This is a genomic window from Lachnoanaerobaculum sp. MSX33 (genome assembly GCF_000512995.1).
Classification (GTDB): Bacteria; Bacillota; Clostridia; order Lachnospirales; family Lachnospiraceae; genus Lachnoanaerobaculum.
Window position 1 is genome coordinate 57,672 of record NZ_AZXX01000099.1, and the last position, 57,671, is coordinate 115,342.

Sequence of the window (57,671 nt, forward strand, 5' to 3'; positions counted from 1 at the left end):
ATATATTTTATAGTATTTGCTACCTCTCTCGGAGCCGGAGTGCTTGGATTGCCAAGGCTGAAGTCAAGTACATTTTCCGCTCCGATTTCCTTTGCAAGCATACTTCCATACTCAAATATATCTCTAATAACCGACCTCTTTGTACCAAGGTCAAGCATCTTTTTTGAAACCATAATCTCTCCTATTCACTGATAATCGTGACTGAAGCCTGTGCCGGCAAGCAGATTGCCGACTCACCGATATTTTTTATATAACCGAATCTTTCACAGATGTGGTCCGGGCATTCACTTTGAATGAATGCTATTGCACCATCCTTTATATCAAGATGTATCTCTATTCCGTTACTTTCCAGATTGATTTCCCTGTCCTTTGACAGATCGATATCCATACTTTGATTATTTCCGTACTTTAAAACGGCTTTGCCACCCGGCTTCTTATTTAAGTAAATATAAAGTCCGGCAACAATTCCAAGAATAACTACAACAATTATCAGATATATATCATTCTTTCTTAATTTCATAAATTTCCTATTTCTTTATAGACTCCAAAAGCTTTTTTGATTCTTTTATTTCATTCATTATAGCTGTAAGTCCCGGAGCTCCCTTGGTATTTCTCTTTTCCACGCAAGTTTTTAAAGAAATAGCATCATAGATATCATAATCAAAATATTCAGATATATTTCTAAACTCCTCAAGTGAGAAATTATCAAGTGCCTTTCCATGCTCAATTCCGTAAAGTACAAGCCTGCCGACAATCTCATGTGCATCTCTGAAGGCAACATTTTTCTTTACAAGATAATCTGCCGCATCGGTTGCATTTGTAAAGCCTCCTCTTGCACTTTTTGCCATTCTTTCATTATTGAACTTCATACTTGAAAACATTCCGCTCATAAGTTTTATCAAACTTTTTACAGTATCTATAGCATCAAAAGACATCTCCTTGTCTTCTTGCATATCTTTGTTATATGCAAGTGATAAGCCCTTCATTGTTGTAAGAAGAGATATCAGACTTCCGTATACTCTACCGCTTTTTCCCCTTATAAGCTCTGCAATATCAGGATTTTTCTTCTGCGGCATTATAGATGAACCTGTAGAATATGTGTCATCCATCTCCACAAATCTGTATTCATCTGTATTCCATATGATAATTTCCTCTGACAGCCTGCTAAGATGCATTGATATTATAGCAAGGTCTGATAACAACTCCAAAAGATAATCTCTGTCACTTACGGAATCCATACTGTTTCTTGTAGCAGTCTCAAACTCCAAAAGGCTTGCCACATAATCTCTGTCAAGATCATATGTTGTTCCTGCAAAAGCTCCTGAGCCCAAAGGTGAAAGATTCATTCTCTTTCTTGTAGAGCGAAGCCTGTCAAAGTCTCTTATAAACATCTCAAAATATGCACCGAAATGATGCGCCAGAGTTGTAGGCTGTGCCTTTTGTAAATGTGTAAATCCCGGCATATATGTTGTAGTATTCTCTTCCATTATACGAAGAACTTCACTGAGCAGTTCATATAGAAGGTCCTTAAGCTCATCAATCTCATCTCTTACATAGAGTTTCATATCAAGTGCCACCTGATCGTTTCTGCTTCTTCCGGTATGAAGCTTCTTACCTGTATCACCTATTCTCTCAATCAAATGTGCTTCAACATATGAATGAATGTCCTCTGAACCGTCATCAAATTTTAATACACCGCTTTCTATATCCTTTTCTATAGAATTCAGTCCTTCAATGATTTTATCTCTCTCATCATCTGTAAGTATATTTTGTTTTGCAAGCATCTTTACATGAGCTATACTTCCTCTGATATCCTGCTTATAGAATCTATGGTCAAATGAAAGTGATTCATTAAAACTCTCCACCAGTTTATTTGTTTCTTTTGTAAATCTTCCACCCCAAAGTTTCATATATACACCGTCTTTCTATTTCAAATCTTCATTATTAGTATTTTCATCAGTTTCAGGATTATAGTTTTTTGTAAGCAGTTCAACTACACCTTTTCCGCCGCCTGTGGTTATATCAACGTATACACGTTTATTTTCACCGTTTTTTTCTTCAGATTCGTCATCGTCTTCTTCATCATCATCGTCTTCATCGTTATCTTCATCATCATCCGAATCTTCTATATCAAGTTCTTCAAACTCATCGTCTTCAATAACTTCTTTCTTTTTGAATTTGAATCCGCCGTATTCAATAACTTTTTTCACAAGGCATATCAGTAATAATAAAGTCAATGAAGCCGCACTTATTATTGCACCTTCAATAATACCTGAACTTAAATATTTAAATTCTATTTCATGCTGTCCTTTTTCAAGTTTTAAGCCGATAAAGGCATCCATAATCTTTATCTTTTCAGCTTTCTTTCCGTCCACATAAACACTCCATCCTTCATCATATGGAATAGAAGTAAACAATGTGGTATTTTCAACCGCATGAACATTTCCTGACAGGTATGAATCTGAAATCTTACTGAGATATAAAGGATTCTTATTTAGGATATAATACAATTTCTTCAGAGAATCATAGTTGACTCTATAAACTCTTGCATCAATTGATTCATCCTTATCATCCGTACTTACAAATCTTCCGTTTTTCTCTCCCTCAAGAGTTCCAAGCTCCAATATATAATGTCTCTTCAGATTCTTAAATGACTTTTTAACATCTCCGTCTCCATAACTGAATTCCACTTCGTCAATTGCCGGATTTGTAACATAGGCATAGTATTCACCGTCTATATCGGTCTGAAAGTTTACGGAAGTAGACTCCTTTATAGTCTCTATTTGCTCAAATATATCAGGTAAACCGTAAACGGCGGCCAAATCATTTTGAACATCTATAGGATCTCCGAGATTCAAGTTCCAATCATCTGTAAATCTTTCATCAACCATATATCCAAGAGGCAGAGTATAAGGATTTTCATATAAATAACTGTTTCCTGATATATCCACATAAGAAATATTTGTATTTCTTGACTCACCGGTATATATTGCATATTTTACCGCAAAAAGCATATCTAAAAGAGGTGTTTCTCCGGTTATAGAATATGCATTTGTAGATGCTTCATTTCCAAGTTTTTCAAATAATTCGGTAAGTAAAGCGTTTGCCGTAGATGAAAAAATAGATACCGATTTAAAATTCAACCATGCACCGTCATCCTTTGTCTTTCTGTCAACCTTATCTATACGATAAAAATCATCCATCGGCAATTTCTTAAGTAAAGCTCTTACATCGGCATTGTCATTTATATAATTACTTCTGTTTATTGTTGTCACACTTGTAACCGACATATTGACACTTGATTCAATTACCACTATTGCAAGTGAAATCAAAAATAAATATGTTTTTGATATTCTCTTTGCCATATGCAAATACATTAACATTGCATAAATGCTTATAAAAATCATTGCCGCATAAAATACTGCAAAATGGAAATCCTCATTATTTACTATCTTTTGTGCAAGCAAAATATATATCATACTGATTCCGAATGCAAATCCAAGATCCTTGGTTGTATTCGCACTGAAATTATCATATGCCTTTGCACATATAAAGAGTACAAGGAATATATAGATAAAACTCTGTCTCGCAGGTAGTGAGTTCGGATAATGAAGTCCGTGCCATATATAATTCAATACATTTATTGAAAAGCCTGCAAGAAAAAATACAAGTAATGAAATATAAACCGCTTTTTCTTTCTTGGAAATCTTTCTGTTCAATATGTACAGAACAACAAATAAAAATATTCCGACACCACAGAATATATTCGGCCAATGATCAAGTCCGATTTCAACTTTTACATTGCCCATATGTCTGGCAATCATATCGAAAATAGAAAAATATGAATTAAATGTACTTGGAAAGTCAAAGTCTCCCGAGGCTGTAAGCTTAAGTGCATATATTTCAGGCAATAAAACAAGTGCACTCAGTCCTCCTGCAAGCACTGAATAAACAGCAAATCTTATTGAAGCAATTACAAATTTTCTCCAATTGTTCTCATTATCCATTACATTAAGAGAAATGAAGTATATTACCATAAACAGACAAATCATGATGGAAATATAATAATTTGACAGTATACATAGCCCAAGTATAAGTGTATACAGTAAACCTTTTCCTGTTTTTACAAGTCTTTCAATACCCAAGCATACTATCGGAAAAAGTATAATACAATCCAGCCACATAATGTTCCAGCTATATGCCGCCATATATCCTGAAAGTGCATAGAATATTCCGAAGAATAATATTCCTGCTTTGTTTCCTGAAGTGTGTTTAGATAAATAATATGTGAAACCAAGTCCTGAAAGCCCTATCTTTGCCACTATCATATATGTCATAAACTCTATAACATATTTTTGCGGACATAGAATAATCAGCCAGTTTAGAGGGCTGGCAAGATAGTAGGCATAAAGTGCCGAGAAATTTATTCCCATACCGAGGTCCCAACTGTAAAGAAGTGAACCGCCATTACTCAGCTTATATTTAAACTCTGAAAAAAACGGAGCATACTGATGATACATGTCAGTTCTCAAAAAGCTCTCATCACCAAACGGGAATATTCCTCTTTGAATGAATATTAATATCATTATAAAAACCGGTATTAAAAAAGATAAAGCAAATATTGCCCTTTTATCCATTATAATTTCATCTCTCTGATTCAAATTTAAATCGTTCATTTTTCTCCTCCGTCTTCCCACTAATTATAGTAGAGGATTTTTTTTTTATCAATCTAATTCATAAGATTTATATACAATAGTTAAAAAAAATGCTATACTTCTACCTAAAAGTCGTTAGGAGATATATGAAAAAGAAAATTTTATTACCTATTTTGGCTTTCGCAGTATTACTTACAGCGATTGCCGTCATATTTTCAAATACAAAAAGCAAAAATAAAGAACCTGAAACCACTCTTGAAACTACAACCACTCAAGAAGAAACTACAACCGAGCCGCCTACAAAAGCTTATAAGACTGATGAAAATTATACAAGGAAAATTGATTTTGATTCGCTTAAGGCTACAAATCCCGATGTAATAGCATGGGTGTATATTCCCGGAACTGTAATTGATTATCCGATATTATGGAAAGAATATGATATAGAATATTATTTACACCATGATATAAACCATCAGGAATCATATTATTCCGTATATATGGACGGCTACAGTAATTCGGATTTTTCAACACTTAACAATATTATCTACGGTCATCATATGAAAGACGGTAAAATGTTTACCGATATCACTAAGTTCAAAAATGAAGATTTTTTCAAGGAACATAGAATGATATATATTTATACTCCGAATAAAACTTATAGATTAAAGACTGTTGCCGCTCTTTATACAGATTCCGCACCTGAAAGAAGACAGACATATTTTGATGATATGGATTATTTCCACAAATATGTGGACAGGATGACAGAAAAATGTACCTTCAGAGAGATTCCGGAAGCAGGTGTAAATAAAATTTGGTCTTTTATAACCTGTTCATATGAGGGTGATGATACAAGAACCGTTTTATATGCATATGAATTGGATGATAATGATGAACCTGCACAATATGATTTATCAACTATTGATTTTGGAGAAGATCACAGGTAAAATATATACTGTTTTTTTGTATTATAACCTCAGGTTATAACAATTATATTATATAATAAATTGACATTTATCATAATGGTGCTATAGTAAATTGAAAACCAATATGATTTTATTAATTACTACTTTTAATATTGGGAGGTAAAATGAGACGAGTATTTTCACTTATTGTAGATAATTCTGCAGGTGTTTTAAGTCGTGTATCAGGTCTGTTCTCAAGGAGAGGATATAATATAGACTCTCTCACTGTCGGAGAGACAGCCGATCCGCGCTTTTCAAGAATGACAGTTGTTTCTATTGGAGACGAGGACACACTTGACCAGATAGTAAAACAGCTGAGAAAACTTGAAGATGTAAGAGACATCAAGGTTTTAGAGGAAGGCAAAAGTGTTTTCCGTGAAATTATAATGATAAAGGTAAAAGCCGATGCTTCACAGAGACAGGATATCGCGGCTCTTTGTGATATTTTCAGAGCTACTATTGTAGATGTGGCTAAGGATTGTTTGACAGTTATGCTTACAGGTGATAATTCAAAACTTGAAGCACTTTCAAACCTTCTTTCAGATTATGAAGTTTTGGAACTTGCCAGAACAGGACTCACTGCTCTTTCAAGAGGAAGTGATGATGTAGTTGTTTTCAACTAGTTTTTATTTGATGGTTCCCCAGCCTAAATGGGTTAAAATAGAAGTTACTTAGGAGGTATTTATATGTCTAAAATTTATTATCAAGAGGATTGTAATCTTTCAATGCTTGAGGGTAAAACTATCGCAATCATCGGTTATGGTAGCCAGGGACATGCACATGCATTGAACTTAAAGGAAAGCGGATGTAATGTAATCGTAGGTCTTTATGAAGGAAGTAAGTCATGGGCAAAGGCAGAGGCGCAGGGACTTAAGGTTTACACAGCTGCAGAGGCTACAAAGAAAGCCGATATCATAATGATTCTTATAAATGATGAGCTTCAGGCTGATTTATATAAGAATGATATCGAGCCTAACCTTGAAGCAGGAAATATGCTTATGTTCGCTCACGGTTTCAATGTTCACTTCGGTTGTATCACAGCACCTAAGGATGTGGATGTTGCAATGATCGCTCCTAAGGCTCCGGGACATACTGTTCGTTCAGAGTATCTTGAGGGTAAGGGAACACCTTGTCTTGTAGCTGTAGAGCAGGATGCTACAGGTAAGGCTCTTGAGCTTGCACTTGCTTACGGTGCAGGTATCGGTGGTGCCAGAGCAGGTCTTCTTGAGACAACATTCCGTACAGAGACTGAGACTGACCTTTTCGGTGAGCAGGCTGTTCTTTGCGGCGGTGTTTGTGCACTTATGCAGGCAGGTTTCGAGACTCTTTGTGAGGCAGGCTATGACCCTAGAAATGCATACTTTGAGTGTATCCATGAGATGAAGCTTATCGTAGATCTTATCTATCAGTCAGGATTTGAGGGAATGAGATATTCTATCTCAAATACAGCCGAGTACGGTGACTATATAACAGGACCTAAGATCATTACAGAGGATACTAAGAAGGCTATGAAGCAGATTCTTACAGATATCCAGGACGGTACATTTGCTAAGGACTTCTTACTTGATATGTCTAATGCAGGTCGTCAGGTTCATTTCAAGGCTATGAGAAAGCTTGCAGCTGAGCATCCTTCAGAGAAGGTAGGTGCAGAGATCAGAAAGCTTTACAGCTGGAACAATGATGATGAGAAACTTATCAACAACTAATTTTTTATAAAGTTTTAGCCACTGCTTATGCAGTGGCTATTTTTATTCTATTCTCCTTTTAAAGGTATAAAAGTTCTGCCGTCTTCAGTTTTTCCGGCCTTTATGGTGCTCTCATATTCAGCCTTTGCCTCTTTAATAAAAATTTCCTGTGAGTTTTTCTTTTCACTTCCCAATCTTCTTATCTTCTCATATCTTCCGTCAGGTAAGAGGATAGAGGCCTTTACATTATCCTCAAGTTCCACATCCAAGTAATGCTTTATACTCTTTATGATATCCTCATCGGCTACCGGGAATACTATCTCTACTCTCTTTTCCAGATTTCTGTTCATCCAGTCGGCACTGCCAAGGAAAATCTCCTCTTCACCGTCTATTCGGAAATCAAATATTCTGGCATGTTCAAGAAATGTTCCGACAATCGATCTGACTGTAATATTTTCAGACACTCCTTTTATTCCTACCTTAAGGCAGCATATACCCCTGACAATCAGGTCTATCTTTACACCTGCACAACTTGCCGAATACAATGCACATATAATATCCTTATCTGAAAGCGAGTTCATCTTTGCTATGATTCTTACCTCGGCTCCTCTCTTTGCCGCCTCTTCACATTGGCTTATCTTCTTTAAGAATATATCCTTCATCCAAAGCGGTGCAACCACATATCTTTTCCAGAAAGGCGGTTCTGAATATCCGCTGAGCATGTTAAAGACTGCCGTAGCATCCTCACCATAACTTTCTCTTGCCGTAAACATACCAAGGTCTGTATAAAGTTTTGCAGTAGAATCATTATAGTTTCCGGTACCCAGATGCACATATCTTCTGATACCCTCATCTTCCCTTCTTACAACCAGAGTTATCTTTGAGTGCGTCTTTAATCCAACAAGTCCGTAGATCACATGACAGCCTGCTTTTTCAAGCATTCTTGCCCAATTTATATTATTCTCCTCATCAAATCTTGCCTTAAGCTCCACCAAAACCGTAACCTGTTTTCCGTTATCCGCTGCATTTGCAAGCGCCTTGATAATTGGTGAATTTCCGCTGACTCTGTATAAAGTCTGCTTTATAGCAAGAACATTTTTATCTGCCGCCGCCTTTGATACAAAATCTATTACCGGATCAAAGCTCTCATATGGATGTGAAAGCAAAATATCTTTCTTTTTTATCTCTTCAAATATATCCTCACAGTCTATGAGCCTTTGATTCATTACAGGAACGTGCTTTTTATCCTTTAATCTCTCAAAACCTTCAAGTGAGTATATCTTCATAAGAACTGTCAGATCCAGAGGTCCGTTTATCTTAAATATATCCTCTTCATCAACATTCAACTCATTTTTCAGGAAATTTAAAAGGCTTGCATCCATTCTTTCTTCGGCTTCAAGTCTGATGGCCTCTCCCCACTGTCTCTTCTTAAGTTTTTTCTTTATTTCCTCTAACAGATCCGATGCATCATCCTCGTCAAGCTTAAATTCCGCATTTCTCATCACTCTGAATGTTGCTGCAGATATTACTTCATAGTTTAAGAACAGTTTATCTATATTTTTCTCTATGATATCTTCAAGATAAATTATCTTTCTCTCCTCGGACTCGCAAGGTATCTCCACTATTCTCGGAAGTACTGAAGGCACCTGCACCATCGCAAAATCCATATCTTTATCTACATTTCCAAGATATACATCCTTTTTCTTCTTTTTTGATGTTTCTTCTTTTCTCTTTCTTATCAGAGCCGCAATATTTAAAGTCTTATTTCTGACAAGCGGAAAAGGTCTTGAAGCATCTACAGCCATAGGTGTAAGCACAGGGTATACAAACTCGTCAAAATATTCATTGATAAAACTTTTCTCATTCGTATCAAGCTCGTCATCATGACTTATTATATGCAAATTTTCCTTCTTTAAAAGCGGAACCAAAGATTTGTTATATACCTCATACTGCTTTTTAACAAAGTCATGAGTCTCCTTAGTAAGGATACCAAGCTGCTTATCCGCACTCATTCCGGAGATATCTTTTTTCTTATAGTCGGCATCCACCATATCTTTTAAAGAAGCAATCCTTACCATAAAAAACTCATCAAGATTTGAAGATGTAATACTTAAAAATTTTAATCTTTCAAAAAGCTTTACATCATCATCCTCAGCTTCATTTAAAACTCTGATATTGAACTTCAGCCAGGACAGCTCCCTGTTTGTAAAATATTCTACATTATCAAACTTTTCCATAATAGCCACTCCTTCCTATCAAAAAGTTCTTATCTGCTTCAAAATAAATTCTATTCCGAAGATTTCTCTAAAGAAATCTCTGTGAGAGTTAAAACTGAGTATTTCAAGGCTCAAATCACCCATGTAATTCACTTCAAGTTTCAGCTTATTTTCATCTAATTTCAATGTGAAATTCTTTATTTTCTGCTTGTGAGATCTGTCAAGTGCATTTGCCATTTGCAGTATTGCACTTAATTTTGCAAGCCTGATATCTCTTTTATTATAAATATTTTCTTCATTATCAATATTTGATATCTCCGCCATAAGCATTCTCTCATCATGAGATATACCTATGATCTCTCCTGATGAAATTATATTGTAGGTGGCTGTATCACTGTTTTTCATATTGATAAACTTACCGATATTATGAAGTATGGCGGCTATTTGTACCAAGAGTCTGTCTCTTTCCGTTAAACCGCTGACCTCCTTTATTGCATCAAATATAAGAAGAGCGTTCTTTTCCACCGCAGTTGTGTGTTTACTGTTCCCTCTGTATCTTTTTGCAAGGTTTTTTGACGCAGCAATTATATCTTCTTCAAAATTATGACCTACACTTATAATTCCGGTTTTCTTTGCATACTCCGCCGCAATTCCGTCTATCAAAAGTGTACCGGGCATCCATATTTCCTTGGCATTAAAGAGATCAAAAATTCTTTGAAAAATAAGCACACTCGGCAAAATCATCTTTGCATGATTTTTACTTACACCAAGTATATTCTCTATTTCCTCAACACTCTTTCCACGTATTTTATCAAATAATTTAATAAATCTCTCATAATCTATTATCATATCTGAGGATTCATGATCCATATATCTGAATACATACATAAGAGGTTCTCCGATACCGATTATCGTCTTTACCTTTTTATTCTTAAGATAAATCTTTTTAAATGTATTAAGGTCGTTATCTATAAGCTCTGTAAGTACATTATGCTTTTTTTCATTGATATTATCAATCTCCTCTACCATCTCTCGAAGTCTTAAAACTCCAAGTGATAAATTTTGTGTGCTCTGTATTGCACCGTTATCGTAAAGAGTAAGCTGCATACTTCCAAATCCGACATCGGCAATAGCGGTACCGCTCTTTATATATTTCTCAAACAGCTCACCTTTTGAATCGATAGACATATAATTGATAAATCTTTGCTCGGAGTTTGATATTATACTTATATCAATCCCTGCCCTTACCTTTATCTGGTCAAGCACCTGCATATTGTTTGAGGCTTCTCTCATGGCGCTGGTTGCATATGCCTTATACGCATCCACCTTATAGCTATGCATTATTTTCTTAAAATCCGATAAAATATCACATAGCTCATCTATCATTTCATAACTGATTTTTCCGAATTTATAGGTGTCGCTGCCAAGCGCAATAGTATGCTTGACATAATCAATTCTCCTTATTCCTGATTTACTTGCTATCTCATAAATTCCAAGTTCAAGCTCAAATGAGCCTACATCAATCGCCGCAAAATATTTTATCCCACTCTTTTCCATACGCTCTCCAAGTCTATTGACTCTGTAAATAAGTTATAAATTGTGTTGCACTTCTTCCTGACATACCTCCGTGAGACAATTCCCACATATTGGCTTTTGAAAGTATTTCACTCTCATCCATATCTATATTATTCTTCTTTGCCAAAGAAAGTACAATAGAGTTAAACTCTCTCTTATCCGGTGAACCGTAATAGATTTTTTCACCAAATCTTGTAGATAATGAAAGCTTTTCCTCCACAGTATCTCTTGTATGAAGTTCTTCATCTGTTTCAGTCTTATCTCTGAAACTTTCTCTGATAAGATGTCTTCTGTTGCTTGTAGCATATATCAATACATTCTCAGGTCTTCTTCCAAATCCTCCTTCCAGAATCGCCTTTAAATATTTATATTCAAGTTCAGACTCCTCAAAGCTTAAATCATCCATATATATGATAAACTTATAATTCCTGTCTTTAAGCTGCTCAAGTATATCGGATAAATATCTGAATTGATGCTTATAGATTTCAATAATCCTAAGTCCTTTATCATAGTACTCGTTTACAATAGCTTTTACACTTGAAGATTTTCCGGTTCCGGCATCTCCGTACAATAAACAGTTATTTGCAGGTTTACCGTTTATAAAACTCTCGGTATTGTATGTGAGTTTTTTCTTTTGAATATCATAACCGATTATATCATTCAAATAAACATGCTCGACTCTGGTTATCGGTATTATATTTGCAGTCTTTAAATCCGTACCTTCTTCTATACGAAAAGCTTTATTCAAACCGAACTTCCCTACACCATACTCCTTATAAAATTCAGTTATTATATCTTTAAACTCATTGTCCGAGTCCGCCTCTATAAGTTGCTTTGAAAGTCTTAGAATCCTGTCTCTTACTCTTGTGTTTACAAGCTTTGAATCTCTTCCGTTACCTTCATAATGATATATCTCTTTTAATAAATCGCCGTTAATATTAGGTATAAATTGAATCAACTCTTTTAATATTTTAAAATCATGTATTGCAAATGTATTTATACTTCCTGAAGTTTCACCTACAATCTCTGTAGCTTTTGAGTATACATTCTCATTGTATGCAAGTGCCAATGCAAGTATATTAGCCCAAAGATTTCCGTGAAGACCGTACTCACCGGCAACTTCAATCATCTTTGATATGGTTTTACTTACATTGTTGCTGTTCTTATCCAAAGCACAAAACATTCTTATTGTGTCTTCAAACTTCAAGTCTCTATATAATATCAAATCATCTATCTTTGAATCTTTACATGCTTTTATACTGTACATATTTCCTCCTTAAGCTACATTAATTATTTGAACAATAGTTTCCCAAAATCTTTAAAAAAGGGACTTTCTCACTAAGTATTTCCAGTACATTTAAAACATTTTCCGAGTTTAGATTTGCCTCAACATCTATAAAAAATCTGTACTCAAATGTTTTTTCAGGTATCGGTCTTGATTCTATCTTCACAAGGTTCAATCCGTTTAATACAAATATTCCGAGAATATTATACAGCATACCCTTTTCATGTGGAAGTTCCAATATAAGGCTGAGTTTATTTGAATTTTTCGAAAAAATCTTTTCCTTACTTAGTACTACGAATCTTGTGGTATTATTGGAGTTTCTGTTAATTCCCCTGTCTAAAATATCCAGATTGTAAAGCTTAGCTGAAAGCTCGGAAGCAATTGCCGCCTGCTCGATCTTGCCTTCATTTTTTACTTTTTTTGCAGATACGGCAGTGTTTAAAAGGCTTATCTGGCTCCACTCAGGATGTTCTTTCAAATAAGATGCACATTGCATTAAAGCCTGAGGATGTGAATATACTATTTTAATATCGGAAAAGCTTGCCCCCTTTATTCCCAAAAGACAGTGGCTGATATGTAAATCATATTCCTCTACAATTACTACATCTTTTTTTAAAAGCAAATCGAAAATATCTGTAACAATACCGGCAGATGAATTCTCAATTGGTACAACACAGTATGACGCCTCACCGTTTAAAACTGAATTTATAGCATCTTCAAAAGTATTTACATTCTCTGTGTCCGCTTCGGGGAATAATGTCTGTGTTACTATATGTGAATATGCACCTTCCACACCCTGATAGACTATTTTTTTTATACAGGAATCCATATATTCCTTGCATTTAAATCCGCTCGGCATATCATCAAATTTTATTTCCTCAAGTCTTTGCATAGTACTCCCAAAGTTTTATCTTTTTTCTTTCACCATGTTTTCAAGCATATTTACAATTTTATTTCTCGCATATGCGCCAAGCTTTTTCTTCTCGTCATCAGACAATTCCGATATTATTATCGGCTCGCCATACTCAATTATTACATTACTCTTTTTCATAAAAGGTAAATGCTGTTCCCATATCTCATATGTACCGTAAATAGCTACAGGTATAACAGGTACCTTTCCTTTTTCGGCTATCTTCAATGAGCCTTCTTTAAAATCCTTTACATTTGTGACATCATCATTTAAGTTTCTTGTTCCCTCAGGACAAATCCATATCGAAACACCTGATTTAACCTTTTCTACACCCTGTAATATTGTCTTAAGTCCCTGCTTTATATCTTTCCTGTTTAAGAAAAGGCAATTGAGCAAATCCATCCACTGTTTAAGAAGCGGAACCTTTATCATTTCATACTTTGCCACAAAACCGAGAGGTTTATAAGTATATGCATATCCTGCAAGTATATCAAAATAGCTTCTGTGATTACTTACAAATAAAACGCCTCCGTCTTTTGGAATATTTTCACTTCCTCTTACTTCCACTTTTGCCCCCGCCAAAAACAGTAAGAGTCTGAAAGTTATACGCACCATTGTTTGTGCAATAGCGGAAGAAGTAACAGGTTTAAACCTTTTTACTATAAGTAAAACAAGCATTGTCGGTATAAAAAGTAACAGGTATAAAAGCAGACACAGTGCTACCAAAATAAATCTAATCATTTGAAAAAACCTCTCATTATAATAATGGACTAAGGAGTCTACTCACCTGTTCTTTAACTCTTTGAATAAGTGAACGATTCTTATACATTGACAATGTATACTCCTTTGAATCATAAATATCTCTCATAAAATTGTCTTCAAGTTCTGTTGCAATATCCTCATCGTAAATCATTGCATTGACTTCAAAATTAAGCTCAAAGCTTCTTATATCCATATTAGCCGTACCCACACAGGCTACCTTGCCGTCAGCCATTACAGACTTTGCATGTAAGAATCCCTTCTCATAGGTATATACCTTTCCACCCGCTTCAAGAAGAGTTCCTGCCCAGCTAAGCGTGGCGGAATATACAAATGGATGATCCGGCATACATGGAATCATAAGCCTTACATCAACTCCCGATCTTGCCGCGATATTTAGCGCACTTATAAAAGCCTCATCAGGTATAAAATAAGGCGTGTGGATATACACATGATTCTTTGCATGATTTATAATCTCTATGTAATTATCTCGTATAAGTTTGGTCTCGGAATCCGGTCCGCTTGAAATTATCTGCATTCTGAGAATATTGTCACCTTCCTCAGGTACAAAATCCATCTCATCCAGTTCGGTAAAATATTTGTCATTTAAGAAAATATCTTCTTTTGTCGCGTACTTCCAATCCAGTCCAAATCTAAGTTCAAGTCCGTTTACAGCCTCTCCTACTATTCTAAGATGTGTATCTCTCCAGTGTCCGAATTTCTTTGAGCCGTCAACATATTCTTTTCCGATGTTAAAGCCTCCTACATAACCGATTTTACCGTCTATTACGGCTATTTTTCTGTGGTTCCTGTAGTTTATACGAAAGTTGATTCTTCCCAAAGTTGCAGGAAAAAAAACACCCAACTTTATGCCATGAGATTTTAAATTTTCTAAAATCTTCTTTGACATAAACCTTCCGCCCATTCCGTCAAACAGAATCCTTATCTCAATACCCTCATCAGCTTTTTTTATAAGCTCCTTGGCTATATTTAGGAAAAGATAGTCCTGCTTTATAATATAATATTCCAAATGTATATATTTTTTGGCATTCTTAATATCTTCAATCAGTGCATCAAATTTATTATTTCCGTCCGTGAATATATCCAAAGAATTTTTCATTGTCAAAAGTGAGCCTCCGGACATAAGGTTGTACTGCATCAATCTGTGATATTCTTTGGCATACAAATCATTCTTCATCATTTCACTTTTGGTGAAGAATTTTTCCTGCCTGATGGTGGCTCTCCTTATGCTGTCCTCAACACTTTTTAATTTAAACATTCTGGATTTTCTGTAATCCTGACCTATAAATAAATACAGTATTATTCCTATAATCGGCAGAAAATTAAGTACTAAAATCCATGTCCAAACTGTTCTCGGATCTCTTCTTTGAAAAAATACGATTATCAATGACAGTATCAAATTCAAATAGAACAAATGAACAAATCCTAAGTGACCTGTTTTTAAAATATCAAACATATAACTCCCGGTTTATTAATTTAACTACAATAACGAACTGATTTATGTAATATACGTTACTATAGCAACAGATTTTTCTATAATCCTGTCTATTATACCACTAATATTGTTTTTTTACATTAAATAAAAAAGAGCCGGTTGCCCGACTCTTTAATATTTATTTTTGTACAACCGCAGTCAGCTCATTATAAGGATCCAAGTCGATATATATTATATCTTTTGCTTTCAACTCGCTGTCTGAAAGAATAAGCTTTGCAACCATGGTCTCGACATTTTTTTGCAGATATCTCTTTAGCGGTCTTGCACCATATGCAGGGTCATATCCGTTATCAATGATATAGTTCTTTGCCGCATCGCTAAGTTCAACTTTAAGTTCCTTACTTTCAAGTCTTTCATTGAGCTCATCCATTAACAGATTTATAATATTTCCGATATTATCCTTTGTAAGCGGCTTAAACATAATGATTTCATCAAGTCTGTTTAAGAACTCAGGTCTGAAGCTGTTTCTAAGCTCATCCATTACTTTCTTTCTTGCATCTTCACTGATATCACCATATGTATTGATACCGTCAAGTAAGTATGCGGAGCCTAAGTTTGATGTCATTATTATGATGGTATTCTTAAAGTCTACAGTCTTTCCAAGTGAATCGGTTACTCTACCGTCATCAAGCACCTGTAAAAGTACGTTAAATACATCAGGATGTGCCTTTTCTATCTCATCAAATAGCACTACTGAATATGGCTTTCTTCTTACAGCTTCTGTAAGCTGTCCGCCCTCATCATATCCTACATATCCCGGAGGAGCTCCTATAAGTCTGCTCACGGAGAATTTCTCCATGTACTCACTCATATCGATTCTTATCATATTGTTTTCATCATCAAACAGAGACTTTGCCAGAGATTTTGCAAGCTCAGTCTTACCTACACCGGTAGGTCCGAGGAAAAGGAATGAACCTATAGGTTTTGAAGGATCTTTAATACCGGCTCTTGAACGAATTATAGCATCGGTAACCTTCTCAACAGCTTCATCCTGTCCTATTACTCTCTCATGGAGAGTGTCTCCAAGGTGAAGAGTCTTTTCTCTTTCACTCTCACTCAGCTTTGATACAGGAATATTTGTCCATCTTGAGATAATTCTTGCAATTTCTTCATCTGTTACAGACTCACGAAGAAGTCTGAGGTCTTCTTTTTTAACCTTTTCCTCTTCAATCTGAAGCTGTTTTTGCAGCTCAGGCAACTTTCCGTATTGGAGTTCTGCAGCTCTGTTAAGGTCATAGCTTTGCTTTGCGGCATTTATCTGTCTGTTGACCTCATCAATCTCACCTCTGAGTTTTGCAAGACCTTCAACACTCTTTTTCTCATTTTCCCATTTTGACTTTGCCTCATTTAACTCATCATTAACCTCTGCAAGTTCTTTTTGCAAAGATTCAAGTCTTTCCTTTGAAAGATTATCGTTTTCTTTCTTAAGTGCGGTTTCTTCAATCTGAAGCTGCATCTGTCGTCTTGAGAGTTCATCTATCTCTGTAGGCACCGAATTAAGCTCAGTCTTTATAAGAGCACAGGCCTCATCTACAAGGTCGATCGCCTTATCAGAAAGGAATCTGTCACTTATATATCTGTCTGAAAGTACAGCTGCACTCACAAGGGCACCGTCAGTTATTTTAACTCCGTGATATGCCTCATATCTGTCCTTCAAACCACGAAGTATTGATATTGTATCCTCTATCGTAGGTTCTTCTACAAGTACAGGTTGGAATCTTCTCTCAAGTGCAGGGTCCTTTTCAATATACTTTCTATACTCATCAAGTGTGGTGGCACCGATACAATGCAATTCACCTCTTGCGAGCATAGGCTTTAACATATTTCCGGCATCCATACTGCCCTCTGTTTTACCTGCACCTACTATTGTATGAAGCTCATCTATGAAAAGAATAATCTCACCTTCGGACTTTCTTACCTCATCCAAAACCGCCTTTAATCTTTCTTCAAACTCACCTCTATACTTCGCACCTGCTATAAGCGCGCCCATATCTAGGGCAAAGAGTTTCTTATCTTTAAGATTATTCGGAACATCTCCTGCCACAATTCTTCCTGCAAGTCCCTCTACTACTGCGGTTTTACCTACACCCGGCTCACCTATAAGTACAGGATTGTTCTTTGTCTTACGGCTTAATATCCTTATAACATTTCTTATCTCACTGTCTCTTCCGATAACAGGATCAAGTTTTTGCTGCCTTGCACGCTCAACAAGGTCATATCCATATTTATTTAAAGTATCATAAGTAGCTTCCGGATTGTCTGAAACCACTCTTTGGTTACCTCTTACCTCGGAGAGTACCTGTAAAAACTTATTTTTGTTTATTCCATACATTCTGAAAATCTGTGCCACATTAGAAGACGGATTTTCCAAAAGATTTAGGAAAATATGCTCTACCGAAACATACTCATCTCCCATGCTCTTTGCTACATCCTCTGCAGTAATAAGCACTTTATTTAAATCATTACTGATATAGGCATTTCCTCCGCTTACCTTCGGAAGTTTTTCTATGGCGGATTCCACTTCGTTTCTAAATTCATTTTCATTAATACCCATCTTTTTTATAAGATTAACTATCAATGAACCCTCTATATCTAATAGTGATGCCAACAAATGTATTTGTTCTATTTGCTGATTGCCATAAGTAGCCGCCACCTTTTCCATGTTTTGGACAGCTTCAATTGACTTTTGTGTAAATTTGCTTATATTCATTAAATCACCACCTTTGTTATCTTTGTTATACACGTACTATAACAGACTTGTTTTTATATGTCAAGCGAATTTTAAATATTATTTAAAAATTATTTTATGTCTCCTGTTAATTAATTTCTTTTTCCATTTTAGGTCTTGTAAAAGTGTAAAATTTGGACTATAATACGAAAAATGATTTTTATAAAGGAGAAGTATGAGACATCTTTTAAACCCATTGGACTTTTCTGTTGAAGAAACTAATGCACTCTTAGAGCTTGCTATTGATATTGAAAACAACAGGGGAAAGTATTCTAAAATTTGTGAAGGAAAAAAATTAGCAACATTATTTTATGAGCCAAGCACACGAACCAGACTCTCATTTGAAGCAGCGATGCTTAATTTGGGAGGTAGCGTACTTGGCTTTCATTCTGCCGACTCATCATCCGCAGCAAAGGGAGAAAGCGTTGCAGATACTATCAGAGTAATTTCTTCATATGCAGATATAGCGGCAATGCGTCATCCGAAAGAGGGTGCACCGCTTGTTGCAAGCAAATTCTCTTCTATTCCGGTAATTAATGCCGGTGACGGTGGACATCAGCATCCTACACAGACTCTTACAGACCTTTTGACAATAAAGAGAATGAAAGGAAATATCTCAGACCTTACAGTCGGACTTTGCGGCGATCTGAAGTTCGGTAGAACAGTTCATTCACTTATTAACGCTCTTATCAGATATCCGAATATCAAATTTGTTCTTATCTCCCCTGAAGAGCTTAAAGTTCCCGACTACATCAGAGATGACGTACTTAAGGCAAACAATATCGAGTTTAGTGAAGTTACAAGTCTTGACGAGGCTATGCCTGAGCTTGATATACTTTATATGACAAGAGTTCAAAGAGAACGTTTCTTTAACGAAGAAGATTATATTCGTTTAAAGGACACATATATTTTGGATAAGCAGAAATTAAAGCATGCTAAAAAGGATATGTATATACTCCATCCGCTTCCAAGAGTAAATGAAATAAGCGTTGAGGTTGATAATGACCCCAGAGCCGCATATTTCAAACAGGCTGAGTTCGGTGTATATGTAAGAATGGCTTTGATTCTCACTCTTTTGGAGGTAAAATAATGTTAAATATCAGTGGATTAAATGAAGGTGTGGTACTTGATCATATAGAAGCCGGAAAAAGCTTGGATATATATTTTCACTTAGGACTTGATAAGCTTGATATACCTGTTGCAATTATAAAGAATGCCAAATCTAAAAAAATGGGTAAGAAAGATATTATCAAAATCGAAGGTGATGTACTTGATTTGATAGATTTTGATGTAATCGGATATATCGATCACAATATCACAATCAATGTTATAAAGAATAATGCAATAGTTGAGAAAAAGACTGTTTCATTACCTGAGAAGATAACAAATATTATCAAGTGTAAGAACCCCAGATGTATCACTTCTATAGAACAGGAGCTCCCACATATCTTCTATCTTTCAGATAAGGAGAATGAGGTATATCGTTGCATCTATTGTGAAGAGAAAAGAAATAAGAAAAAATAATATTTTAAACTACAAAACTGCCGGATTAAATTTTAATCCGGCAGCCTTTTTATACCAATATGGCTTTCTTTATTTCCACCTTTTCAGGTAATCCTTTTATTTCTCTTAGAATCTTCATGAACTCTTTTCCGGTAATAGTTTCCTTTTCTATAAGGAACTCTGCCAGTTTGTCCATTACATCTTTATTTTCTCTAAGGATTCTAAGGGCTTCATCATAGCTCTTTTTAAGTATTTTCATTACTTCTTTGTCAACTTCGGTAGCCGTATTGTCGCCACAGTCAAGTACTGCCTGTCCTGACAGGTATTGATTTTCAACTCTTGCAAGTCCCATCAATCCGAACTTATCACTCATACCGTACTGTGTAACCATTGCTCTGGCAATAGAGGTAGCCTTTTCAATATCATTTGATGCACCTGTTGTTACGGAATCAAATACTATTTCCTCGGCCGCTCTACCTCCAAGAGTACTTACAAGCATATCCTCAAGTTCTTTTTTTGACTTAAGATATGTCTCTTCTTCGGGTACATACATTACGTAACCCAAAGCACCCATGGTTCTCGGTACAATAGTGATTTTTTGTACAGGCTCGGAGTTTTTCTGCAGTGCGGAGATAAGTGCATGTCCCACCTCATGGTAGGATACAATTCTTCTCTCTTCCTGATTCATAACTCTGTCCTTCTTCTCCTTGCCTACAAGCACCACTTCCACAGCTTCAAAAAGGTCTTTTTGCTTTACAGCTTTTCTGCCTTTTTTTACCGCCAAAATAGCAGCTTCATTTATCATATTGGCAAGGTCCGAACCTACAGCACCTGATGTAGCAAGTCCTATTGCTTCAAGATCTACACTGTCATCCATAAGCACGTCTTTTGAATGTACCTTAAGGATGTCAACTCTTCCTTTAAGATCAGGTCTTTCAACAATCACTCTTCTATCAAATCTACCCGGACGAAGTAATGCAGGGTCAAGTATCTCAGGTCTGTTTGTAGCACCCAGTACTATAAGACCTTTTGATGAATCAAAGCCGTCCATTTCGGAAAGAAGCTGATTGAGAGTTTGTTCTCTCTCATCATTTCCTCCACCCATTCTGGAATCTCTGCTCTTACCTATAGCATCTATCTCGTCTATAAATATGATAGCAGGAGCCGCCTCCTGTGCCTGTTTGAATAAATCTCTTACTCTTGAAGCACCTACACCTACAAACATCTCTACAAAGTCTGAACCTGACAGAGAAAAGAACGGTACATCCGCTTCTCCGGCCACCGCCTTTGCCAAAAGTGTTTTTCCTGTTCCCGGAGGTCCTACCAAAAGAGCTCCCTTCGGAAGTCTGGCACCAATCTTTGTATATTTCTCAGGATTATGCAAAAAGTCAACGATTTCAGTCAAAGACTCTTTTGCTTCATCTTCACCTGCTACATCCTTAAATGTAATACCGGTTTCCTTTTGAACATATACTTTCGCATTGCTCTTGCCGACTCCCATGAATCCGCCTCCACCCATTTTCTTCAAGAGGAAATTCATCATAAGTATGAAGAAAATAAACGGTAGAATAAAGCTTAGGAATGACAGTATCGTAGATGTAGTCTCAAACCTTTCCATAGTTGCCGGTACATTGGCAGCATATAATCTGTCAACCAATGAATCGTCTTCTATTCTGACCGTCTTATACACAGTCATGGTTGAGTAATCTGAAAGATTAGGCTTTACCTTTATTTCAATGGCAGTTGCCATTACCTTTACCGACTCCACCTTTCCGTCATTTACCATTTGCATAAACTCAGTATAAGGTACTTCCTTCGTTGTGGCCTTTTTCAGCCTGTTTGAAAGTATGCTTACTGCAAAGAATGCAATGGCAGCCGCAATAATAAGTATAATAATCGTCCTATTATTCAGCCCATTGGATTCATTTTTATTTTTTTTATCCATACACTTCCTTTCTATTTTATTTTACTCTTATTATAATTTATAAGAGAACCTGCCTCCACTATGGATTTTTCCGCATCAGTCATTTCTGCAATGCTTAAGCTTATTTCTTTTATATTTTCACCTATAATATAGGCAGGAATTTTTGACATATCACCTCTTAGATGCTCCTTGATATTAGGTACAAAGATATAATCTCCAACCTCAAAATCAGGCTCCGAATCTAAAAGGAAAGGCAGCATACCCCAGTTCATCACATTTGAGCGATATCTCTTTGTTGCATACTCCTTGGCAATGTTTGCAAGACCGCCGATAACTCTCTGGCAACTTGCAGCCTGCTCTCTTGCAGAACCGTCACCGGGTTTCTTGGCATATATCATACTGCCTATCTCGGTTTCGTTTGCGACAATATCTGCAAATTCAGGTATATTCTTTATCTTTTCAAATATATTTGATAACTCCGTATTATCTTTTAAGATGTCCTCGCCTTTTCTTCTTGACTTTTCGATAACATCTACCGCCTTGCTTCTGCCTACATATTCAGGATCTCTTCTTGAAAGTGTAAACTCTGCAAGTCCAAGCGGATTTGATCTGTAAGAAGATGTCTCTCCTGAAGGTATAAGCTCATCTGTAGTGGTTACCTCATCAAGTATCTTTGAACATACCTTTAAAAGAATATTGTCGGTAAGAGCAGTCATCTCAGGCCAGTCCTTTATATTAGGTCCGTAAACCAAAGCACTGTCCTCTCTTGCCTCTCCAAATCCCTGATATACTCTGTTTTTATATATTGTGTCATCATAATTGTACTCAGGTACAATATAATCATCTGCAAACTCTGTAGCAGGTGTTAAAAATCCCTTGTTTCTTGCAGTTGCGGCTACAGATCTCGCATCCATAAGAGCTACAGCGGACATCTGACCCGATCCCGGCTTTGAACCTTCTCTGTTAGGGAAGTTTCTTGTAGTATGTCTTATAGAAAGTCCGTTATTTGAAGGAGTATCTCCGGCACCGAAGCAAGGTCCGCAGAATGCAGTCTTTACTACCGCACCGCTTTCCATAAGATCCGCTACAGCACCGTTTCTTGTTGTTTCTATAAATACAGGTTGTGATGAAGGATATACATTTAAGTTAAACTCATCAAATCCTGTACTGTATCCTTTAAGTATATGTGCAGCCTCCATTACATTTGAATAAGTTCCGCCTGCACAACCTGCTATAATACCCTGTGATACTCTAAGCTTTCCGTTTTCTATCTTATCTAAAAGTCTGAGACCCTTTCCGGCTTCTCCACCTATCTTTATTGCCTCAAGCTCCACTTCATGAAGAAGATCTTTTAAATTCTCATTAAGGAAATCTATTTCATATACATTGCTTGGATGGAAAGGTAGAGCAATCATCGGCTTAATTGTGGACAAATCCACATGAACAACACCGTCATAATATGTTATATCGGCAGGCTTTAATTCTTTATAATCCTCAGGTCTTCCGTGAACTGTAAGGAATTTCTTTGTATCCTCATCAGTCTCCCAAACAGATGAAAGGCAGGTAGTCTCTGTAGTCATAACATCTACACCGTTTCTGTAATCTGTGGTCATAGATGCTATTCCCGGTCCTACAAACTCCATTATCTTATTCTTTACATATCCGTTTTTAAATACCTTACCTATTATTGCAAGTGCGATATCCTGCGGTCCGACACCGGCCTTCGGTGCTCCCTCAAGATAGATTGCAATAATTTCAGGTCTGTTTACATCATAAGTATCCTGTAAAAGCTGTTTTACAAGCTCACCACCGCCTTCACCTATAGCCATTGTTCCAAGTGCTCCGTATCTGGTATGTGAATCGGAACCGAGTATCATTTTTCCGCAACCTGCAAATGCCTCTCTCATATACTGATGTATTACCGCAATATGAGGTGGTACATATATACCGCCATATTTTTTTGCGGCGGAAAGACCGAACATATGGTCATCTTCATTTATGGTTCCGCCAACTGCACAAAGTGAATTGTGGCAATTTGTCAAAACATAGGGTATAGGAAATTTTTCCATACCGCTTGCCTTTGCAGTCTGTATTATTCCAACAAAAGTAATATCATGTGAAGCCATGGCATCAAACTTCAGTCTGAGCTTATCCATATTTCCTGAAGTATTGTGGTTTTCAAGTATGTTGTAAGCTATACTTCCCTTTCTGGCTTCTTCCTTATCTATATCTTTGCCTGTAACCGCTTTTAATTTATCTAAATCATTCTCTTCTATAAGTGTCTTACCGTTAATAAGGTAAGCTCCACCATTGTACAAATTAACCATATTTCCTCCTAGTTTTCCAGAATAGTATATACTATCAAAAAATTATTTTCAAGGCTGATGATTTTATTGGAAAAACCAAAATGAGGGCTCTGCCCTCATTTATGATACGGTTCATTATTTCTGATTCTATATGCTCTATATATTTGTTCCAGTAAAATAACTCTCATCAGTTGATGCGGAAAAGTCATCTCTGAAAAGCTCAAGCTTTCATCAGCTCTGTCAAGCACGGTTTTATGAAGTCCCAAGGAACCTCCTATAACGAATGCCAGATTTCCTTTTGATAGAATATCATATTTTTCCATTCTCTTAGAAAAATCTTCTGAAGAATATTTCTTACCGTCTATTGCAAGCGCAACAACATAGCTGTTTGATAGCTTTGATAAAACCCTTTCGGCTTCAATTTCCTTGATTTTTTCTTCTTCAAGTAAACTTGCATTTGCAGGAGTTTTCTCATCCTTTAATTCTATTATGTTTAACTTTGCGTATCTTGAAAGTCTTTTTGAATATTCATCTATAGCGTCTTTGAAAAACTTTTCTTTAATACTTCCGACAACCACAATATTTATATTCATAAACTATTCCTTAAAGTAATATCCGACACCCCATTTGGTGTGAATATACTTAGGCTCACTTGGGTTCGGTTCAATCTTTTCTCTAAGCCTTCTCACATGTACATCAACAGTTCTTACATCACCGGCTTCATGTAGCTTATTTCCCCAAACAATATTTAATAGCTTCTCTCTGGAATATACTTTATCAGGATTTTGTGTAAGAAGCTCAAGTATATCAAATTCCTTTGCCGTAAGATTAAGCTCCTTATCCTTTTCAAATACTCTTCTGCTGTCAAGATCAAGCTTAAGATCCGAAACTTCGATAATTCTCTCATTTTTTTGTGCAGACTTAGCCTTTTTTGAATTTCTTCTTATAATCGCCTTTATCCTTGCCTTAACCTCAAGTATATTAAAAGGTTTTGTAATATAATCATCTGCTCCGTATTCAAGCCCGAGAATCTTATCCATATCTGTTCCCTTGGCAGTCAACATGATAATCGGCATCTCGGAAAACTCTCTGATAGCCTGACAAACTTCCATGCCGTCCATTTCAGGTAACATCACATCCAAAAGCACTATATCATATTCTTTCTCTTTAGCCATCTTTAAAGCTTCACTTCCGTCATAGGCTACATCCACATCATAACCGTCCTGCTCCAGGCTGAACTTTATTCCTTTGACTATTAATTTTTCATCATCTACAACAAGTGCTTTATTCATTATTTACTCCTAATTTATACAAATCTTATCTTTAATCTTATTAAATGCCGCTTCTTTTATTCCCGATATATTCATTATATCTTCAATATTTGAAAAAGATTTAGAGTTTCTGTATTTTATTATAGCTTCAGCTTTTCTTTCACCGATACCGGGTAAAGTCATCAGTTCTTCCTTTGAAGCTTTATTGATATTTACAAGTGAACTGCTGTTTATGGCATCTTCAGCCTGTATCGGCTTTAAATCTTTAGCCTCATCCTGACTCGGGATTATTATATGTTCACCCGGTTCAAGCTTTTTTGCCAAGTTTACATAATCCCTGCATGCATTTTCACTGAAGCCTCCGGCCATCTCAACAGCTTCTTTTATTATAGAGCCTTTTTTTAGGGTGTATACATCAGGTTTATTTACACATCCCGAAATAAAAACATCAATATATTCTTCTGCAGCTACGGCTTCGGATATACTTTCTTTGGTTACACTCTCTGAAATAACTTCCTCGACCTCGGTTTCAGTATTTTTTCCAAACTCTATACCTGAATCTTTTTTACAAGATGTTAATAAAATCGTTAAAAACATTATTAAAAAAATCTTTTTCATAGCTTTCTCCTTAAGAAAGCCTTGTAAGTATAATTATATTCTAGCAAATAAAATGTTAAAAACAAGTATCTAAAATATTAAGTATTTAATACAGTCTCTTTTTTAAAGCTGCAATTACAAGATGTTGGGCCAATACGGATGTGGTCACAGCCCCTACACCCTTTGGAACAGGTGTTGCCATAGCTGCATTTTTTACATTTTCAAGGTCTACATCTCCGCAAAGTTTTCCTTCAAAGAAGTTTATACCTACATCGATTACAACAGCATCTTCTCCTATATAATCGTCATTTATCATCTTAGCTCTGCCGATTGCTACTATTAAAATGTCTGCATTTTTACATACCTTCTTTAAATCAACCGTTTTTGAATGACAAAGTGTTACCGTGGCATTTTTTTGAATTGCAAGCATGGCTACCGGCTTACCGATTACCATACTTCTTCCAAGTACCACTACATTTTTCCCCTCAAGCTCTATATTATTGCTTTCAAGGATTTTTATTACCGCCTTTGCGGTACATGGAGCAAAACCGCTTTCATCTCCCGCAAAAACCTTTGCTATATTTTTATATGAAATACCGTCCAAATCTTTTCTCTCATCCAGTACCTCTATAACTTTCTTCTCGTCTATATGCTTTGGCAAAGGTCTGAAAAGCAAAATTCCGTCAATTTCATCATCTTCATTTATCTTCTTAAACTCATCTATAAAATTATCCGATGAAATATTTTCATCAAATTCAAAAACTTTTGTTTTTAATGAAAGAGACTCCATTTTTTTTACAGCGCCTTTTTCATATGAAATATCTGCAGGATTTGAGCCTATTCTGACTATTCCGAGAGTAGGAATATATCCTTTAAGCTCTGAAAGCATTCCTGAAATTTCATCTTTTATTTTCTTAGCCGTATCTGCTCCATATAATAAAATCACAAAAGCACCTCCAAAACTTCCCTGTATATGATATCCGCCTTATTCATAGTGTTTTCAAGTATTTCACTTGCTTCATCCATAAGATCTTGAGCTTTCTCTCTGTTCTTCATATACTTTACATTTATCACTACATTCATCATAGCACCGCATACCGCACTTCTAAGCATACTTACAGCTACGCCTGCATCCGATACGGCAAGCTTTGAGCCCTTCTTTGCAAGAAAATCAACAGCAACAAGCATACTGTAAGCCTCTTTCATAATATAAAGCGGAACCATGGCCGCATCAAAAAGAAGTTTTTCCATATTTTCTTCATGCATTTTCTTTTCCTCATCATTTTGAGGTTTAAAGCTGTATGCCTGTGAAAGAGGATAGAAAACTTCGGCATCCTTATCTGAAAGCTTTATAAAGCTCTCCATATGCTTATTCATATTTTCCAATATTTTTTTTATATCATCTTCCACTGATATATAGCTCTTCTTACCTACTGTAAGATTACATACCATACTTGAAAGAGCCGCCGACAGTGCGCCTGCAACGGCACTTGCACCTCCGCCTCCCGGTACAGGAGCCTTAGAGCCAAGTTCCTTTATATATTCATCTATATTATATCCGGCTGTATTCACTATGACCATCCTTTCCATACTTCAGGTGCATAACCTATAGTTGCTTCCTTACCGTTTCTTACTATCGGAAGTTTTAGAAACTGCTGATTTTCTAAAATCTTAGGTATTTTATCTTCCTCGGAAAGGTATTTTATCAAAGTAAGAGTTTCACTGTCCTTGCATTTTTCATCAAGCATATTTTCAAATCCGCCTACCGCCTGCATTACTGAAGTAAACTCCCCCTTTGATAGGCCCTTTTCCTTCATATCCACAAGCTGAAACTTAATATTTCTTTCCTTGAAAAATCTGACAGCCTTCTTTGTGTCTGAAGACTTATTAGTCCCAAATATCTGTATATTCATATTTTCTCCAAAACATGCCTTTTTAAAATAAAGGCCCTTATTTGGGCCTTGTTTTTATTTTCTTCTTGTTTAACCATAGAATCAATCCTATATAAAGAGCATAGAAAACTCTAAGTCTTCCTTTAAAAGATATATCCACCTCTATGATCTCATCATAAAACATAGGTACAATCTTAAAATCATCTTTGTAAAGCGGATAGAATATCGCAACCGCCTCAAGCACCTGTCCTGTTGTAGACGGATCGTCAAAACCGAATTTAAAAAATCCCACTATTCTTTTCGGCAATATATGTACCAAAAGATTTTTGGTCTTTTCAAGCATCAGTAAAAGAGTTTTCTTATTTTCCTCTTCTGTAAGTAAGTAATGAATATCCTTTGCCTTATTTATAAGCTTATCAGGTTTACTTTCTTTCTTAGCAGAGCTTTTCTTTTTCTTAGGCTTATTTTTCTTCTTTTTTGATTGTTTCTTTTCTTGTTTATCCAGCTCTTTTATTTTATTATCGGCTTCTGAATTTTCTTCTTTTCCGGAAATTACACGGGCTTTCTTATTATTCTCTACAGTAATATTCTCTTTTTTATTTTCATTAACTCTATCCGGCGTTTCTTCAACTTCCGACTTGTAATTTTCTATTCCTTCAATGGAATCAGTCTCTTCTTCGGAATCAGTCTCTTCCTCCTCATCATGATTTGAATATACTTTAAAAAACCAGCCCACCTTACCTATAATATCAAGGCCGTCTTTATATGTAATATTTAAAGATAAAAATTTAAAGAACCATGTCACGCTTAGTGCTATATCAGGTACTTCTTTAAAATATATCTTACCTCTGTATCTTACAGGAATAAAAAGTACCATCAGTATAATCAGTAATGCCAAAGCAATGATTGCAAGTATGACAATACCTATAATTTTCAATGCCGCAAGCAGTACACCGATCATACTTCCTCCATCTTAAAAAAGCTATAATACTCAAAATCTTTTCTTGTTCTATAGGTATCTTCAACTATATTTGAGATAAGCTCAATTCCCGATTTTTTACCAAGAGCAAGACCCACTATGAGAGCATCAGTCTTTCTGTAATTATTCAAAAATATGGAATTATGCACAAGTGAAAGCTTCTCTTCACCTTCAAGAAATACCACAAGATGCAGTAAAAAACTTGATTTGTTAAATTTCAGCATTCTCATATATTTTCTATAGTCATTTTTTATATCTGGTGAGAGATATATCTTTTTTGAAAATACCATAATCTACCTTGATAACTAAATATCTGTCCCTTTCTTAAGAGAAATGTTCCAAAATGCATTTTCTCAGTAATCCCAGTGCACAAATAACTGTTTGTTCTCTGACATTGGCTCTGTCACCTGAAAATCTGAACTCCTCGACATGTACCATATCCCTTATACAAACTCCTATATATACAAGTCCTACAGGCTTCTCATTTGTTCCTCCGTCAGGACCTGCAATACCCGTTACAGAGATACTTATATCTGTATCCGCCGCAAGAGCCGCACCGACAGCCATCTCTTTTGCCGTCTGCTCACTTACCGCTCCGTATTTTTTCAGAGTTGATTTATTTACACCGAGAGTCTTTCTCTTTGCCTTATTTGTATATGTAATAAATCCCTCTTTATATACGTCAGAAACTCCAGGTACATTTATAAGCCTTCCCGCTAAAAGTCCGCCTGTACATGACTCGGCTGTAGAAATTGTAAGCTCGTTCTTTTCAAGAAGATTTACCACACTCATTTCAAGAGTTATTTTTTCCTTTGTTGAATAAATATATTTCCCGAATCTTCTTTTTATTTCCTTTGAAACAGGCTTTATCAAATCTTTTGCAGCCTCTTCAGTGTCCGCATCGGCTGAGAGAATAATATAAGTTTTAGCATCAAAAGGCTTTATTTCAATTTTAACATCTTCATTATCAATCAAGTCTGAAATAGAAGTTCTTATCTCCGCCTCATTTATTCCAATAAGTTTTATCGTCTTATTTCTGGTAACAGTATCCATTTCCACTCCTTTATAAATGCATATTACTTACTGCTCATTATAACATTCTTATTCTTGATAATATACTCACAAAGAGAAAATATTGTAAGGAAAAGCATCAAGATAATAAAAATATTTGTTACCAAGCTAAGCTTAGGTAGATTCAATATAAGTAAAATAACGGTAACCATCTGTACAACTGTTTTTAATTTTCCGGACATTGCCGCCGCAATAACCACGCCGTTGTCGGAAGCAACAAGTCTTATACCGCTTATAATAAACTCTCTTGCTATGACAATAAGCACAATAACGGAGCTTAACTGTCTAAGCTCCACAAAACATATAAGTCCTGAGCATACCAAAACCTTATCCGCAAGCGGGTCCATGAACTTTCCGAAATCTGTAATCAGATTATATTTTCTTGCAATCATACCGTCCAAAGTATCTGTAAGCGCCGCAACAGCGAATATAATAAGCGCAATTATTCTGAACTTATAATCTTCTCCGCCTTTAAATAAAAGGCTTGCCACAAAAAAAGGTATAAGCAGTACTCTCAAAACCGTCAATTTATTCGGCAAATTCATAGTGCATCTCCTATCAAATCATACTCGGATGAACCTGTTATGATTACATCACAAAAATCTCCGGTCATAAAGTCTCTATCCGTATTTACAAAAACATATCCGTCCACACCCGGAACATCCATATATGTTCTTCCGATATATACATTTTCCTCAGGAAGTCTGCCCTCTATAAGTACCTTAAATGTCTTTCCGATCATTTTTTCAAGATTCTTTTCGGAGATCTCCTGCTGCACTCTCATTATTTGATCTCTTCTGGCTTCTTTTTCTTCTTCCTCGATTTGATTTTCAAAGCCTGCCGCAACCGTGCCTTCTTCTTCACTGTATGTGAAAACACCGAGTCTTTCAAACTTCATCTTCTTTATAAAATCAATTACAGTCTCAAGATCTTCTTCAGTCTCACCGGGAAATCCTGAAATTATTGTGGTTCTAAGTGTAATACCCGGTATATTCTTTCTAAGCTTGCCTATAATATTTATAAGATCGTCATGTGAAGTTCTTCTGGCCATTCTTCTGAGTATATTGTCGGAAGCATGCTGTATCGGGATATCCAAATATTTACAAACCTTATCTTCATTTGCAATAACTTCTATAAGCTCATCTGTGATTTCCTCCGGATAACAATAAAGTATTCTTATCCACTCTATGCCGTCCACCTTTGCAAGCTCCTTTAAAAGCTTAGGTAAACTCTTTTCACCGTAAAGGTCTACACCATAAAGTGTAGTCTCCTGAGCTACCAAAATCAGCTCCTTTATTCCCTGTGCCGCCAAATCCTTCGCCTGAGCAATTAAATCATCTATCGGATAGCTTCTGTAATTACCACGTAATGAAGGAATAATACAGTATGTACAGTTTTTATTACATCCTTCGGCAATCTTTAAATATGCATAGTATCCGCCTGTGGAATTTTTTCTCTTATTTGAAATGGAAGGCAGTCTGTCAAGATCAAGGAATTCATTTTTTATCTCTCCACCAAGTACATCCTCCACAGTTTCAACAATCTTATCAAAACTTGATGTTCCAAGAAGAGCATCTACCTCAGGGATTTCTTTTATAATCTCATCCTTATATCTTTGAGCCAGACAGCCTGTAACTATCAACGCCTTAAGAACACCTTCTTCTTTTAATCTTGCCGCTTCCAAAATGGCATTAATACTTTCTTCTTTTGCGGACTGTATAAAGCCGCAGGTATTAATAATCATTATCTCCGCTTCTTCATCAATATCTGTGTATTCAAATCCTTTTTCATTCATCAGACCCAGCATCATCTCTGAATCCACTGTATTTTTGTCACATCCAAGTGACACCATAGACATTTTCATATAAACCTTTCAATATAAATCCTAATATTAATAAAAAGCCATCATGAAAATGATGGCAAATCAAAATGATTCTTAAGCTTCGTTATTAGGATCATCATTTGTTATTCTGACCTTCTGCTCAAACAGCTCTTCAACTGCAATAGAAAGAGGTTTCTTTCCGTCAGCCTTTACCTCAGGTATTTCACCGTCAATAATCTGTCTTGCTCTCTTTGCACTTGCAATTACAATTGAGTATCTGCTCTGTACTACAGGTGCCTCACCCGGATCTACATCCGCATTTGCAACATTAATAAGTTCGCTATATGATGGGTGTAACATTTATTCTTCCTCCATAAAAATCCTGTTTAAATCTTCTTTTATCTTCTCAATAAAATCTGTATTATTCGACTTTATTTCTCCACGGTGTGAAATGATCTGATTGAGCTCTTTTACAGCTCTTTCCAAATCATCATTTACAACAACGTAATCGTACTTGCTCATGCAATCGGCTTCTTTCGTTGCCTGACGCAATCTCGCTTTTATATCCTTCTCACACTCGGTTCCCCTGCCTACAAGCCTGTCTCTAAGTGTATGAGCATCCGGCGGTGTTACAAAGATAAGCATTGCATCAGGATACTTTTCCTTTACCTTTAGGGCACCCTGTACTTCTATTTCCAGAATAACATTCTTTCCGCTCTTTCTTTGCTCCAGCACATAATCTCTTGGTGTACCGTAGTAATTATTACAAAATGATGCGTACTCTATCAACTCATCATTTTCTATAAGTTTTTCAAAATCTTCTTTGCTTTTAAAAAAATATTCTCTTCCTTCTACCTCTCCTGTTCTTGGAGCTCTTGTTGTAGCAGAGACAGACAATGCATACTCATCATATTCTGACAGCAGCTTTTTCATCAAAGTACCTTTACCCGAGCCTGAAAAACCTGATACAACAACCAAAATTCCGTCAGCCATAATTCCTCTATTCTATGTTTTGAATTTGTTCCCTTATTTTTTCTATTTCAGTTTTTAATATTATAGCATAATTTGCTATATTTAAATCAGTTGATTTTGAAAGAATTGTATTTGCTTCTCTGTTCATTTCCTGAGCAAGGAAATCCAGCTTTCTTCCTATTCCCACATCCAGTTTCATTTCATCAGACATAGCTTTTATGTGGCTTATAAGTCTTACAACCTCTTCATCCACACATATCTTATCTGCAAAGAGTGTTACCTCTGTAGCAATTCTGTTCTCTTCTATACCGGATCCGTTTAAAAGTTCATTCACTTTTAAATACAGCTTATTTTTATATTCATCCAAAACTGCAGGATATCTTTCCTTTATATCTTCCGTTGTAGATGATAAAAGCTCAAGCTTTAAACTTATATCTTCAAACAGCTTCTTCCCTTCCGCTTCTCTGGTATCGTAAAAAGATTTACAAGCATATTCCAGTACTTTAAATAAAATCGCCTTTATCTCTTCTTCATCAAGCTTAGGCTCGTCAATACTTATTACATCAGGAAGATTTAAAAGATGTGAAACCTTCAAATCATCAACTATTTTATACTCTTTACAAAGTTCCAAACCTATATCCAAATATTTTTTTACAATGTTTTTATTCAGATATACTCCGTTTGCTTTGTCCTTGAAATCCAGATAATTGATAAAAAGGTCCACTTTACCCCTTGAAACATATTTTTTTACAATATTTCTTATCTCGGCTTCAAATGGGAAAAATCTCCTGGGCATTTTTATGTTTAAATCCAGATATCTGTGGTTTACTGACTTAATCTCTATAGATAATTTATAATCACCTGTTATTTCTTCGGCTCTTCCAAAGCCTGTCATACTCTTTATCAATGTTTTATCTCCATTCAGGTTTATGACATATACACTTGATTATACTTATTTCTCTTTTACAAGTCAATAAAGCCTTGAGAATAATTTAAGAAAAACAGCAACTTAAAATTATTGCTGTTTTTCATCACATTATATCTCCACTATCTTAGTTCCATGCGCCGCAACTATATTAGGGAGCTTCTTTATTAATTTATCCAGATTTTTAAAGCTTACACCGCCGCCGGGCATTATATCCACATGACATTCATTTCCACATTCAATATACGCCTTTAGAGTATCTATATTGTCAAATATATCATTATTTTCATGATAACCATGTGTAAGTATGGTATCTATTCCAAGTTTTGATAATGTCTTTATTGCTTCCAGTCTTTTTTCAAGGGCTTCCTCAGGCTTTAATCCGACACCTATCTGATCAAAAGCCATGTGAAATGTAAAATCCATATCTTTTCTGAAAAACTTAGGTGCACCGACAAGTTCTTTGATAAATTCCTTGTCAAGTTCTCCGTCCTCTTTCAAAGCACCTATTACTGCTCTTTTTATACCCTGTTTTGCCATTTCTTTTAAATCATTGTACATAACGGCCTTTTCAATATTGTTATATACAAAGTTTCCGCCTCTGGCTCTTATCATGACTGCAAGCTCTACATTATTTGAATCACAAAAATACTTGGCATAATCTCTTACTCCGACACTTACCGTAGTTCCTCCTACAGCCAAATTGTCACAAAGCTCAATTCTTTTTGCACCGGCATTTACCACTTCCTTCAAATAAGTAATATTTTCAATACAAGCCTCTAAAATCATATTCTCTCCCTATTTCAATTCTATCTCCACCACAGAATCTCTATCATCCGGAAGTGGATAACAATCACTTGCAGATGTATCAAAGAAGAAGAAAGCATCCTTTGCAAATTCTTTTAAATTCCAGTAATTACTTTGCAATATTTCACTTCCATCTCTTAAAAGACGCATCTTCTTTATTTTACCGACCATATCACATAAAGCTATAGCACCTGCCTGTTCCTCAAAAACATGTGCATATAAGAACTTTCCGTTTTGAGTAAATCTACCCCACTCAGGTTTATTATATTCCGAAATTCCGCATCCGTAAATACTCTTTGAGTTTTCCTTCATCCAATCACCGACTTTTTCGAGTATTTCAACAGATTCCTTCGGTATTTCTCCATTTGCCCTAGGTCCGACATTTAAAATAAGATTTCCGTTCTTGCTTACACATTCCACAAGCATTCTGATTATAAGCTTGTCGGATTTAAAATGCTTATCATGAGCATGATATCCCCAGTTATTATTCATAGTTATACAAGCCTCCCAAGGAATTGAATTGCCTGCTTCATCCACAATTCCCTCAGGTGGAATCATTTGCTCCGGTGATGCAAAATCACCTGCATAAATACTTGGGTTTAATGTTTTGATTGTACCTGCATATTCCGCACTGCCCTCAAGTCTGTTATCTGTGATAATATCGGGCTGATAAGTTCTTACCATCTCCATAAGTTCCTTTGCCTTCCACTTATCACAGTTCATAGGACCGTAGGAAAAATCAAACCACATCAAATCAAGCTTTCCATATCCGGTTACAAGTTCTTTTATTTGAGCATGCATGAAATCAAGATAATTATCAAAATTGTGATTATATCCCTTCCACTCTTCATTATCTCTCATAGGGTGATGCATATCACCGTAGTGTGGATAGTCCTCATGTCTCCAGTCAAGCAGTGAAAAATAAAGACCGACCTTTATACCCTCCGCTCTGAATGCCTCCAAAAACTCTTTTACAAGATCTCTGTGACATGCCGCATTCATAGAATTAAAATCACTTACCTTACTGTCATAAAGGCAGAATCCGTCATGGTGCTTAGCAGTTAATACCGCATATTTCATACCGGCCTTTTTTGCAAGCCTTGCCCATTCTTTGGGATCATAATTCTCACATGAAAACTCATCCATCAGATAATCATAGTCCTCTTTTTTTATCCTCTCTCTGGAACGCACCCATTCTCCTCTTGCAGGTATTGCATAAAGTCCCCAGTGTATAAACATACCGAATCTGGCATCCCTATACCACTCGGTTCTTTTTGTTCTCTCTTCAATAAGTTTATTCATCACTTCTCCTTTATAAGATTGCTTATCTTTTCTATTAAATTTCCGCTTCCTACCTGATAACCGCTAAAAGCATATACAGCTCTATTGCCCTTACAAAGCGCTACTATAGGCAAAGTCTCATGGTTTACAAAAGTACTTCTTCCGAATGCCTCCTGCAAATCCTCACCGAAATTTGTATGGATATCATTATACAGGCTTTTTTCAAGAAGTTCATTTATTGCACTGTCTTTATTTTCAAATTCATTTGTAAATATAAGATCAAACTTCATATTCTTTAAAAGCTCATCCTTTAATAACAGGTCATTCGCAATATGTTGTGACGGTTCCTCTTCTTCCTCCATCCACATAATAAGCCTTATCTCATCACTGTTATCGGAAATATTTAATCTGTCCTCCAGTTCCCTAGGCAATATAAATGTAGAAAGCATATCATTTATATCAGCCTGCATATATTCCAATTTAACTTCATTTTCAGTATCGGATTCTAAGTTCAATATATTATATTTTGCACATATATTTCCGTTCGGCAATCTGTTTTGAGTCGCCAATACATACTCTCCTGCAGGCAATTCCATATTTTCTTTAATACTGCTCTTATCAAGAGAAATCAGATTATTTTCAAAGCTGTCATACTTTGAGATTGAAAACGATTCTCCAAATCCGCTAAGATCTCCTTCAATATGCAACTTGGACATTTCCGTATTTGTGACCTCTTCCTTAATACAGCAACTGTCTATATACTTTAAAGTATCAAGTATCTTTGAAAGTTCAGATAAAAGTCTGAATTCACCATTTTCATATACATATACATCTGCATTTACAAGCTTGGAAGCTATTCCCATACTTCTTAATACATTAACTGCAAAAATCTTTACAGAAAGTGCATTTGAAATTCTTGTTTCATATACTCCCATAGCTCCTGTAATCGGCTTTTCTCTTGTAAGCCCTATTCCTTTAATAAAGTCCAGTAAAGATTCTATATCTGTAAATTTATCTCTGAAAAAATGTCTGCAAACTGTTAGATGTTCAAAGTAAACTCTTGGATTTTGAATATAGTTTAAATATATTTCTCCATTTACATTATAGATATTCTTTGAATCAAAGCAGTCTCTAAGCACTTCAATACTTATATCTCTTTTATCCTTCTCGGAGAGTATATCCCAAAGTTTTTCCATTCCTTCAGATACAGCTTTTTCTCTTACTTTCCCATTTGGAAATTCCTTTATTTTATACTCACTTTCTCTCTTTTTTGGAGATTTCTTTCTGTTTCTTGTACTTGCCTGTGGAACATTAATAAAGATTTCTTTATATTTATTGTACTCAGGCTCAAAATCATATATATCTATATAAAAAGAATTTTTATCCTTAAGGTTTAAAGGTATTATATAGTTCTTATCGATATACATGCTTAGGAAAACATCTCCTATTCCTATATCTGTCTCATACTCTCCATATACATCTGTTTTTGCCTTTATTATAGGAGAAAACATCGAAAAATTCATAAGGCAGATATTGAAATCAAAATTTGAAAGAATTTTGTCTCCGGCATATAAATATATCTTTATATGCTTTGTATCAGCATATCTCTTTGTTTGATTTATCTCATACAGTCCTGCATTAAGTCCCAGATAGTCTTTAGCTTCCTTTTTTATGTTTCCATACAATATATTTTTTACGATCATTGCTCTGGCTGAAGCATCATCAAACCAGCCTTTATCAAGTATTTCTTCAGGTTCACATGCTCCAAGATAATGCCAGTCATTATCCACAAAAACTTCCACCCATGCATGATTGTCATCACAATGAGCCCAAAGCGGTACATAGATTTGTCTTGCAGGTATACCTGCCGCTCTGAATACAGATACCGCGAAAATTGATTCTTCACCGCATCTGCCAAAAGAGGACTCATAAACCGTTATAGGATCCAAGGTCCTTATATCCGTAGTTCTGTAAGTAACATTTTTTCCACAGAAATAATTGAGTTTCAAAACATTTTCCGTTTCGGATTCCCCAAGCATTTCCTTTACAAGCTCATAAAAGAAAGTCCTGTTTGCGACTATTTTTTCACTGCCTATCCTATGGAATAAAACATAGTTTAAAAATATATCTTCATCAAGGTCTTTACATCTTGTATTTCTTAGGTTTACACCTAACTTTGCATAGTCTAAAATCACTTCCTTATCTACATTTGCTATATCCGCATACGGCATATGTAAATATAAAAATGACAAATACTTTTTGAGTTCTTCATCTTCAAAACTTAAAATAAAGTTCTTTATTGAATCTGCAAAAGTATGATTTTTAAGTCTGTCTTCCGTCTCAATAAAATATTCACACATATTTACTCCTTTACAGCACCTGCTGCAAGTCCGCTCTCAACTTTTTCCTGGAATAAAAGATATATTGCCAGAGGTACTGCAACAGTTATAACTATACCTGCCATCATAAGACCGTATTCAGATCCTCTTTCACCGTTGAAATTTAAAAGTCCGAGTGAAATAGGGCGAAGTCTCTTATCATTGATAAATAGAAGCGGGAAAAGTATATTATTCCATGCGCCCATAAAATTGAATATGGAAATAGTTGATATTGCAGGCAATGTAAGAGGTATCATTATCTTAGAATAAATCTGGAAATAATTTGCCCCGTCTATAATAGCCGCCTCTTCCAAAGAACGGTTAACTCCCTTCATAAAGGTTATCATTACCATAATACTGAAAGGAAGATTAAATGCAACATACACCAGTACCAGCGCAAAAATATTATTTTTCAGATTAAACAATCCTATGATATAAGATACCGGAACCAAGATAGTATGCATCGGTACCATCATTCCAAGCATAAATACCAATACCAGCACCTTATTAAGTTTAAAATCAAATCTTGCCAGAGCATATGCAGCCATTGAGGAAATCAAACTTGTTAAAATAACGGTTGAGCCTGATTGTATAACGGAGTTTATAAAGTAAGCACTCATGTTTGCATCTTTCCATGCTATAACATAATTGCTCCACTGCGGATTCTTCGGCAGTGCAAAAGGATCTGAGAATATATCCAGCTTTGTTTTCAAAGAAGAAATAATAGTAAATAACATCGGCATTACAAATATTATTGCCATAATAATCAGGAAACTATATGCTATTACCTTCATACTTATATTTGATTTTTTCATATCAGTCCACTCTCCTTCCTCTGTTTAATAATGTATTACTTCCTACAGTTCCAACCAAACATATAAGCATAATAATTATACCGATGGCCGAACCTACTCCATAATGGCTGTATTTAAACGCCTCACTTATCATGAGAGTTGTAGGCAGGTTTGTAAGTCCGTTAGGACCTCCGCTTGTCATTGCATACACAAGATCGAATACCTTCACACTTCCTATAATATCCATAACTATACACATAATCAAAGTAGGCTTTAACATCGGAATTGTAACATTAAAAAACATCTGTACAGGATTAGCACCGTCAATAGATGCAGCCTCATATAAGTCTTTCGGAATTACTGTAAGTCCTGCCAAGATGATTACCATATAATAACCTATTCCGGCCCATACATTTACACCTACTATTGTATTCATTGCAGTTGCTTTATTTACAAGCCAAGGAATGGCAAATTGCTTTAATCCGATATTTGTAAGTAAAGTATTCAGTGCACCTGTAGGCATGAAAACAAAGTACCACATAAGACCTATTGCAGTCATAGGAAAAACCGTCGGTACAAAAAATATTGTTTTAAACAATCTGTATCCTTTAAGCTTTGCATTTACAGCCACAGCCAAAAGAAGTGCTAAGGGCGTGTGTAAAAGCACACTGAATACAACCATTCTTGCCATATTTGAAAGTGAAAGTATAAACTGCTTATTGTGAAATGCGCTTATATAATTATCAAAACCTACAAATGTCAGCTTGGTACCTGCCAGTCCGTCCCACTCTACAAAGGAGAAGTATATTCCTCCGGCTATAGGTATCAGCTGAAATATTATATATAGGAGTAATGCCGGCAAGATAAATAGAAAAATCGTGAATTTTGCTTTGGTGGTTCTTAACTTTATCATTCTTGTCTCCTTAATATTTAAAATAGAGCTGTTTGCTAAATCAAACAGCTCTAATACCTCTAAAAGCTTAGTCTATATTTCGGCTCTAAGCTATTCTTATTTTGCATTATCTATTTCAGCCTGAATCTCGGCAGCTGCTTCCTCTGCACTTGATCCTGTAAACAAGCTCATAATTGAGTTTCTTGTTCTGTCCTGCATAGATGTAAGTTCATCAAAGTCAAATACATCAACTCCGATACCCTCACTTGTAGCACCAAGCTTCATGCTTTCCACAAATAAAGGTGTTACCTTGCTCTCGTCAATATCAACGCCCTCTATAGGCATAATAAACTGTGCTTCTTCCGCGTATTTCTTTGCCGCTTCTTTGCTTGTAAGCATCTTTACAAGTTCAATTGTAAGCTCCAACTCTTTTCCTTCAAGCTTTCCGTTTATCATATATGGGCTGATTACCTGCATATCATAGTTCTTGTATTCCGGCTTCTCTTTAAAATAAGGGAATTTTGCAAGTTTGATATCTTCATTTACAGGTGTCTTCTCAGGATCTGTAAATCTGCCGATCATCCAAGGTCCTGTAACAACCATTGCAGCCTCACCGTTTTGGAAAGCTGTCATCGCCACATCATCCTGCATACCTACAGCATTAGGATCAAATGCCTTAGCATCAATTAAATCCTTGATATACTGAAGTGTCTGTACAACATCAGGGTCTGTCCACTTCTTGCTTCTGTTTCCAAGTTCCTTTGCAGCCTCTGTTCCAAGCCACTTATAGAAAATCTGATCATGTAAATGTCCGCCCATGTAGTTTGAGCTCTCACCTAAAGCTATAGGTGTAACACCGTTTGCATTCAACTTATCTATAGCTGCTAAAAGCTCATCCCATGTCTCAGGGAATTTCTCAACTCCGGCCTCTTTTAATATATCCTCGTGATAATAAACACCTATAAGACCCGATTCCATAGGAATTGCATAAGTTCCCTCTTTACCCGGAACACTGTAGTATGACAATGCTCCCGGTGCAAAGCTCTTACCCCACTCAGGATCCGCCTCAAGGTATGGTGTGACGTCAAGTAAGAATCCGTTATCAATATACTTTTGAAGGTTTGCAACACCCTGTACACGGTAGATATTAGCCATTTTACCTGAAGCCATATCTGTTGATAAGATATTGTTGAATGCGCTCTCATCACCCTGTGAATCGTCAATTATCTCAACTTCAGGATGCTTTGCCTTGAATTCATCTATAATACCGTTGTAAATTTTTACAATATCTGAAGTTCCTGCCATACGGGTAAGCAGTCTTATCTTAACCTTTTCACTTGAATCACCCGAACTGTTTGCGGAATCGGCCGCCTTTTGTGACTCACCGCCTCCGTTTTTTCCCGAACCGCAAGCTGCAAGTGCTCCGATTGAAAGTGCCAATGTCATACCCAGCATCGCAATTTTCTTTAACTTCATAAACTCCTCCTTAAAAACACGATACAAAATTTATGTTTTGATTATAGCAATTCCCGGTCAGGCATCCCATGGAATTTTTATAGATTTCTTGTCATTTTAAATGCCTCCATGTATAATTATTTCTATAAATTTTTGATTAAAATGCATATCAAGAGTTATATTTTTGACAAGGTTAAAAAATATCAGACTATTTATCATTATTTTAGGAGTTGAGTTTGAAAAGTAAGAGTATTTATCTGCAACTGTTTGACGGCCTCAGGCTTATGGTATTACTTCCTGTAGGTATACTGTTTTTTATTACAAGTATTATATTTATGTTTTATTATACAGACGATCGAATCGAGGCTTCAGATATACAGCTTGGCCATATAGAAAATCGTCTTGACCACTACTTTACTTCAGCAACCCACTATTCCAGACTTCTTTTAAACAATGATGTTATACAGCACGGCTTTGACACTTATTATAATAATACGTACGGTTTTTCCGCTCAGAAAATCAATATGAGTCTGGAAATTTACAAGCTTATATATCCTGCACCATATATTTACGGTATAAGTATATATGATAAGGACTACAGTATTATTATGAGCTCCGAAAGGAAGCAATATCCAAGTGATTTTAAAGCTATCCGTGTATCCGGTGGAAAATGGTTTGCAACAAAAAAGTATGATACCTCCAGTGATAATCTGATCGATACATTCTCATATGTACATCCGATATATGACTACAGAAGCGGTGATCTCTACGGCTATATAGAGCTTATAATCTCTGAGAAAAGCATATCGGATATATATGCGGTATCCGATACTTCAAGTTCTCTTTATCTGCTTGTAGACAATGAGTACGATATTATAAGTAAATCCGACTATCTGAATGAGAAAAACACTCTTACGGACACTATAATAGGCGCAGTCAAATCAGGAAAATCGGGGCATATTTTTTCAGGTTACGGCTTTATAAATACAATGCCTTTAAAGTCCTATCCTTGGAAGCTTGTACATTTTATTCCTCTATTCTTTTTTATAAAGCCTGCACTTACTATGGGAATCGCTTTTTTTATAACCGCATGCTTTTCTCTCGGGCTTGCACTTTTTATGTCAAAAGATATTGCTAAAAACCTCAGTAAGCCTATTTATGCTTTGGTAGAACATACAAGATTTGTAAGTAAAGGTAATTGGAGAGAATTTTCCTATGAAGCCGACTCTCCTGAAATGAAAGAACTTATAGGAGATTTTAATATAATGTTGAAGTCTCAAAACGAACTGAAAAACAAGTTGATAGATATTGAAAAGGAAAAAAATCGTATTGAAATAGATAAGGTGAATGAACAGATAAAGCCACATTTCCTCTATAACACTCTGGATAATATATATTCTCTTGCAAGCCTTGATGAGAAACAGACTTTGATGGAACTTGTGATGAATCTTTCAAAATTTTACAGAGGAAGTTTAAGTCTGGGAAAAAGTTTTGTGAATATAGAAGAAGAGTTACATACTTGTAAGGCTTATCTTGATATAATGTCTGTAAGATACCATGATAAATTTGAATACAGCATTTCCTGTGACAGAAATATAAAGCAATTTAAATGCCCGAAACTTATACTGCTCCCTCTTGCGGAAAACAGTATTTATCATGGTATAAAAGGCTTAAAATATAAGGGAAATATAAATATTACAGTAAATCAGGATGAAGATAATATATTATTTAAGGTTTCAGATAACGGCTTCGGAATAGATATGGATAATTTAAATCATATCCTTAACGATGAAACCGATAATAACCACCACTTTGCTCTAAAGCATATAAACAGAATTTTAAAGCTGTATTACGGTAATGATTACAGGCTCGACTTTGAGAATCAAAACCCGGGATGTAGTATTTCTTTTAAAATAAAAAAGGAGTTCTTATGATAAAACTAGTTATTGCCGATGATGAATATTTTATTCGTGCAAGACTTGAAAAGATTATATCCGATAACAGGACAAATATAGATATAGTCTCCTTATGTGAAGACGGGGAAGATGTTATAAAATGTCTTTCACTTACTAAAGTAGATCTTTTACTTATGGATATAAAAATGATATCTGTAACAGGTCTTGAAGTGGCCGGATATATTTTTGAAAATAAATTGAATACCAAAATAATACTTCTATCAGGATATAATGATTTTAATTTTGCCGTAGAGGCGATGCGCTACGGTGTTTTTGACTATCTCACAAAGCCTATAAGTGAAGAGGCTCTTTTAGAAAGCCTTGATAAATGCATTGATGTTATTGAGTCTTCAAAAAATATGCCTAAGGACAAAAGTATAGCTCTTTTATCCGGATTGTTTAATAAAGAAAATTTGATTATACAGGCTAAAGATATAAGCAACATAAGACCGGCTGTAATAAAATATATGTCAAATTCGGATAAAGAGTCATATGCAAATTTTATAAAAGAAAATACAAAAGATATTTTGGAAAATTATAATGCCACCACACTTTACAAGCTTATCAGAGAAATACTGAACAGCCTTGATATAAAGTATCATATACTGCAAAGTCTTACCCTGGTTCAGTATATGCAGGAAAATATTTTTGAAAAGGATATATCCTGTATAGAAAAACTTGAGGATATTTTAATTGAGATCGGTGTTGACTGTATGGGATTAAACACTATCTTAACCAAGGAGCAGCTTATCGGAAAGCAGATACTTGAAGATATAGAAAGAAATTTTTCGAATTATGATTACACTGTAGCAGAAATTGCAAATAATATGGGCAAAAATCCGTCCTATATCAATACGGTATTTAAAAAAGTATATGGAAGTACGATAAAACAAACTCTCTCGGATTACCGACTTGAAAAAGCGAAAAAACTTTTGCGAAACAGTAATATGAAAATAGTAGATATAGCGACAGAATGCGGATATTCCGATATATTTTATTTCAGCAAAAGATACAAGGCAAAGTTTGGATATCCTCCAAGTGAAGAGAATTTAAAATTATAAGAAAAAACCACCATGTAAAAAATATATCCAGATACTTTACCGGTGGTTTTTCTTTCTTCTAAAGAACAGTAGTATAAAAATACATGTTGAAACAAAAAACAGAGTTGTATAGAAACTGAGAGAGCTCTCATCTCCTGTCTTTACAATAGCCTTTTGTAATCTCTTTGCCACTTCAATCATTTTACCATTATTATTATCATCGGACTTGTTATTATCCGGCTTGTCTATGATAATTAAAGGCTCGCCGTCCGATCTGTTATCAGGACGACTTTCATCATCTGAAGGCTTTTTATTATTTTTATCTGTATTTTTTTGACCGTCTTTTTTATTATCTTTTCTATTATCCCCTGTATCGGAGCCGCCTTTGTTCTTATCCCTCTCGTTCGGATAAACTATTTCTACAAGATATTTTACATTAAAATCCACTGCAGCAGGCTTTGCCGTTTCATTCGGGTCCTCAAGATACGTATTTGTATAAATATCAGTTCCGTTTGTTAATACCTGTATATGAACAATATAATTTCTTCTGTCAAAGGCAAATCTCTCATCATCGGCATTTGCCAGACTTATACTGTATTTATACTCTCCGACATCGTCAAAATCTCCGAAATCATAAGTATATGTACCGTTTCTTCTTAAAGGCATCGAAATTTCTTCAGTTGAAACAACATTATTCCTTGAATCAAGCTTACTGATATTTACATCATATCTGTAGTAAACAGGATTGGTTCCCGATACATTTATGTTAATAGGCAATTTTACATTTGCAGCCAAGGCATCCCTTGGCACAAATATAAAATATGTCAACAAAAGGAAAAATATGATTTTCTTATAAATTTGCTTCATATCATCTCCTTATAAGTTCGCCAAAAAGCACAATCCTTCCGTTTGTATAGGACTCTGTACATGTAGACATTGTAATAACCTTATTATTACGGTTTACATCCCTTATATGTACCGCATTTTTCTGAAGATAATTATAAAAATCATCTTTGTTTTCATTTGCAAAATACGGGAAATAAATCTTCTCATTATAGGCATCGGTTTCCAAAACGGCAAATACCTTTACATCATATATCTCTGTTTTGGTATAGAGTATTCCGTCCACATGACTGTCAAAAAAGCTCTTATCAAGGAACTTTTCCACATCACCGAACATAGCTCCATTGTCCATATGATGACCGTAAACAAGTGAGTAATGCTCATTTAAGTCACCGTTACAAAGACTGCTTAAAAATATCGATCCGGCCAGAGAAAACTCACCGTCTATATCCTTATTGAGATACTCCGCATCATCAATGCCCTGAACTATAGGATAGTTTATATTGGTATCAAAAATATTGAGCCACGCTCTCATATCAGGATATTTGTTAAATAAAGCCTCTACATTTACGGTATCATCCGCATTTCCGGCGGTACCGGGGGCACTCTTTAAGATTTCACTTGAAAGAGATGCCCCTTTATATACATGAAAAATATCATATAGTGAATATGCCCCGAATAAGAGCATTATCACCGCCATAAGAATAACGATTATATCTATAATCCTGTTTCCTATGTATGCACATTTTCCTATAAGATTCATCTTTTAGTTCTCAACTTCTTCTTTTTTTCTTCTCTTAAAGAATACCAAGATAAGTAAGATACCGAATCCTGCCATGATTGCAAAAGGAGCTACGCTCATTGCAACACCTGTAGGTGTAGGTGTATCACGGTAGTTCAAGAAGAATATTGTATCCGCAACGGTATCATCAGCCTTTACAGGAGTAACTGCTGTTACAGCCGCTACATTGGCATACTGAGTTGTAGATGTAGGTGCTGTAATTCTTGCAACATTAATACCATGAGTTGTCTTGTATCCTGCAGGTCCTACTGTAGTCACATCCTCGGTAACTTTGTACTTTGCTGTAGAAGGAAGACCTGAAATCTTTATAGTCTGACCGCTCTTTAACTTAACATTTGTAAGTGAATATGTATTTGCTGTAACACCTGTGATAGCAGTCGGGTTTGCGGCATTTGTAGAAGTTACTTTATAGTCCATACCTACACCGATATTGCTGAGTTCGATAGTGAACTTGAACTCTTCAGTTGTAGAACCCATGTTACCTGCTACATCCTTTTGAAGAATAATATCTCTTGTTTTAAAGGTACTTACATCATCCTTGTTGTCTGTTGTAATCGCACCGTTTAAATCATCAATATAACCTGTAGTCTTTGAGTTGTCTGTAACTGTAGTATCCTTTTTCATCATAACGGCTGTCTTTACTTCAAGCTTTCCTGCCGCATTGTATCCTACATACACATCAAGATATCTCTTCTCCTTGCCTCCTGTAAGCTGGCTTACATCTCCTGTGTAGTCATGCTGACTTGTAGTAAGGTTGAAGTTTCCGGTCTCTGTAATCTCATATCTATAGATACCCGGTACAGTTATATCATTATTACCGTCTTCATTAAACTGCTCTGTAAAGTCTACTGTAACTTCCTTTTTTACGAGGTTACTTGTAATTGTATCATTGTGGCTGAACTCTGCTGCTGAGATAGTAGGCATTGCTGTACCTGCAACTACAGTAAGTCCGCCGTCGGTACCGCTGACAGGTGTTCTTCCGCCACCGCCTGTACTTCCTGCGATAGTATATGTATACTTTACATCAGGTGCTTTTGCACTTCCGCCTGTCGGATCGTCCACATTGTAGATTTTCATCTCCTTAGTGAACTTGATTTTGTTCGGTGATCCTGCTGCAGGCTTTAACTGCTTTGTTGTCTCTGCAGCTATTGCGCTTCCGGCCATTGCGATTGTCATAGCAGATACTGCCGCCAAAGTCATAATTCTTTTAAACATCATATATTATCCTTTCTTATAACGATAATTATTTTACCTTCAATATCTTTATTTTTTATAACTCCGAAATATCTGCTGTCTTTTGCAAGCGTTCTGTTATCGGCAAGTATAAAAAATTCGTTCTCTCCCAATACGATAGGATATGTTACATCGGTATCGTACTTATCTGTTTTGCCTCTGGTATCATCTTCTACCAATACGGCACCGTTTAGTATAACATTTCCGTTATCATCTATATCTATAGTGTCTCCCGGCGCTCCAATTATTCTTCCTATATACTTTTCACCGTAAAAATGATAGCATATGGCATCACTTGCTTTAAGTCTGTTTTCAAGTCTATAGAAAAATAATAAATCCCCCGCTCTTACTCTCGGTAACATTTCATTATTCGGCGAAATCCTTATTCCGAATACTATGAATACCAAGACATAAATCATTGCGGCAAGTGTCAGAAACCTTATTATAAACGACTTTAATTCCGCTATACTCCGCTTTTTGATTTTCTCCTTTTCCTCTATAAATCCATCCTCCTATATATGTGTTAACTATTGCTTTTTCATGCTCTCATATAGCACCTACTTTGAATAGTTATAAAATATATTAACATCTCTTCCTCCTGTTAAAATAAAATATTCCAATCGAAAGAATCGACATTATTATAAAAATCACGGCATAAGATGTATCAAACGCCACACCCGTAGGTATCGGATTTATGTATGGTTGGATAACAGGTTTTTTAAATGTTTCAATAATTTCCTGATCCTTATACTTGTATGTAAGAGTTGCTATATCATTGGAATAAAATCCCTTTTGGTTTGATGACTTCGATCCGGTTCCCGGATCTCCTACCACATCCGTTCCGTTGGGATTTTTCTGGAACTGCTTAGTGGCGGCATATTTTGCCTCGGCTAAAGGTGTAGTCTTTATCTTTGCCTTTACCATATAGGTATATTCAGTCTCCAAAGTATATGCCGTCGGAAACTCCAATCTGATTGTTTTAGTAGCATCACTGTATGAGGATACAATATTCGCCATAGAATTTCTTGGAGTAGCAGATAATCTGTACGTACTGTTTAGCACTACATAATTTCCTGTATGTATTCCTGTAGGGCCTAAAACCTCAATCTCAAGCGGATATGGATTACCTGAAGGATCTCTTGCAATCATTGCATACTGGCTGAGTTTATCCTCCAGTACGACATTGCTCACCCTCGGATTCTTTAAAACATTCGTTATATCTCTCATCCTGTTTAAAAAATCATTTTTACTGCTTGCCGAATATGGACTTGAACCAACCTCCACTCCCGGTGCAGGTAATGTGATACCCTTATATCCTCTTACAGGACTGTCAGAGTCATTTGAACTTGTCAAGAGTTTCAGCTTATCATAATCTCCTTGATTACCGAGACCTATTGTAAAGAAGTAGTCCAAATCAATAGCATATAATGCGAACTGTCCGTGAAGCATCGCCATTGTACTGTACATATCAATTACATGACCTTCATTCCTACCTGTATTATGATTTGTGTAGTAAGTAGGATTTCCGTCCGTAATAAAGAATAGAACTTTTTGTGCATCACTTCTGCCGTTTCTAAAAAGTTCATTTGCCTTAACAAATCCCTTTTCATAGTTTATTCTGCTTACATTATTTGGGCTTATAGGAATCTTACTTATAAGTGTATTTCCGTTACTTGTCCAGTTCTGATACAGATGCGGGTCACTGTCAATTCCCACAAGCGCATAGTTAACATTATATTTACTGCTGTCAAAATAATTATTTCTTATTACGTTTCTAAGCACACTGTAAACTGAAGATATTTTAGGATCCGTACCGCTACCCGAGATGCCTCCACTCATACTGCTTGTGGTATCAAGCAGAAACAGTACATCCATATTCGTTCTGTTTGAGGTACTTCCGGTCTGATTATTTATTTTCAGTGTGAGGTCGTAGATTCCGTCCTTATCCGGATCTTCTACAGTTTTGCTTATATCGGTCCTTATTCTTCGGTTTGAAATAGTTCTTCCTTCAGGCTCATATACCAGTTCAAGATTTCTCATTTCATCAGATGAAAATACCACCCAATTGGTACCGTCCACCGTATATCTGAGTCCCTTTACAAAGCTGGTTTCTCTTTCTATCTGCAGTACATTATTTACTACAGTTCCGTTTGACATTACAACCCTTGCATATTTATACCTCATACCGACTATACCAGTATCAAGTTCTCTCGGAGTTATTTTATCATTGTCATTACCTAAAACACCGTTATTATTGTTCTTGAATAATTCAAGCTTGCTTGGATCTGCAGTTATCTCATTGCCGTTTGTATCAACATATTTTACATTTACATAAAATCTGCTGCTTGCCGATCCCCAGTGTAGTGAAAATGTCGAGAAGCTGTCCGTACTGAAGTTTGTGGTAATACTGTTGTCATCTTTATCCTCTATAAGAGCTATATCTTCTATCTTGTTTACAGTATTATCATCCTTTATATGATAAACTTCCGTTTCTTCAGGCTTTGCTCCTTCAGGAAGTAAATTATTGTCGATTTTAATATTTACATATACCGCTGTCAAAGGTTCTATCTCTACATTGTTTTCATCTTCAAAATGAATATCAAGAGAAATCGAATCTTTCGGAAACTCTTCATTTTCAGATTCGGTATTTCTTATAACCGCATCTTCCAAATAATTCGTGTTCTCACTTACAGATTCACTTAATGTCTCCGGAACCTGATTGCTTCCGTCCGCCTGATTTCCTTCATCAGATAATTTTACTCTTTTATCAGCATCATTAACTGCAACCTGTACAGTTTCATTCAAAACCGTTTCAGTGCTTTCAACAGTTGCAGGAGCTTGTGTACCGTTTATGCTTTCATCAGGTTTTTGAACTTCTACAGTTCCCGAACTATCAGAGGAGTCTTCAACATTTTCTATACCGTCCGACCCAACTGTGGTTTCACTTACTCTTTCTGAGTCCCTGTCTTTTATATCATCTCCCTTTTCAGTAGTTACATTATTTTCAAGCTCGTTTACGGTTAATCTTTTTGCCTTGAGCGTTACCTTTGTATCAAAGGCACCTTCCGGCACATCCACAATTACACTTATGCCGTCAAGCTTTACTTCATGCCGCCTTGCATCGGAAGAAGTAGCCGTATCCATACCGGGTGTTATAACAATATCGTTAAACTCAGTATTTGAAGGTGTAGCCATATCTGCCAAAGAATCAGTGAACAGGTACGCAATTAAGCACATGAAAAAAACAAACAATATTTTTCTGAAATGTTTGTATACAAATTTTAAAATTATTACGCACCTCCTCTACCCAAAATTTAATGACTTTATCATAACATATGTTTGTAAAATTTCAACAAGAAACAAAAAATACTGCCATAAAATATATGACAGTATTTTTCATATAAATGTACACTTTTCTACAAATGTCTATTTGTTGCTACTTCTTACCTCTCTTTGACATTGCAAGTATACTCTGCAGTATTATGAAAAATGCAAGTATGGCAGCTATTATTATCTTTGTCCACCATGATGATAATGTTCCCTGAAAACTTACAAAAGCTTCTATAGTACCTTTTATAAGTACACCGAAAAGACTGCCGAACACATTACCTACACCTCCGGTGAGTAATGTTCCACCGATTACCGCTCCCGCTATTGCTTCCATCTCAAATCCTTTAGCCTGTTCTACAAATCCCGCACAGGTGTTTAGGCAGAATAAAAATCCGCCGATAGAACATAACAGTCCGTTCAGTACATATACCTGAAGTTTTATCTTTTTAACATTCAGTCCAAGGAGCAGTGCTGACTGCTCATTTCCGCCTACAGCATATACACTTCTTCCAAACTTGGTATATTTTAAAAGTATGAACATCAGTACAAGTATAATAAGAGCGACTATTACTGTAGGATAGATATACGGGTAAACTACCGCACCTTTCTTATTCACTATACCGAATAAGGGAATTGTTATCTTCTTATTCGCCCATGAGAGAAATGTTTCATTTGTTATACTTATCATCTCCTGAGATATAATTGCCGTCATACCTCTGGCAAAGAACATGCCTGCAAGTGTAACTATAAACGGTTGAATATTAAGATATGAAATAAGTATTCCCTGTACAAGTCCGAATATCAGACCGATTATGATTACGACTGCAATTGCACTTGGCGCATTTATCTTGATTTTCTCCATTAAATATGCCAATACCATACATGTAAGTGCTACAAACGAACCGACAGATATATCTATTCCACCGGATATTATAACCATGGTCATGCCTGTTGCTATAACAATCAGTCCTGCATTAGATATGAAGAGATTTAAAAATACCTGCGGTTTTTGAAATCCCTTATTTCCAAACATTACAACCCCTATTCCATACATTATAATAAAGAGAACAATTGTCATATAAAGTAAGAAGGCTTTATTATCTATATTTTTTAACTTATCTTTCATATACAACCTCGGCTTTCTTCTTATTTAAATTAAATTCTCTTATTTTCTTTCTAAATTCCTTTGACTGTAATGAAACTATTATTACAACCACAATTGCCTTATATACCGGTAGCTGATCTGCCGAAACACTCATAGCATATAATGTTGTAGTCAATGCTTGAATAGTGTAAGCTCCTATAACACTTCCAAGAAGTGAAAACTTTCCTCCTCCCAGGCTGTTTCCGCCAAGGGCTACAGCCAGTATTGCATCAAGCTCTATATTAAGTCCGGCATTATTTGCATCTGCGGAATATACTCTTGATGAAACTATCATTCCTGCAAGTCCTGCCAAAAGACCACAAAATGCATAGGCTATAAACTGTATATACACAGGATTTAAGCCCACAAGTCTTGCAGCTTTATTATTTATTCCCACAGTTTCAATGTAAAGCCCCAAAGCTGTTTTTTTGAGTATAATAAGTGTTATCAAAACGACCGCTAATGCCACAAATACAGGTGTAGGAAGCGGTATTCCATGTATAGAATTACCAAGCATCTTGAATGATTCGACTCTTATATAGGTTATTTGTCCGTTTGTAACAAGCTGAGCCATTCCTCTACCTGCTGTAAACAATATCAAAGTTGCAACCATAGGCTGTATATTCATCTTTGCAACCAGAAAAGCGTTGAATGAGCCGCAAAGTAATCCGACAACTACCGCCGCAATAAATGCCGCTATATATGGTGCACGATATACATCTGTGGAAACTTCGCCACCTGCCAAAATAAAGCAGGCCACAGCACCTGCAAGTGCACATACCGCACCTACCGATATATCCGTACCTCCTGATGAAGCAACTACAAGAGTCATACCTACTGCAAGTATTACGAGCTCACTTGCACGATTTATTACATCAATTATATATCCGTAAAATACTCCGTTTTGTATAGTAATATTAAAAAAATTCGGTGTCTTTATCATATTTATAATTAAGACTAAAATTAAACTTACTATAGGCAGAAAGAGTCTTGCGGATGTTATATTTTTTATTTTAAATTCTTTCACTGTCATTCACCCCCTGCTATAGCACTCATTATATTATTTTGAGATATTTCATCAGACTTCAATTCACCTACTTTTTTCTTATCTCTCATTACTACCATTCTTTGGCAGGTTCTAATCATCTCCTCAATTTCCGATGAAATAAATATTACACTCATGCCCTCTGTTGCCAATTTTAAAACCAGCTTTTGTATCTCCGTTTTTGTTCCAACATCAATTCCTCTTGTTGGTTCATCCAATATAAGAAGCTCCGGATTTGTCAGTAGCCACCTTGCAAGTATAACCTTTTGCTGATTTCCGCCTGAAAGCTGTTTTATAGGTGTTTCTCTCCCTGCTGTTTTTATCTGTAATATTTCTATATACTTATCTACAAATTCTTCCTGTTTTTTTCTCGGTATAAGTTTAAATATTCCTTGTTTGGCCTGCATGGCTATTATTATATTTTCTCTTACAGACAGATCCGCTATAATACCCTCATCCTTTCTGTTTTCAGGAAGATATGCCATACCAAGTTTCATAGCATCAATCGGAGCATTTATTTTAACTTCTATGTTTTTGAATACTATTTGTCCGGTATCCGTTTTGTCGGCACCGTATATAGTTCTGACAAGTTCAGAACGCCCTGACCCCAAAAGACCGGTTATTCCTATAACCTCTCCTTTATTTAACTTAAGATCAAACGGTTTTATATTACCTTTTGAGCCAAGCGACTTTGTGCTAAGAAGTACTTCTTTATCATTAGTCTGTGTGCTTTCACCCTTAATATATTCAAGGTCGTTAAAATCCTTGCCCATCATTTTTGCTACAAGCTGTACTCTTGGAAGATTATCCACTTCAAACTCTCCTACAAGAGACCCGTTTCTTAAAACAGTTATTTTGTCACATACCGCATATACCTGCTCCAAAAAATGTGTAACAAATATTATTCCTATGCCTTCATTTTTCAATTTTTTCATTAAAACAAAAAGTTTTTCAACCTCTCCATCGTCAAGTGATGAGGTAGGCTCATCAAGTATCAGTACCTTTGCCGACATATCAACCGCTCTGGCAATGGCAATCATTTGCTGTATTGCAATTGAATAGTTTTCTGTAGGCTTGGTTACATCTATTTTAATATCCAATTTATCCAAAAGTTCCTTGGACATTCTATTCATTTTTTTCCAATCAATAAGTCCGAATTTTCTCGGCTCACGATCCAAGAATAAATTTTCCGCCACTGAGATATTAGGGCAGAGATTCACTTCCTGATACACTGTACTGATTCCGTTTTCCTGCGCTTCTTTCGGGCTTTTATTTATTATACTTTTTTTATCCTCAAGAATTATCTGTCCGGTTTCAAACTCTTCCACTCCTGTAAGTACCTTTATAAGTGTGGACTTTCCTGCACCGTTTTCCCCCATCAGAGCATGTATTTCACCCTTGTTTAAATTAAAATCCACATTATCAAGTGCCTTTACTCCAGGAAAATTTTTACAGATTCCTCTCATTTTTAACAGATTATCCATAATCACCTCAAAAAGAGTGAGGAGCAATAAACTCCTCACTCCCGGTATTTTCTTTATGCAAAATATAAAATTATGCTGTATTAATAAGCTCTTCCTGCCTTAATTTTTTCAAGATCCATACTTGTATCAAAATATGATTCATCAACATACTGAATCTTATCCACTGTTTCACCCTTTTCAAGCTTTTGGATGATTTCAGCTACTCTTGGTCCATGAAGCGGACTGCACTCAATACTTGCATTTAAATCACCTGCAATCATTGCATCAAATGCGGCCTTTACGGCATCAAATGATATAACCGTTATATCGCCGTTCGGTCCGCATGTCTTTCCTGCAGCCTTTATAGCATCGATAGCTCCGAAAGCCATATTGTCATTTTCCGCAACCACTACATCAATATCATCAAACTGCTTTAAGAATGACTCCATAACTTCCTGACCCTTTGACTGTGTGAATTCACCTGTCTGCTTTGCAAGCATATTCCAATTCGGATGTTGAGCCAAGATATTTGCAAAACCGTCTGTTCTTCCAACCTGTGCAGATGCACCGATTGTACCCTGGAGAGTAACTATATTGATTTTCTTATCATTGTCTGCACTCTTTGATCTTAAATACTCCTCAAGCCAATGTCCTGCAGTCTCACCCTCTTTTATAAAGTCACCGCATACAAGTGCTGTATAAAGAGAATCATCCGAAGTTTTTATCATACGGTCTGAAAGTATTACAGGGATTCCCGCATCCTTTGCTTCCTGTAAAACTGTATCCCATCCTGTTTCTACAACAGGTGCAAGTACGATATAGTCAACTTCCTGCTGAATAAAATCTCTGATAGCCTTAATCTGATTTTCCTGTTTTTGCTGAGCGTCGTTAAATATAAGCTCATATCCGTTTTCAGGAACAAATGTGGATTTGAATGACTCAGTATTTGCAGTTCTCCAATCAGACTCTGCTCCAACCTGTGCATAACCTACTACAATAACCTTTGAAGCATCCTTGGACTCTTCACTCTTTGCTTCCTCGCTCTTGCTCTCACTTGCGGTTTCTGATGATTCAACCGCCTTGCTCTCCTCAGGTGCTTTTGTACCTCCACCGCAACCTGTAAGTGCAAACATTGTCAGCATAACTGCAGATACAAATAAACTTAAACCTCTTTTAATCATAAACTCCTCCTTAAAATTATTTACGAAACATTTATTTGTTTACTATATTGTAATGCAAAAAAATCTATGTAAACATAGATTTTTTTACGCATTTTTTATATTATTTTCATTATAAGGAATTTATGTATATTATTTTATGATATATGTTTAATATATTCAGTTTAGATTAAATCACTTTCTACAGGAAATATTATACTTACAGTCGTACCTATATTCTCGGTACTGTCTATATTCAGTCCATATTCATTACCGTAATAAAGCCTTATTCTTTCCGCCACATTATAAAGTCCGAAACTCTCTTTTGATGACTTTACTATATCAATTTCATCTACAAATTCATTCTTTAGGATATTTTTCAACCTTTCAAGCTTTTTAGTCTCCATTCCAATTCCGTTATCTGTTACCTGCAAAATTATATGCTCATCTTTTCTATAGCCTTTTACCGAAATCTTACCGCCGCTTCTTTTATACTTTATACCATGATAAAGTGCATTCTCTACAATCGGTTGTAATAAAAGTTTCAAAATTCTCTTATCATACAGATTATCTTCTATATTAATACTGTATTCCAAAATATCCTCATATCTGAATTTTTGTATTTTTAAATAGCTTTCTATATGTCTTATCTCTTCTCTTATCTGTATAAATCTTTTTCCGTTATTTAATCCTATTCTTAAGAAACTTGACAGTGCGGTTATCATATCAACCACTTTTTTTGAATCACCTGCTTCAGCCATCCAAACAACAGTATCAAGTGTGTTATATAAAAAATGTGGATTTATCTGAGATTGTAAAAGCCAAAGTTCCGTGTTTTTCTTATTCTTTTGCTCTGTCTTTATATTCTCGATAAGCTCTTTTATTCTGATTATTTTATTATTAAAATTTTCGGACAGTTCATCAATTTCTAAAATACTGCTCTCCGGATTGTTTTCCAATAAATCGTTTTCGCTTCTTTTTGTATAATTACAAAGATTTATAATGGGATCCGAGATATGTCTTGATACCTTTTTATACATATACAATGTAAAATATAAAATAATTAATACACTGATAATACTAAGCATAAATATAACAGCCATCTGATTTCTTATTTTTATACTTACTATATTAAGCTCTTTGGTTTCCTCATAGATATAGTCATTTACAGTATCCTCTATAAGCTCGGTTGTAACCCTGATATCATATTCCAGACTGTCAATATTTTTATTGTAGTCTTTATATATATCGCTTTTACCTATATTATCTATTTGTTTCTTAAGCAAATTTAAAAGTATTATAAGACCTTTCGGTCTGTTTATGCCTTCATCTTTATTGTTTGTTTCAAGCAACTTTTCAAATATTTTGTTTGCATACTCAAGGTCTTCATACGGATTTTGATTTTCTATAGTATCCGCACCTATTACCACCCTGTACATTTTATGATCTACATTTTCTTTAAATTTAAAATTAAATTCAGTTGCAATACTTATATTTTTTACTATACCGGCATACTTATCATTCTGCCATTTCATAACCAATAAAAGATAAATAATAATAAATGCAATGGGTATAAAGGTTATAAACAACCTTTTCATAATATAATTTTGTATACTATTCTTCATTTTTATTTTCTCTGTATGACTTAGGTGTATCTCCTTGATATTTTTTAAAAGACGAACTGAAATAATGTTGGTCACGATATCCGACTTCCATTGCTATATCCGATATCCTTTTATCAGTGCTTCTAAGAAGTCTTTTCGCTTCATCTATTCTGGTTTTTGTCAGATAGTCAATAAAGTTCATACCCGCTTCCTGCTTAAAAACAGTACTGAAATATGTAGGACTCAGACCGATATATTCCGCAACACTGTTTAAAGAAATCTCAGGATCCATGTAATTTTTCTCAACAAAGTCTTTTGCCTTCTTAAGTAAAAAGCTGTACTGCCTTCCTGAAATCTGATCTCTTTTATCAATCATATATTCCAGTAATTTTAAAAAATATTGCTTCACAGTATTAATATCTGTAACGGCTTCATCAAATACTTCCATACTTCCGAATTTATTTCCAAGTTCCTCCTTATCATCAACATTACCGAGGAATTTTTCAGACTCTATAAAAGCATCCATTATTACATACTGTCTGAATATCAAAGACTTTAACTGTCCGTACATCTTTTCAATATATTCTTCAATATAACTTTCAATATCCTGACTCTTTCCGTTTATAATAAATTCCTTGAAGCTTCCTTTATTAAATCCTGATGTATCGAATTTTTTTATATCAAATTCAATATTGTCCGCCTTTATATTTCGCAAAATACTGTGTCGCTTGGATTCTGCAATAGGCTTTATCTTCTTTAAAACCGATATGAGCTTTTCTTTTGAAACCGGCTTTAAAAGATATTCGGATGCACCGATATGTATAGCCTTTTGGGCATAGTCAAAGTCATCATAACCGCTTAAAAATATAATAACGGTATCCGGAAACCTTTCCTT

At 35.6% G+C, this 57,671-nt stretch carries 51 protein-coding genes (2 of these 51 cut by a window edge); 7 read left to right on the forward strand and 44 right to left on the reverse strand.

The features are described from left to right. The 4 genes in view from HMPREF1495_RS13115 to HMPREF1495_RS13130 are tightly spaced (at most 15 nt apart) and all read right to left on the reverse strand, a layout consistent with a single transcriptional unit that may run on beyond the window. Window positions 1–173: the start of a pyridoxal phosphate-dependent aminotransferase gene (locus HMPREF1495_RS13115; RefSeq protein WP_034215651.1), read on the reverse strand. Its footprint begins 1,015 nt before the window's first position; 173 of the gene's 1,188 nt are visible here — the first part of the coding sequence; the start codon lies at window positions 171–173; its stop codon lies beyond the left edge, outside the window. Window positions 174–181: 8 nt separating this feature from the next. Next, the gene (locus HMPREF1495_RS13120; protein ID WP_007591802.1) at window positions 182–520 is read right to left on the reverse strand and encodes a NusG domain II-containing protein; all 339 of its coding nucleotides are present in this window, start codon (window positions 518–520) and stop codon (window positions 182–184) included. Window positions 521–527: 7 nt separating this feature from the next. Then, window positions 528–1,910 carry an argininosuccinate lyase gene (argH, locus tag HMPREF1495_RS13125; protein WP_034215653.1) on the reverse strand — a complete coding sequence of 461 codons (1,383 nt, stop codon included), beginning with the start codon at window positions 1,908–1,910 and terminating at the stop codon, window positions 528–530. 15 nt (window positions 1,911–1,925) lie between these two features. Continuing rightward, window positions 1,926–4,676, reverse strand: coding sequence for a YfhO family protein (locus HMPREF1495_RS13130; protein WP_034215655.1), 2,751 nt, complete (start codon window positions 4,674–4,676; stop codon window positions 1,926–1,928). A 125-nt stretch (window positions 4,677–4,801) separates the two neighbouring features. Between HMPREF1495_RS13130 and HMPREF1495_RS13135 the strand changes: the two genes are divergently transcribed. From HMPREF1495_RS13135 to ilvC, 3 genes are all read left to right on the forward strand, one after another. Then, window positions 4,802–5,599: a class B sortase gene (locus HMPREF1495_RS13135; protein ID WP_034215657.1), complete on the forward strand. Its 798-nt coding sequence runs from the start codon at window positions 4,802–4,804 to the stop codon at window positions 5,597–5,599. Window positions 5,600–5,742: 143 nt separating this feature from the next. Then, entirely contained in the window at window positions 5,743–6,240 is a 498-nt protein-coding gene (gene ilvN / locus HMPREF1495_RS13140) for an acetolactate synthase small subunit (RefSeq protein WP_007591794.1), read from the forward strand. Between the two features lie 63 nt (window positions 6,241–6,303). Further along, window positions 6,304–7,323 (forward strand): ketol-acid reductoisomerase, encoded by a 1,020-nt coding sequence (gene ilvC / locus HMPREF1495_RS13145; protein ID WP_007591793.1) that lies wholly within the window; start codon window positions 6,304–6,306, stop codon window positions 7,321–7,323. Window positions 7,324–7,370: 47 nt separating this feature from the next. Here the strand turns inward: ilvC and HMPREF1495_RS13150 are convergent, their stop codons facing one another. The 7 genes from HMPREF1495_RS13150 to clpB all read right to left on the reverse strand — a co-directional run bounded on the left by HMPREF1495_RS13150 (window position 7,371) and on the right by clpB (window position 18,273). Then, window positions 7,371–9,539 carry an RNA degradosome polyphosphate kinase gene (locus tag HMPREF1495_RS13150; RefSeq protein WP_034215659.1) on the reverse strand — a complete coding sequence of 723 codons (2,169 nt, stop codon included), beginning with the start codon at window positions 9,537–9,539 and terminating at the stop codon, window positions 7,371–7,373. A gap of 18 nt (window positions 9,540–9,557) precedes the next feature. Beyond that, window positions 9,558–11,075: a Ppx/GppA phosphatase family protein gene (locus HMPREF1495_RS13155; protein ID WP_034215661.1), complete on the reverse strand. Its 1,518-nt coding sequence runs from the start codon at window positions 11,073–11,075 to the stop codon at window positions 9,558–9,560. A 13-nt stretch (window positions 11,076–11,088) separates the two neighbouring features. Continuing rightward, entirely contained in the window at window positions 11,089–12,360 is a 1,272-nt protein-coding gene (locus HMPREF1495_RS13160; RefSeq protein ID WP_034215663.1) for an ATP-binding protein, read from the reverse strand. A 19-nt stretch (window positions 12,361–12,379) separates the two neighbouring features. After that, window positions 12,380–13,270, reverse strand: coding sequence for a prephenate dehydratase (pheA, locus tag HMPREF1495_RS13165; protein ID WP_034215665.1), 891 nt, complete (start codon window positions 13,268–13,270; stop codon window positions 12,380–12,382). Between the two features lie 15 nt (window positions 13,271–13,285). Further along, window positions 13,286–14,029: a lysophospholipid acyltransferase family protein gene (locus HMPREF1495_RS13170; protein WP_034215667.1), complete on the reverse strand. Its 744-nt coding sequence runs from the start codon at window positions 14,027–14,029 to the stop codon at window positions 13,286–13,288. A 16-nt stretch (window positions 14,030–14,045) separates the two neighbouring features. Next, window positions 14,046–15,524: a cardiolipin synthase gene (gene cls / locus HMPREF1495_RS13175; RefSeq protein ID WP_034215669.1), complete on the reverse strand. Its 1,479-nt coding sequence runs from the start codon at window positions 15,522–15,524 to the stop codon at window positions 14,046–14,048. Between the two features lie 157 nt (window positions 15,525–15,681). Continuing rightward, window positions 15,682–18,273, reverse strand: coding sequence for an ATP-dependent chaperone ClpB (clpB, locus tag HMPREF1495_RS13180; protein WP_034215671.1), 2,592 nt, complete (start codon window positions 18,271–18,273; stop codon window positions 15,682–15,684). Between the two features lie 193 nt (window positions 18,274–18,466). On the opposite strand from clpB, the gene pyrB reads away from it, so the two are divergent. Both pyrB and HMPREF1495_RS13190 read left to right on the forward strand, forming a co-directional pair. Further along, window positions 18,467–19,381, forward strand: a complete 915-nt coding sequence (pyrB, locus tag HMPREF1495_RS13185) for an aspartate carbamoyltransferase (protein WP_007591781.1) — start codon at window positions 18,467–18,469, stop codon at window positions 19,379–19,381. Continuing rightward, on the forward strand, window positions 19,381–19,815 hold the full coding sequence (locus tag HMPREF1495_RS13190; protein WP_034215672.1) for an aspartate carbamoyltransferase regulatory subunit: 435 nt from the start codon (window positions 19,381–19,383) through the stop codon (window positions 19,813–19,815). The genes pyrB and HMPREF1495_RS13190 overlap by 1 nt, the downstream gene beginning before the upstream one ends. Window positions 19,816–19,864: 49 nt before the next feature. On the opposite strand, the gene ftsH is transcribed toward HMPREF1495_RS13190, so the two are convergent. From ftsH to HMPREF1495_RS13300, 22 genes are all read right to left on the reverse strand, one after another. Beyond that, entirely contained in the window at window positions 19,865–21,739 is a 1,875-nt protein-coding gene (gene ftsH, locus HMPREF1495_RS13195; protein ID WP_034215673.1) for an ATP-dependent zinc metalloprotease FtsH, read from the reverse strand. Between the two features lie 11 nt (window positions 21,740–21,750). Beyond that, a complete protein-coding gene (locus HMPREF1495_RS13200; RefSeq protein WP_034215675.1) occupies window positions 21,751–24,045 on the reverse strand; it encodes a hydratase in 2,295 nt (764 codons plus the stop codon). 95 nt (window positions 24,046–24,140) lie between these two features. Continuing rightward, window positions 24,141–24,617, reverse strand: coding sequence for a 23S rRNA (pseudouridine(1915)-N(3))-methyltransferase RlmH (rlmH, locus tag HMPREF1495_RS13205; protein WP_034215677.1), 477 nt, complete (start codon window positions 24,615–24,617; stop codon window positions 24,141–24,143). A gap of 3 nt (window positions 24,618–24,620) precedes the next feature. Next, complete coding sequence (locus tag HMPREF1495_RS13210; protein ID WP_034215679.1) at window positions 24,621–25,316, reverse strand: response regulator transcription factor; 696 nt, start codon at window positions 25,314–25,316, stop codon at window positions 24,621–24,623. A gap of 9 nt (window positions 25,317–25,325) precedes the next feature. Beyond that, the gene (locus HMPREF1495_RS13215) at window positions 25,326–25,913 is read right to left on the reverse strand and encodes a helix-hairpin-helix domain-containing protein (protein ID WP_034215681.1); all 588 of its coding nucleotides are present in this window, start codon (window positions 25,911–25,913) and stop codon (window positions 25,326–25,328) included. 85 nt (window positions 25,914–25,998) lie between these two features. Next, window positions 25,999–26,838, reverse strand: coding sequence for a bifunctional 5,10-methylenetetrahydrofolate dehydrogenase/5,10-methenyltetrahydrofolate cyclohydrolase (locus tag HMPREF1495_RS13220; RefSeq protein ID WP_034215682.1), 840 nt, complete (start codon window positions 26,836–26,838; stop codon window positions 25,999–26,001). Beyond that, window positions 26,835–27,473 carry a cyclodeaminase/cyclohydrolase family protein gene (locus HMPREF1495_RS13225; protein WP_034215737.1) on the reverse strand — a complete coding sequence of 213 codons (639 nt, stop codon included), beginning with the start codon at window positions 27,471–27,473 and terminating at the stop codon, window positions 26,835–26,837. The genes HMPREF1495_RS13220 and HMPREF1495_RS13225 overlap by 4 nt, the downstream gene beginning before the upstream one ends. Continuing rightward, complete coding sequence (locus HMPREF1495_RS13230; protein ID WP_034215684.1) at window positions 27,464–27,805, reverse strand: arsenate reductase family protein; 342 nt, start codon at window positions 27,803–27,805, stop codon at window positions 27,464–27,466. The genes HMPREF1495_RS13225 and HMPREF1495_RS13230 overlap by 10 nt, the downstream gene beginning before the upstream one ends. A 37-nt stretch (window positions 27,806–27,842) precedes the next feature. After that, window positions 27,843–28,745 carry a hypothetical protein gene (locus HMPREF1495_RS13235; protein ID WP_034215686.1) on the reverse strand — a complete coding sequence of 301 codons (903 nt, stop codon included), beginning with the start codon at window positions 28,743–28,745 and terminating at the stop codon, window positions 27,843–27,845. Then, window positions 28,742–29,053: a hypothetical protein gene (locus HMPREF1495_RS13240; RefSeq protein ID WP_007591758.1), complete on the reverse strand. Its 312-nt coding sequence runs from the start codon at window positions 29,051–29,053 to the stop codon at window positions 28,742–28,744. Before HMPREF1495_RS13240 ends, HMPREF1495_RS13235 begins: the two co-directional genes overlap by 4 nt. A 34-nt stretch (window positions 29,054–29,087) precedes the next feature. After that, window positions 29,088–29,816 (reverse strand): nicotinamide-nucleotide amidohydrolase family protein, encoded by a 729-nt coding sequence (locus HMPREF1495_RS13245; protein WP_034215687.1) that lies wholly within the window; start codon window positions 29,814–29,816, stop codon window positions 29,088–29,090. A gap of 23 nt (window positions 29,817–29,839) precedes the next feature. Beyond that, the gene (gene pgsA / locus HMPREF1495_RS13250; protein WP_009662488.1) at window positions 29,840–30,379 is read right to left on the reverse strand and encodes a CDP-diacylglycerol--glycerol-3-phosphate 3-phosphatidyltransferase; all 540 of its coding nucleotides are present in this window, start codon (window positions 30,377–30,379) and stop codon (window positions 29,840–29,842) included. After that, window positions 30,376–31,698, reverse strand: a complete 1,323-nt coding sequence (rimO, locus tag HMPREF1495_RS13255; RefSeq protein ID WP_034215690.1) for a 30S ribosomal protein S12 methylthiotransferase RimO — start codon at window positions 31,696–31,698, stop codon at window positions 30,376–30,378. The genes pgsA and rimO overlap by 4 nt, the downstream gene beginning before the upstream one ends. A gap of 72 nt (window positions 31,699–31,770) precedes the next feature. Beyond that, entirely contained in the window at window positions 31,771–32,016 is a 246-nt protein-coding gene (rpoZ, locus tag HMPREF1495_RS13260; protein WP_007591751.1) for a DNA-directed RNA polymerase subunit omega, read from the reverse strand. Beyond that, on the reverse strand, window positions 32,017–32,649 hold the full coding sequence (gene gmk / locus HMPREF1495_RS13265; RefSeq protein WP_007591749.1) for a guanylate kinase: 633 nt from the start codon (window positions 32,647–32,649) through the stop codon (window positions 32,017–32,019). A 7-nt stretch (window positions 32,650–32,656) separates the two neighbouring features. Beyond that, window positions 32,657–33,535: a YicC/YloC family endoribonuclease gene (locus HMPREF1495_RS13270; protein ID WP_007591747.1), complete on the reverse strand. Its 879-nt coding sequence runs from the start codon at window positions 33,533–33,535 to the stop codon at window positions 32,657–32,659. Window positions 33,536–33,664: 129 nt separating this feature from the next. Next, window positions 33,665–34,342, reverse strand: coding sequence for a copper homeostasis protein CutC (locus HMPREF1495_RS13275; RefSeq protein WP_034215692.1), 678 nt, complete (start codon window positions 34,340–34,342; stop codon window positions 33,665–33,667). A gap of 9 nt (window positions 34,343–34,351) precedes the next feature. Continuing rightward, window positions 34,352–35,662, reverse strand: a complete 1,311-nt coding sequence (locus HMPREF1495_RS13280) for an alpha-L-fucosidase (protein WP_034215694.1) — start codon at window positions 35,660–35,662, stop codon at window positions 34,352–34,354. Beyond that, window positions 35,662–38,001 carry a transglutaminase-like domain-containing protein gene (locus HMPREF1495_RS13285; RefSeq protein WP_034215696.1) on the reverse strand — a complete coding sequence of 780 codons (2,340 nt, stop codon included), beginning with the start codon at window positions 37,999–38,001 and terminating at the stop codon, window positions 35,662–35,664. The genes HMPREF1495_RS13280 and HMPREF1495_RS13285 overlap by 1 nt, the downstream gene beginning before the upstream one ends. Before the next feature lie 2 nt (window positions 38,002–38,003). Next, a complete protein-coding gene (locus HMPREF1495_RS13290; RefSeq protein ID WP_034215698.1) occupies window positions 38,004–38,834 on the reverse strand; it encodes a carbohydrate ABC transporter permease in 831 nt (276 codons plus the stop codon). 1 nt (window position 38,835) lies between these two features. Further along, a complete protein-coding gene (locus HMPREF1495_RS13295; protein WP_034215700.1) occupies window positions 38,836–39,726 on the reverse strand; it encodes a carbohydrate ABC transporter permease in 891 nt (296 codons plus the stop codon). 96 nt (window positions 39,727–39,822) lie between these two features. Then, window positions 39,823–41,181: an ABC transporter substrate-binding protein gene (locus HMPREF1495_RS13300; RefSeq protein WP_034215702.1), complete on the reverse strand. Its 1,359-nt coding sequence runs from the start codon at window positions 41,179–41,181 to the stop codon at window positions 39,823–39,825. A 215-nt stretch (window positions 41,182–41,396) separates the two neighbouring features. On the opposite strand from HMPREF1495_RS13300, the gene HMPREF1495_RS13305 reads away from it, so the two are divergent. Then, on the forward strand, window positions 41,397–43,094 hold the full coding sequence (locus HMPREF1495_RS13305; protein WP_007591731.1) for a sensor histidine kinase: 1,698 nt from the start codon (window positions 41,397–41,399) through the stop codon (window positions 43,092–43,094). Beyond that, window positions 43,091–44,176: a response regulator transcription factor gene (locus HMPREF1495_RS13310; RefSeq protein ID WP_007591730.1), complete on the forward strand. Its 1,086-nt coding sequence runs from the start codon at window positions 43,091–43,093 to the stop codon at window positions 44,174–44,176. The genes HMPREF1495_RS13305 and HMPREF1495_RS13310 overlap by 4 nt, the downstream gene beginning before the upstream one ends. A gap of 36 nt (window positions 44,177–44,212) precedes the next feature. Here the strand turns inward: HMPREF1495_RS13310 and HMPREF1495_RS13315 are convergent, their stop codons facing one another. From HMPREF1495_RS13315 to HMPREF1495_RS13365, 11 genes are all read right to left on the reverse strand, one after another. Continuing rightward, window positions 44,213–45,022 (reverse strand): LPXTG cell wall anchor domain-containing protein, encoded by an 810-nt coding sequence (locus HMPREF1495_RS13315; protein ID WP_034215704.1) that lies wholly within the window; start codon window positions 45,020–45,022, stop codon window positions 44,213–44,215. Between the two features lies 1 nt (window position 45,023). Beyond that, complete coding sequence (gene srtB / locus HMPREF1495_RS13320; protein WP_034215706.1) at window positions 45,024–45,761, reverse strand: class B sortase; 738 nt, start codon at window positions 45,759–45,761, stop codon at window positions 45,024–45,026. 3 nt (window positions 45,762–45,764) lie between these two features. Next, the gene (locus HMPREF1495_RS13325; protein WP_242832923.1) at window positions 45,765–47,015 is read right to left on the reverse strand and encodes a DUF7601 domain-containing protein; all 1,251 of its coding nucleotides are present in this window, start codon (window positions 47,013–47,015) and stop codon (window positions 45,765–45,767) included. Continuing rightward, complete coding sequence (gene lepB, locus HMPREF1495_RS13330) at window positions 47,015–47,533, reverse strand: signal peptidase I (protein ID WP_330368760.1); 519 nt, start codon at window positions 47,531–47,533, stop codon at window positions 47,015–47,017. The genes HMPREF1495_RS13325 and lepB overlap by 1 nt, the downstream gene beginning before the upstream one ends. 82 nt (window positions 47,534–47,615) lie before the next feature. Further along, window positions 47,616–50,270, reverse strand: coding sequence for a vWA domain-containing protein (locus HMPREF1495_RS13335; RefSeq protein ID WP_084544536.1), 2,655 nt, complete (start codon window positions 50,268–50,270; stop codon window positions 47,616–47,618). A gap of 199 nt (window positions 50,271–50,469) precedes the next feature. Then, window positions 50,470–51,489, reverse strand: coding sequence for an ABC transporter permease subunit (locus tag HMPREF1495_RS13340; protein ID WP_007591717.1), 1,020 nt, complete (start codon window positions 51,487–51,489; stop codon window positions 50,470–50,472). Beyond that, entirely contained in the window at window positions 51,479–52,540 is a 1,062-nt protein-coding gene (locus HMPREF1495_RS13345) for an ABC transporter permease (protein WP_034215715.1), read from the reverse strand. Before HMPREF1495_RS13345 ends, HMPREF1495_RS13340 begins: the two co-directional genes overlap by 11 nt. Next, window positions 52,537–54,036: a sugar ABC transporter ATP-binding protein gene (locus tag HMPREF1495_RS13350; protein WP_034215717.1), complete on the reverse strand. Its 1,500-nt coding sequence runs from the start codon at window positions 54,034–54,036 to the stop codon at window positions 52,537–52,539. The genes HMPREF1495_RS13345 and HMPREF1495_RS13350 overlap by 4 nt, the downstream gene beginning before the upstream one ends. 80 nt (window positions 54,037–54,116) lie before the next feature. Beyond that, window positions 54,117–55,196: an ABC transporter substrate-binding protein gene (locus tag HMPREF1495_RS13355; RefSeq protein WP_007591701.1), complete on the reverse strand. Its 1,080-nt coding sequence runs from the start codon at window positions 55,194–55,196 to the stop codon at window positions 54,117–54,119. A gap of 161 nt (window positions 55,197–55,357) precedes the next feature. Further along, window positions 55,358–56,797 (reverse strand): sensor histidine kinase, encoded by a 1,440-nt coding sequence (locus HMPREF1495_RS13360; RefSeq protein WP_051402841.1) that lies wholly within the window; start codon window positions 56,795–56,797, stop codon window positions 55,358–55,360. After that, window positions 56,787–57,671, reverse strand: the 3' portion of a protein-coding gene (locus HMPREF1495_RS13365; protein WP_034215719.1) for a response regulator transcription factor. It continues 210 nt past the right edge of the window; the window shows 885 of its 1,095 coding nt (coding positions 211–1,095); the start codon falls outside the window, past its right edge; the stop codon is at window positions 56,787–56,789. The genes HMPREF1495_RS13360 and HMPREF1495_RS13365 overlap by 11 nt, the downstream gene beginning before the upstream one ends.

Coding starts and splice junctions, on each gene's coding strand:
- HMPREF1495_RS13120 (WP_007591802.1), bottom strand. CDS start 520: ATGAAATTAAGAAAGAATGATATATATCTGATAATTGTTGTAGTTATT.
- argH (WP_034215653.1), bottom strand. CDS start 1,910: ATGAAACTTTGGGGTGGAAGATTTACAAAAGAAACAAATAAACTGGTG.
- HMPREF1495_RS13130 (WP_034215655.1), bottom strand. CDS start 4,676: ATGAACGATTTAAATTTGAATCAGAGAGATGAAATTATAATGGATAAA.
- HMPREF1495_RS13135 (WP_034215657.1), top strand. CDS start 4,802: ATGAAAAAGAAAATTTTATTACCTATTTTGGCTTTCGCAGTATTACTT.
- ilvN (WP_007591794.1), top strand. CDS start 5,743: ATGAGACGAGTATTTTCACTTATTGTAGATAATTCTGCAGGTGTTTTA.
- ilvC (WP_007591793.1), top strand. CDS start 6,304: ATGTCTAAAATTTATTATCAAGAGGATTGTAATCTTTCAATGCTTGAG.
- HMPREF1495_RS13150 (WP_034215659.1), bottom strand. CDS start 9,539: ATGGAAAAGTTTGATAATGTAGAATATTTTACAAACAGGGAGCTGTCC.
- HMPREF1495_RS13155 (WP_034215661.1), bottom strand. CDS start 11,075: ATGGAAAAGAGTGGGATAAAATATTTTGCGGCGATTGATGTAGGCTCA.
- HMPREF1495_RS13160 (WP_034215663.1), bottom strand. CDS start 12,360: ATGTACAGTATAAAAGCATGTAAAGATTCAAAGATAGATGATTTGATA.
- pheA (WP_034215665.1), bottom strand. CDS start 13,270: ATGCAAAGACTTGAGGAAATAAAATTTGATGATATGCCGAGCGGATTT.
- HMPREF1495_RS13170 (WP_034215667.1), bottom strand. CDS start 14,029: ATGATTAGATTTATTTTGGTAGCACTGTGTCTGCTTTTATACCTGTTA.
- cls (WP_034215669.1), bottom strand. CDS start 15,524: ATGTTTGATATTTTAAAAACAGGTCACTTAGGATTTGTTCATTTGTTC.
- clpB (WP_034215671.1), bottom strand. CDS start 18,273: ATGAATATAAGCAAATTTACACAAAAGTCAATTGAAGCTGTCCAAAAC.
- pyrB (WP_007591781.1), top strand. CDS start 18,467: ATGAGACATCTTTTAAACCCATTGGACTTTTCTGTTGAAGAAACTAAT.
- HMPREF1495_RS13190 (WP_034215672.1), top strand. CDS start 19,381: ATGTTAAATATCAGTGGATTAAATGAAGGTGTGGTACTTGATCATATA.
- ftsH (WP_034215673.1), bottom strand. CDS start 21,739: ATGGATAAAAAAAATAAAAATGAATCCAATGGGCTGAATAATAGGACG.
- HMPREF1495_RS13200 (WP_034215675.1), bottom strand. CDS start 24,045: ATGGTTAATTTGTACAATGGTGGAGCTTACCTTATTAACGGTAAGACA.
- rlmH (WP_034215677.1), bottom strand. CDS start 24,617: ATGAATATAAATATTGTGGTTGTCGGAAGTATTAAAGAAAAGTTTTTC.
- HMPREF1495_RS13210 (WP_034215679.1), bottom strand. CDS start 25,316: ATGAATAAAGCACTTGTTGTAGATGATGAAAAATTAATAGTCAAAGGA.
- HMPREF1495_RS13215 (WP_034215681.1), bottom strand. CDS start 25,913: ATGAAAAAGATTTTTTTAATAATGTTTTTAACGATTTTATTAACATCT.
- HMPREF1495_RS13225 (WP_034215737.1), bottom strand. CDS start 27,473: ATGGTCATAGTGAATACAGCCGGATATAATATAGATGAATATATAAAG.
- HMPREF1495_RS13230 (WP_034215684.1), bottom strand. CDS start 27,805: ATGAATATACAGATATTTGGGACTAATAAGTCTTCAGACACAAAGAAG.
- HMPREF1495_RS13235 (WP_034215686.1), bottom strand. CDS start 28,745: ATGATCGGTGTACTGCTTGCGGCATTGAAAATTATAGGTATTGTCATA.
- HMPREF1495_RS13240 (WP_007591758.1), bottom strand. CDS start 29,053: ATGGTATTTTCAAAAAAGATATATCTCTCACCAGATATAAAAAATGAC.
- HMPREF1495_RS13245 (WP_034215687.1), bottom strand. CDS start 29,816: ATGGATACTGTTACCAGAAATAAGACGATAAAACTTATTGGAATAAAT.
- pgsA (WP_009662488.1), bottom strand. CDS start 30,379: ATGAATTTGCCGAATAAATTGACGGTTTTGAGAGTACTGCTTATACCT.
- rimO (WP_034215690.1), bottom strand. CDS start 31,698: ATGAAAATGTCTATGGTGTCACTTGGATGTGACAAAAATACAGTGGAT.
- rpoZ (WP_007591751.1), bottom strand. CDS start 32,016: ATGTTACACCCATCATATAGCGAACTTATTAATGTTGCAAATGCGGAT.
- gmk (WP_007591749.1), bottom strand. CDS start 32,649: ATGGCTGACGGAATTTTGGTTGTTGTATCAGGTTTTTCAGGCTCGGGT.
- HMPREF1495_RS13275 (WP_034215692.1), bottom strand. CDS start 34,342: ATGATTTTAGAGGCTTGTATTGAAAATATTACTTATTTGAAGGAAGTG.
- HMPREF1495_RS13280 (WP_034215694.1), bottom strand. CDS start 35,662: ATGAATAAACTTATTGAAGAGAGAACAAAAAGAACCGAGTGGTATAGG.
- HMPREF1495_RS13285 (WP_034215696.1), bottom strand. CDS start 38,001: ATGTGTGAATATTTTATTGAGACGGAAGACAGACTTAAAAATCATACT.
- HMPREF1495_RS13290 (WP_034215698.1), bottom strand. CDS start 38,834: ATGAAAAAATCAAATATAAGTATGAAGGTAATAGCATATAGTTTCCTG.
- HMPREF1495_RS13295 (WP_034215700.1), bottom strand. CDS start 39,726: ATGATAAAGTTAAGAACCACCAAAGCAAAATTCACGATTTTTCTATTT.
- HMPREF1495_RS13300 (WP_034215702.1), bottom strand. CDS start 41,181: ATGAAGTTAAAGAAAATTGCGATGCTGGGTATGACATTGGCACTTTCA.
- HMPREF1495_RS13310 (WP_007591730.1), top strand. CDS start 43,091: ATGATAAAACTAGTTATTGCCGATGATGAATATTTTATTCGTGCAAGA.
- HMPREF1495_RS13315 (WP_034215704.1), bottom strand. CDS start 45,022: ATGAAGCAAATTTATAAGAAAATCATATTTTTCCTTTTGTTGACATAT.
- srtB (WP_034215706.1), bottom strand. CDS start 45,761: ATGAATCTTATAGGAAAATGTGCATACATAGGAAACAGGATTATAGAT.
- HMPREF1495_RS13325 (WP_242832923.1), bottom strand. CDS start 47,015: ATGTTTAAAAGAATTATGACTTTGGCGGCAGTATCTGCTATGACAATC.
- HMPREF1495_RS13335 (WP_084544536.1), bottom strand. CDS start 50,270: ATGTGCTTAATTGCGTACCTGTTCACTGATTCTTTGGCAGATATGGCT.
- HMPREF1495_RS13340 (WP_007591717.1), bottom strand. CDS start 51,489: ATGAAAGATAAGTTAAAAAATATAGATAATAAAGCCTTCTTACTTTAT.
- HMPREF1495_RS13345 (WP_034215715.1), bottom strand. CDS start 52,540: ATGACAGTGAAAGAATTTAAAATAAAAAATATAACATCCGCAAGACTC.
- HMPREF1495_RS13350 (WP_034215717.1), bottom strand. CDS start 54,036: ATGGATAATCTGTTAAAAATGAGAGGAATCTGTAAAAATTTTCCTGGA.
- HMPREF1495_RS13355 (WP_007591701.1), bottom strand. CDS start 55,196: ATGATTAAAAGAGGTTTAAGTTTATTTGTATCTGCAGTTATGCTGACA.
- HMPREF1495_RS13360 (WP_051402841.1), bottom strand. CDS start 56,797: ATGAAGAATAGTATACAAAATTATATTATGAAAAGGTTGTTTATAACC.